Origin of the sequence: Myroides albus (assembly GCF_009711045.1) — a bacterium.
GTDB lineage: Bacteria > Bacteroidota > Bacteroidia > Flavobacteriales > Flavobacteriaceae > Flavobacterium > Flavobacterium album_A.
On sequence record NZ_WMJX01000001.1, the window covers coordinates 115,343 to 173,013 of the forward strand.

45 protein-coding genes and 1 tRNA gene (2 of these 46 running past the window's edge) are annotated in these 57,671 nt (G+C 35.2%); 28 read left to right on the forward strand and 18 right to left on the reverse strand.

The annotated features are described in order from the left end of the window. Both mfd and GJV76_RS00505 read right to left on the reverse strand, forming a co-directional pair. On the reverse strand, positions 1 to 2,042 hold the 5' portion of the coding sequence (gene mfd / locus GJV76_RS00500; protein WP_155090684.1) for a transcription-repair coupling factor. Its footprint begins 1,315 nt before the window's first position; only the first 2,042 of its 3,357 coding nucleotides appear in the window; the start codon lies at positions 2,040 to 2,042; the stop codon falls past the left edge of the window. Beyond that, a complete protein-coding gene (locus GJV76_RS00505; RefSeq protein ID WP_155090685.1) occupies positions 2,042 to 2,641 on the reverse strand; it encodes a hypothetical protein in 600 nt (199 codons plus the stop codon). The genes mfd and GJV76_RS00505 overlap by 1 nt, the downstream gene beginning before the upstream one ends. A 162-nt stretch (positions 2,642 to 2,803) precedes the next feature. Between GJV76_RS00505 and GJV76_RS00510 the strand changes: the two genes are divergently transcribed. Beyond that, positions 2,804 to 3,757, forward strand: coding sequence for an NAD-dependent epimerase/dehydratase family protein (locus tag GJV76_RS00510; protein ID WP_155090686.1), 954 nt, complete (start codon positions 2,804 to 2,806; stop codon positions 3,755 to 3,757). Between the two features lie 40 nt (positions 3,758 to 3,797). On the opposite strand, the gene GJV76_RS00515 is transcribed toward GJV76_RS00510, so the two are convergent. Continuing rightward, entirely contained in the window at positions 3,798 to 3,971 is a 174-nt protein-coding gene (locus GJV76_RS00515) for a hypothetical protein (RefSeq protein ID WP_155090687.1), read from the reverse strand. Between the two features lie 296 nt (positions 3,972 to 4,267). Here GJV76_RS00515 and GJV76_RS00520 point away from each other — a divergent pair, with 296 nt between their 5' ends. The 3 genes from GJV76_RS00520 (at position 4,268) to GJV76_RS00530 (ending at position 6,408) form a co-directional block, all read left to right on the forward strand. Next, a complete protein-coding gene (locus GJV76_RS00520) occupies positions 4,268 to 5,560 on the forward strand; it encodes an aldehyde dehydrogenase family protein (RefSeq protein WP_155090688.1) in 1,293 nt (430 codons plus the stop codon). A gap of 50 nt (positions 5,561 to 5,610) precedes the next feature. Continuing rightward, positions 5,611 to 6,252: a trimeric intracellular cation channel family protein gene (locus GJV76_RS00525; RefSeq protein WP_155090689.1), complete on the forward strand. Its 642-nt coding sequence runs from the start codon at positions 5,611 to 5,613 to the stop codon at positions 6,250 to 6,252. An 82-nt stretch (positions 6,253 to 6,334) separates the two neighbouring features. Further along, positions 6,335 to 6,408: transfer RNA gene (locus tag GJV76_RS00530), tRNA-Asn, on the forward strand. Between the two features lie 694 nt (positions 6,409 to 7,102). Here the strand turns inward: GJV76_RS00530 and GJV76_RS00535 are convergent. From GJV76_RS00535 to panC, 3 genes are read right to left on the reverse strand one after another with little or no spacing between them, the layout of a single operon-like run. After that, positions 7,103 to 8,065 carry a lysylphosphatidylglycerol synthase transmembrane domain-containing protein gene (locus tag GJV76_RS00535; protein WP_155090690.1) on the reverse strand — a complete coding sequence of 321 codons (963 nt, stop codon included), beginning with the start codon at positions 8,063 to 8,065 and terminating at the stop codon, positions 7,103 to 7,105. An 8-nt stretch (positions 8,066 to 8,073) separates the two neighbouring features. Beyond that, positions 8,074 to 8,424, reverse strand: coding sequence for an aspartate 1-decarboxylase (panD, locus tag GJV76_RS00540; protein ID WP_155090691.1), 351 nt, complete (start codon positions 8,422 to 8,424; stop codon positions 8,074 to 8,076). 11 nt (positions 8,425 to 8,435) lie between these two features. Next, positions 8,436 to 9,284, reverse strand: coding sequence for a pantoate--beta-alanine ligase (gene panC / locus GJV76_RS00545; protein WP_155090692.1), 849 nt, complete (start codon positions 9,282 to 9,284; stop codon positions 8,436 to 8,438). Positions 9,285 to 9,393: 109 nt separating this feature from the next. Here panC and GJV76_RS00550 point away from each other — a divergent pair, with 109 nt between their 5' ends. The 8 genes from GJV76_RS00550 (at position 9,394) to GJV76_RS00585 (ending at position 20,122) form a co-directional block, all read left to right on the forward strand. Next, the gene (locus tag GJV76_RS00550; protein ID WP_155090693.1) at positions 9,394 to 10,197 is read left to right on the forward strand and encodes a glycogen/starch synthase; all 804 of its coding nucleotides are present in this window, start codon (positions 9,394 to 9,396) and stop codon (positions 10,195 to 10,197) included. Positions 10,198 to 10,230: 33 nt separating this feature from the next. Then, positions 10,231 to 11,883 (forward strand): DUF4270 family protein, encoded by a 1,653-nt coding sequence (locus GJV76_RS00555; protein WP_155090694.1) that lies wholly within the window; start codon positions 10,231 to 10,233, stop codon positions 11,881 to 11,883. A 20-nt stretch (positions 11,884 to 11,903) separates the two neighbouring features. After that, positions 11,904 to 13,748, forward strand: coding sequence for a glutamine--fructose-6-phosphate transaminase (isomerizing) (gene glmS / locus GJV76_RS00560; RefSeq protein ID WP_155090695.1), 1,845 nt, complete (start codon positions 11,904 to 11,906; stop codon positions 13,746 to 13,748). A 152-nt stretch (positions 13,749 to 13,900) separates the two neighbouring features. Beyond that, a complete protein-coding gene (atpD, locus tag GJV76_RS00565; protein ID WP_155090696.1) occupies positions 13,901 to 15,415 on the forward strand; it encodes a F0F1 ATP synthase subunit beta in 1,515 nt (504 codons plus the stop codon). 20 nt (positions 15,416 to 15,435) lie between these two features. Further along, positions 15,436 to 15,717 carry a F0F1 ATP synthase subunit epsilon gene (locus GJV76_RS00570; protein ID WP_155090697.1) on the forward strand — a complete coding sequence of 94 codons (282 nt, stop codon included), beginning with the start codon at positions 15,436 to 15,438 and terminating at the stop codon, positions 15,715 to 15,717. Positions 15,718 to 16,139: 422 nt separating this feature from the next. After that, positions 16,140 to 17,510, forward strand: coding sequence for a DNA repair protein RadA (gene radA / locus GJV76_RS00575; RefSeq protein WP_155090698.1), 1,371 nt, complete (start codon positions 16,140 to 16,142; stop codon positions 17,508 to 17,510). 16 nt (positions 17,511 to 17,526) lie between these two features. After that, on the forward strand, positions 17,527 to 19,170 hold the full coding sequence (locus GJV76_RS00580) for a DUF4139 domain-containing protein (protein ID WP_155090699.1): 1,644 nt from the start codon (positions 17,527 to 17,529) through the stop codon (positions 19,168 to 19,170). Positions 19,171 to 19,324: 154 nt separating this feature from the next. After that, on the forward strand, positions 19,325 to 20,122 hold the full coding sequence (locus GJV76_RS00585; RefSeq protein WP_155090700.1) for a M48 family metallopeptidase: 798 nt from the start codon (positions 19,325 to 19,327) through the stop codon (positions 20,120 to 20,122). 82 nt (positions 20,123 to 20,204) lie between these two features. Here GJV76_RS00585 and GJV76_RS00590 read toward each other — a convergent pair whose 3' ends face one another. Next, on the reverse strand, positions 20,205 to 21,662 hold the full coding sequence (locus GJV76_RS00590) for a lipopolysaccharide biosynthesis protein (RefSeq protein ID WP_160339052.1): 1,458 nt from the start codon (positions 21,660 to 21,662) through the stop codon (positions 20,205 to 20,207). 42 nt (positions 21,663 to 21,704) lie between these two features. Next, entirely contained in the window at positions 21,705 to 22,457 is a 753-nt protein-coding gene (locus GJV76_RS00595) for a PdaC/SigV domain-containing protein (protein ID WP_155090701.1), read from the reverse strand. Between the two features lie 275 nt (positions 22,458 to 22,732). Here GJV76_RS00595 and recO point away from each other — a divergent pair, with 275 nt between their 5' ends. The 4 genes from recO to GJV76_RS00615 all read left to right on the forward strand — a co-directional run bounded on the left by recO (position 22,733) and on the right by GJV76_RS00615 (position 28,026). Then, a complete protein-coding gene (gene recO, locus GJV76_RS00600; protein ID WP_155090702.1) occupies positions 22,733 to 23,449 on the forward strand; it encodes a DNA repair protein RecO in 717 nt (238 codons plus the stop codon). Between the two features lie 94 nt (positions 23,450 to 23,543). After that, positions 23,544 to 26,945 (forward strand): isoleucine--tRNA ligase, encoded by a 3,402-nt coding sequence (gene ileS, locus GJV76_RS00605; RefSeq protein ID WP_155090703.1) that lies wholly within the window; start codon positions 23,544 to 23,546, stop codon positions 26,943 to 26,945. A gap of 9 nt (positions 26,946 to 26,954) precedes the next feature. Continuing rightward, entirely contained in the window at positions 26,955 to 27,341 is a 387-nt protein-coding gene (locus tag GJV76_RS00610; RefSeq protein WP_155090704.1) for a TraR/DksA family transcriptional regulator, read from the forward strand. A gap of 85 nt (positions 27,342 to 27,426) precedes the next feature. Then, positions 27,427 to 28,026 carry a lipoprotein signal peptidase gene (locus GJV76_RS00615; RefSeq protein WP_155090705.1) on the forward strand — a complete coding sequence of 200 codons (600 nt, stop codon included), beginning with the start codon at positions 27,427 to 27,429 and terminating at the stop codon, positions 28,024 to 28,026. Between the two features lie 41 nt (positions 28,027 to 28,067). Here the strand turns inward: GJV76_RS00615 and GJV76_RS00620 are convergent, their stop codons facing one another. The 3 genes from GJV76_RS00620 to GJV76_RS00630 form a co-directional block, all read right to left on the reverse strand. Continuing rightward, on the reverse strand, positions 28,068 to 31,232 hold the full coding sequence (locus GJV76_RS00620) for a S41 family peptidase (RefSeq protein WP_155090706.1): 3,165 nt from the start codon (positions 31,230 to 31,232) through the stop codon (positions 28,068 to 28,070). Between the two features lie 159 nt (positions 31,233 to 31,391). Further along, the gene (locus GJV76_RS00625; protein ID WP_155090707.1) at positions 31,392 to 31,955 is read right to left on the reverse strand and encodes a 5-formyltetrahydrofolate cyclo-ligase; all 564 of its coding nucleotides are present in this window, start codon (positions 31,953 to 31,955) and stop codon (positions 31,392 to 31,394) included. Continuing rightward, entirely contained in the window at positions 31,952 to 32,902 is a 951-nt protein-coding gene (locus tag GJV76_RS00630; RefSeq protein WP_155090708.1) for a succinylglutamate desuccinylase/aspartoacylase family protein, read from the reverse strand. Before GJV76_RS00630 ends, GJV76_RS00625 begins: the two co-directional genes overlap by 4 nt. 356 nt (positions 32,903 to 33,258) lie before the next feature. Here GJV76_RS00630 and uvrC point away from each other — a divergent pair, with 356 nt between their 5' ends. The 10 genes from uvrC to GJV76_RS00680 all read left to right on the forward strand — a co-directional run bounded on the left by uvrC (position 33,259) and on the right by GJV76_RS00680 (position 48,735). Continuing rightward, positions 33,259 to 35,055, forward strand: a complete 1,797-nt coding sequence (gene uvrC, locus GJV76_RS00635; protein WP_155090709.1) for an excinuclease ABC subunit UvrC — start codon at positions 33,259 to 33,261, stop codon at positions 35,053 to 35,055. Positions 35,056 to 35,074: 19 nt separating this feature from the next. Next, positions 35,075 to 37,312: a patatin-like phospholipase family protein gene (locus tag GJV76_RS00640; RefSeq protein WP_155090710.1), complete on the forward strand. Its 2,238-nt coding sequence runs from the start codon at positions 35,075 to 35,077 to the stop codon at positions 37,310 to 37,312. A 280-nt stretch (positions 37,313 to 37,592) separates the two neighbouring features. Further along, a complete protein-coding gene (locus GJV76_RS00645; protein WP_155090711.1) occupies positions 37,593 to 38,759 on the forward strand; it encodes a homogentisate 1,2-dioxygenase in 1,167 nt (388 codons plus the stop codon). Between the two features lie 30 nt (positions 38,760 to 38,789). Next, entirely contained in the window at positions 38,790 to 39,950 is a 1,161-nt protein-coding gene (hppD, locus tag GJV76_RS00650; protein WP_155090712.1) for a 4-hydroxyphenylpyruvate dioxygenase, read from the forward strand. Between the two features lie 260 nt (positions 39,951 to 40,210). Further along, positions 40,211 to 40,990 (forward strand): DUF3108 domain-containing protein, encoded by a 780-nt coding sequence (locus GJV76_RS00655; RefSeq protein ID WP_155090713.1) that lies wholly within the window; start codon positions 40,211 to 40,213, stop codon positions 40,988 to 40,990. An 18-nt stretch (positions 40,991 to 41,008) separates the two neighbouring features. Then, positions 41,009 to 41,908 carry a tryptophan 2,3-dioxygenase family protein gene (locus GJV76_RS00660; protein ID WP_230381474.1) on the forward strand — a complete coding sequence of 300 codons (900 nt, stop codon included), beginning with the start codon at positions 41,009 to 41,011 and terminating at the stop codon, positions 41,906 to 41,908. A gap of 30 nt (positions 41,909 to 41,938) precedes the next feature. Then, positions 41,939 to 43,186: a M23 family metallopeptidase gene (locus GJV76_RS00665; protein ID WP_230381470.1), complete on the forward strand. Its 1,248-nt coding sequence runs from the start codon at positions 41,939 to 41,941 to the stop codon at positions 43,184 to 43,186. Positions 43,187 to 43,190: 4 nt separating this feature from the next. Beyond that, positions 43,191 to 44,801 carry a glucose-6-phosphate isomerase gene (gene pgi / locus GJV76_RS00670; RefSeq protein ID WP_155090715.1) on the forward strand — a complete coding sequence of 537 codons (1,611 nt, stop codon included), beginning with the start codon at positions 43,191 to 43,193 and terminating at the stop codon, positions 44,799 to 44,801. Positions 44,802 to 44,919: 118 nt separating this feature from the next. Then, a complete protein-coding gene (locus tag GJV76_RS00675; protein WP_155090716.1) occupies positions 44,920 to 47,694 on the forward strand; it encodes a TonB-dependent receptor in 2,775 nt (924 codons plus the stop codon). A 90-nt stretch (positions 47,695 to 47,784) separates the two neighbouring features. Continuing rightward, positions 47,785 to 48,735: an aldo/keto reductase gene (locus GJV76_RS00680; RefSeq protein ID WP_155090717.1), complete on the forward strand. Its 951-nt coding sequence runs from the start codon at positions 47,785 to 47,787 to the stop codon at positions 48,733 to 48,735. Positions 48,736 to 48,829: 94 nt separating this feature from the next. Here the strand turns inward: GJV76_RS00680 and GJV76_RS00685 are convergent, their stop codons facing one another. From GJV76_RS00685 to GJV76_RS00715, 7 genes are all read right to left on the reverse strand, one after another. Continuing rightward, positions 48,830 to 49,528: a hypothetical protein gene (locus tag GJV76_RS00685; protein WP_155090718.1), complete on the reverse strand. Its 699-nt coding sequence runs from the start codon at positions 49,526 to 49,528 to the stop codon at positions 48,830 to 48,832. 15 nt (positions 49,529 to 49,543) lie between these two features. Then, the gene (locus GJV76_RS00690; RefSeq protein ID WP_155090719.1) at positions 49,544 to 50,149 is read right to left on the reverse strand and encodes a hypothetical protein; all 606 of its coding nucleotides are present in this window, start codon (positions 50,147 to 50,149) and stop codon (positions 49,544 to 49,546) included. A 198-nt stretch (positions 50,150 to 50,347) separates the two neighbouring features. Further along, the gene (gene metG / locus GJV76_RS00695; RefSeq protein ID WP_155090720.1) at positions 50,348 to 52,408 is read right to left on the reverse strand and encodes a methionine--tRNA ligase; all 2,061 of its coding nucleotides are present in this window, start codon (positions 52,406 to 52,408) and stop codon (positions 50,348 to 50,350) included. A gap of 138 nt (positions 52,409 to 52,546) precedes the next feature. Further along, positions 52,547 to 52,789 carry a hypothetical protein gene (locus GJV76_RS00700; protein ID WP_155090721.1) on the reverse strand — a complete coding sequence of 81 codons (243 nt, stop codon included), beginning with the start codon at positions 52,787 to 52,789 and terminating at the stop codon, positions 52,547 to 52,549. Between the two features lie 35 nt (positions 52,790 to 52,824). Beyond that, positions 52,825 to 53,304, reverse strand: coding sequence for a cytochrome d ubiquinol oxidase subunit II (locus GJV76_RS00705; protein ID WP_155090722.1), 480 nt, complete (start codon positions 53,302 to 53,304; stop codon positions 52,825 to 52,827). A gap of 6 nt (positions 53,305 to 53,310) precedes the next feature. Further along, positions 53,311 to 53,874, reverse strand: coding sequence for a hypothetical protein (locus tag GJV76_RS00710; RefSeq protein ID WP_155090723.1), 564 nt, complete (start codon positions 53,872 to 53,874; stop codon positions 53,311 to 53,313). Between the two features lie 391 nt (positions 53,875 to 54,265). Next, complete coding sequence (locus GJV76_RS00715; RefSeq protein WP_155090724.1) at positions 54,266 to 55,771, reverse strand: DUF5074 domain-containing protein; 1,506 nt, start codon at positions 55,769 to 55,771, stop codon at positions 54,266 to 54,268. Between the two features lie 145 nt (positions 55,772 to 55,916). Here GJV76_RS00715 and GJV76_RS00720 point away from each other — a divergent pair, with 145 nt between their 5' ends. Together GJV76_RS00720 and GJV76_RS00725 are read left to right on the forward strand one after the other, a co-directional pair. Then, positions 55,917 to 57,017, forward strand: coding sequence for a DUF2891 domain-containing protein (locus tag GJV76_RS00720; protein WP_155090725.1), 1,101 nt, complete (start codon positions 55,917 to 55,919; stop codon positions 57,015 to 57,017). Between the two features lie 6 nt (positions 57,018 to 57,023). Next, positions 57,024 to 57,671, forward strand: the beginning of a protein-coding gene (locus tag GJV76_RS00725; protein WP_155090726.1) for a hypothetical protein. The gene runs 1,005 nt beyond the window's last position; 648 of the gene's 1,653 nt are visible here — the first part of the coding sequence; its start codon is at positions 57,024 to 57,026; its stop codon lies beyond the right edge, outside the window.

The window sequence follows — 57,671 nt, forward strand, 5'->3', positions numbered from 1 at the left end:
AAATCCTTAAAGACTACATTTTTGTTTACTAATTGATGCGTACCGATAATGATATCTATTTTTCCATCGGCAAGGTCTTTCAGTATTTCGCTTTTTTGCTTTGCAGTTCTAAATCGATTGATGTAGCTGACTCTTATAGGCATGTCTTTTAGGCGTTCCGTAAACGTCTTAAAGTGTTGAAATGCCAGGATTGTCGTTGGCACAAGTATCGCGACTTGCTTGCCGTTTTCGGCCATCTTGAATGCAGCGCGAATAGCTACTTCGGTTTTTCCAAAACCTACATCTCCACAAACTAAGCGATCCATCGGACGCTCGCTTTCCATATCTGCTTTTACCTCCTGGGTTGCTTTTAATTGATCAGGAGTGTCTTCATAGATAAAAGAACTTTCTAATTCGTGTTGTAAATACCCATCAGGTGCACATTGAAAACCTTTTTGAAGTTTTCTTTTCGCATAAAGCTGGATGAGGTTGAAAGCGATGTGTTTAACTCTTGCTTTGGTTTTGTTCTTTAAGTTTTTCCATGCACTTGAGCCAAGTTTATATATTTTTGGAGCTACGCCGTCTTTGCCATTGTATTTTGCAATTTTATGCAAAGAGTGGATGCTTACATACACAATGTCATTGTCTGCATAGACTAATTTTATAGCCTCTTGTGTCTTGCCTTCTACTTGTATTTTTTGCAAACCTCCAAATCGCCCTATACCGTGATCAATGTGAGTAACGTAGTCACCCACAGATAGTGAATTGAGCTCTTTTAGTGTGATGGTTTGCTTTTTCGTATAACCATTCTTTAGATTAAATCTGTGGTATCGTTCAAATATTTGATGGTCCGTATAACAGGCAATTTGGTTTTCTTCATCGATAAACCCTTCAAAGATTGGGTGAACTAATGTTTCATAGGACTGTACTACTACTTGTTCATCCGTGTCTTTTAGAGAATGGAATATCTCTTTGAAACGACGTGCTTGATTCTCGTTTGAACAGAATAAATAATTCTTTATTCCATTGTCTGTATTGTCGTTTAAACTTCTTACCAATAAGTCAAACTGCTTATTGAAAGAAGGTTGGGGTTTGATGTGAAATTCATATGTATTGTCAACATCAATTAACTTTGTTTCATCCAGTTCAACAAAACTGAGAAGTTCTATTTTATCTAAGAAGGCAGCCCCGTTAATAAACATACCTTCTGGTGAGGTATGAGCAAGGTCTTTGTTTAGTTTTTCGAATATCGTGGTAGCTTTGTCAAATAAACGGTTTAATTGTTCGACAACAAGGGCCGTATTTTGAGCAAATACTACAGTGTTTTGAGAAATATAGTCTAAGAAACTCTCTCTGCCTTCAGTAGAAAATTTATTCTCTACGTTGGGAATGATTGTTATCTTTTTCTTTTTTTCGATAGACAATTGTGTCTCAACGTCAAAAGTACGTATACTGTCAATCTCATTACCAAAAAATTCAAGGCGATATGGTTCGTCATTTGAAAATGAGAAAACGTCTAATATACCTCCGCGTACTGAAAACTCTCCAGGTTCAGCAACAAAATCAACTCGTTTAAAATTATATTCAAAAAGAGTTTCGTTGATAAAGTCAATATCGTACTTGTCGCCAACATTGATTTTCAGCGTGTTCTTCTCCAGTACTTTTTTAGTTACAACTTTTTCAAAAAGAGCTTCTGGATAGGTAACGATAATAGCTGGTTTTTTTCTTGAACTAATGCGGTTTAATACCTCTGCGCGTAAAAGAATATTTGCGTTATCGGTTTCTTCAATTTGATATGGTCGTTTGTATGAACCAGGGTAGAACAAAACATCTTGTTTATTCAACAAACTCTCCAAGTCATTTAGGTAATATGCTGCTTCTTCCTTATCATTAAAAATAAGTAGATAAGGAACATCTGACTGGGAAAATAAACTTTCTATTTGAAAGGAAATCGAAGAACCAATAAGACCTTTAAAACGCAGTTTTTTACCACGACTACCTGCTAAATCTTTTAGTATTTGATTTGTTTTTGTAGTGTTATGATAGATTTGTTTAATATCCATTATTCTTCTGTTTGTTCATCTGGGTTAGCTCTTCTCTCCTCGTTTATAAGCTCAAGCATTTCTTCTTCCCCTAATTCTAATGGAATCTTTTTCGCTTGTAAATTGCGTTCCATATTTTTAATTAGGAGTGTGATATTTTTATTTGTCTCTTTTAAGTACATGTCAACCTTGCCTATCTCTATTGGATCCAGGTTTAAGAACATATTTAAGTTTTTTACTGAATTGTAAAGGACCGTTAAGCGAGCTTTATTGTCTTTTTCGTCAATTTCTACGGGGTATTTGACAAAGGTGATTGACTGTAATCTATTGTCAATTTGAGCAATCTTTTTTTGATATGCATCAATAGAAGTAACTGGTTTAAGTTCAGCTTCTTGCTTAAACTCTTTCCACGCATTCCATTTACTTAGTATATCCGTTAGCTCTTGACTTGTTTCTGGAATATCAATCTTCCAGTTAGCTTCGAGGTATTTGAATACACTATCTTGGTGTTTTGTATAGCGTTCTTGTTCAGCTTGTTGCTGTTTTTCTTTGTCTTCGCATGCTATCGAAAGGAATGATAGCGTAAAAATACTCAGTATAAATAGAAATGTTTTTTTCATCTTAATCACAATAAGGCTCAAATTTACAAAGTTATAGGTTAATAATTAGTAACTCTCTCATAGATTGTTATAATAGTTATAAAGTATCTTCTATTATGACTATTTCCATTGATTTCTTTCTATACTTCTTTTATATTTGTGGTTTATTATAATTTATAGATAATGGGAACCAAAATTCTTATCATAGGGGCTTGTGGACAAATTGGGTCAGAGCTAACATTAAAGTTAAGAGGTATTTACGGAAACGATAACGTAGTTGCTTCTGATATACGAGAAGGGAACGCGAATCTGATGGAATCTGGGCCTTTCGAGATATTGAATGCTATGGATTTTGATGCTGTTTCAGCTGTGATCGAAAAGCATCAGATAGAAGAAGTTTACTTAATGGCTGCTTTGTTGTCAGCTACTGCTGAGAAGAATCCTGCTTTTGCATGGGAGTTGAATATGAACTCTCTTTTCCATGTTCTTAATTTGGCAAAAGAAGGAAAGATTAAGAAAATCTTTTGGCCGTCTTCAATTGCTGTTTTTGGGCCTACTACTCCTCGTGTAATGACGCCTCAATATACTGTAATGGAACCAAGTACTGTGTACGGTATCTCTAAGCAAACTGGAGAGCGCTGGTGTGAATATTACTTTAATAAGTATGGTGTAGATGTAAGAAGTATTCGCTATCCAGGTTTAATTTCTTGGACTACTCCTCCTGGAGGTGGGACAACAGACTATGCGGTTGATATTTTCTATAAGGCGATTGAGGATAAACATTACAACTGTTTTTTATCTGAAAAATCAGCTTTGCCTATGATGTATATGGACGATGCTTTGAATGCTACAGTTGGTATTATGCAAGCGAAAAAAGAAGATATAAAAATCCGTTCATCGTACAACCTTGGTGGAATCTCGTTTACGCCTGAGGAAATTTACGCAGAAATCAAAAAACACATTCCTGATTTTACAATCGAATACAATTCTGACTTTAGACAAGCTATTGCCGATAGTTGGCCAGCAAGTATTGATGATAGTGCAGCTCAAACTGACTGGAATTGGAGTCACAAGTATGACCTTGAGGCATTAACCAAAGTTATGTTGGAAAACTTGACAAGAGTTTTAGCAAAATAAGATAAATCTTAAAACGCCAGAGTATTTGCTCTGGCGTTTTTTATTTCTTAAGCTTTTTGAATACTAATTTATATAAGGGTATAATAGTAATGACTAAAGCTGCGATAATTACAATTGTACTTAGATTGTCCGATAGTAATCTTTGTGTTTTTAAGATTAAGGCTACTGCAAAAACAATCAATCCTACGACTAAAAGCTTTAAATTGTTATTCATTTTTTCTAATTTGTACAAATATAGATAATAACTTAAAGTTTATTGAATAAATATATTACTAAAGGACTTACAATCATTACAAAGGAAATTGTAATGAAAAAATAGGCTGTTTGTGCATTCAGTATGCCAAATTGGAAAAGCAAGATAGAAAGTGCTAATATTCCTAAACCTAATAATAAAATAAGTGTATTTCTTTTCATTTGCATAGGTTGTTTATTAAATAATAAAATTACTCATAAAATACAATATAAACACTTCTTTTGAAGTGTATTAACTTCTATTAAAGATATAGTGATATGGAAAATAAAATAAAAGAGATTGTAAACTGTGCAAATCAGTCCTACTCTAAGTGGAGAAAGCAGGATATAGAGCATAGAATAACTTACTTAAAAGCTTTGAAAAACAATTTGTTAGCTAATAAAGAACACTATGCTTCTCTGATGACAAAGGATATGAATAAGCCTTTAATACAAGCTATAGGAGAAGTAGAAAAGTGTGGTAAATTAATTGATTATTATATTGATCACGGTAAAGAGATATTGAAAGGACGCACGATTGCAACAGAGTGGTCAGAAGTATATGTCGTTAATGATCCCTTGGGAGTGATATTAGGTGTGATGCCTTGGAACTTTCCTTTTTGGCAGGTATTTAGATTCGCTGTACCAACCTTATTAGCGGGAAATACAGTCATCGTAAAACATGCGAGTAATGTGCCTTTAAGTGCAGAAGCACTTGAGAATTGCTTTAAAGTAGAAGGCTTTGAGCAAGTTTACTTCAATGTTACTATTCCTGGTAAAGAAGTCAATTCGCTAATAGAAAGTCCTTACATAAAAGGAGTTTCTTTGACGGGAAGTGAAGCAGCAGGTAGTTCTGTTGCCAAAAAAGCTGGTGAATTAATTAAACCTGTCGTATTAGAATTGGGAGGAAGTAATGCCTTTATTGTTTGTCAAGACGCAAATCTCGCTAAAGTTATTCCTGTAGCTGTGAATGCAAGATTTCAGAATACTGGTCAAAGTTGCATTGCAGGAAAGCGTTTTTTAGTACACAATGCTTTGAAAGAGCAGTTCATCGAGCAATTTCAATTAGAGGTGAGCAAATTAAAGAGAGGAGATCTATTTGATAAGAACACTACGATTGGGTTAATGGCGAGGGAAGACTTGGCGATAGAGTTGGAAAGTATTATGAAAGCATCTATTTCTCAAGGAGCACGATTAGTGTTTGGTGGTCATCGCGAAGGAAGTTGGTTCGAACCTACTTTACTCGCTGAAGTTACTCCTGAGATGGAGGCTTTTAGACAAGAGACTTTTGGTCCTTTAGCAGTAGTTGTAGGTTTTGATACCTTAGAGGAAGCGATACAGTTGAGTAATGATTCTCGCTTCGGTTTAGGCGTGTCTATCTTTAGTGAAGATGTTGACTTACTGAGAAGTAGAGTTAGTGATTTTGAAGATGGAGCAGTGTTTATCAATGAGATGGTAATCTCAGATCCACGAGTGCCTTTTGGGGGAAATAAGTTTTCTGGTATTGGTAGAGAAATGTCTGAAGAAGGATTATTGGCATTTGTCAATAAGAAATCAGTAATAATAAAATAGAAATAGTGTTAATTTTTAGTAATTTTGGTTAATACATAAATGTGTTAATCATGGTGGATACTTTTATCGAATTTTATGATAAGATCAATTTTGTTGATTTAATTGAGTTTTGTGGAACATTTGCATTTGCTATTTCAGGGGTTCGTTTAGCTTCAGCAAAAAGTGTGGATTGGTTCGGCGCTTTTGTCATTGGATTTGTCACTGCTACAGGTGGAGGAACTCTCCGTGATCTATTGCTAAACACAACGCCATTCTGGTTGTTATCAAGTGTTTATGCGTGGTGTACAATTCTGGCTTTACTTACTGTTATTCTGTTTAGAAAACAGTTGGTACGTCTGAACAACACGTTTTTGTGGTTTGACAGCATTGGCTTAGGTCTTTTCGTTGTGGTAGGAACGGAAAAAGCAATAGCATTTGGTTATCCTTTTTGGGTAGTTGTAATTTTAGCGACTATTACGGGAACTGTAGGAAGTATAATACGCGATATAATGATTAATGAAATTCCTGCCATGTTTAGGCAAGAGTGGTATGCCTTAGTGTGTATTTTTGGAGTGATGATTTACTATGGGTTAATTTATTTGAAGATGTCTGAGCCAGTAGTACAAGTTCTTACAGCAGCTTCTGTTTTTGTAATTCGTTTACTGGCAACTCGTTATAAATTGGGGCTTCCGACATTGAAGGATGAAGATTAAAAAAAGTATTTTTTTTTGATTTTTTAGTTTGTATAAATGAAATTTCGTTCTATATTTGCATCGCAATAAAGGTAACACACCTTCCTCCTTAGCTCAGTTGGTTAGAGCATCTGACTGTTAATCAGAGGGTCCTTGGTTCGAGCCCAAGAGGGGGAGCAGAAAGCCAGACAGAAATGTCTGGCTTTTTTTATTTACACTACTTTTTGTTGTTCTGGAAGTATGTGGTTAACACATTTGAGTCTAAAGTAGAACACAATCTTAATAATATTTCTATTCTTTCTCGTTTATCCTTTCCTCTTACAGTGGAAAAAGTTTGTGTTTTGAGTAAATTTTAGTGAGTTTGATGTGTTTTAGTGGTTAAAAGCGCTTAAGAAGAAGTAGTCAATCATTGATCTAAGCAGTTATCCTAATTTTCAATACTTATTTATTGTTTGAGCCTTTTTACTTTGGAAAGAATTGAGGCAACGATAGAGTTGAAGTCCTTCAGGGTGAATTAAACACAGGGAATAACTGTGTTTTCTTTGGACTTTCTAAGAGGTTTCTTGGGGTATTCTTCGAGTTTTGCTTGTAGGAAGCCTTGTTTTTCCAAGAAAACCCCAAGCAAACTGCGAGAATACTCGAAGAAAGTGGCTACATCTTTACAAGTAGGTGGAGGTTAATTTGGCAAAACAGAATATTGGGATCACATGCAAATTTTGTGAATAAGCTTATAGGTCGTTTAGGTAAGAACTATTGTTGAGTTCGCGATGAGATAAGATTAAGTTCAATGAGTGTTGTAGAGGGATAGCTGTTGCTTGTAACAAGGGATTAATTCTAAAAATGGTTGTGATAATGTCAACACATGAGTAACCTACTTTCCCTTGTAATAGATAGGTAAAAAAAGAAAGGAAAGTGCACCGAAAATGATTACAATCCCTGTTTGAGTAGTCCATAGAATCCATCCAAATGCAGTTCCTGCTACAAGTGATACATCAAAAAGGAGTAAAAGTTGTGCAATGATTAATGGGAAAGCTCCAAAGCCTCCATTGGTAAACGAAACAGCAAAACTACCTGCAACAAACGACGATATGACAATAGGAAAGCTTAATCCACTTGTGTCTGGTAAGGCATGCATACCAAAGTAGAAAGTCGCGATATAACCTACCCAAATCAACAGTGTATAGAAAAGAAATGATTTCTTATGGGGCATTTTCATGGTGCTACTCAAGCCTTCTCCCAAGCCTCTTAGTTTGTTTTTGATAAGCGTGATTACCTTCCACTTTAAGTGTTTGAAAACAAAATAAATAGTAGCGACTCCTACAAGAGCTAAGATTCCTAAAATAAGTAATTTTTCGAAGGGAACATATTTTGACAGGAAGTCCTTTAGTACTGTAAACTGTAGCGATAACGCGAGTAATACACAGAATAGCAAACAAAATAAGTCAACTATACGTTCTGATACGATACTCCCAAATCCTTTGTCAAAGGGAACTTTCTCGTATTTCTGTAACACTAAAGCACGTGATACTTCTCCTGATCGAGGAACTGTTAAGTTTAATAAGTACCCTATGGATATCGCCATGAAATTGGTTGTCGTAGAGCAGGAATGCCCCATGTATTTCAAAGCAAATTTCCAGCGATAGGCTCGCGCCCAAAGGCTTAAAATAGAAAAGATTGAGGCGATGAAAATGTAGTTGTAATTAGCACCTTTAAAGTACTGTATCATCTCGTCGATCTGCTCAGAGGTAAACTGACGGAAAGCGTAATAAACCAAAAAAACTCCCAACAAAAGTGGGAGTAGTATATTGGCTATTTTGCTTATTTTTTTTTTCAATTTGAGTATTAACCTAATTGATTTGTTTCTTCATTAGGAAAAATAATAGAAGGCTTAAATGTTTTAGCTTCTTCAAAATCCAGGATACCATACGTAATGATAATGATGATATCTCCTTTGTGTACTTTACGCGCAGCAGGTCCATTCAAGCAGATTTCTCCACTGTTTCTTGGTCCTGGAATAGCATAAGTTTCAAAGCGTTCTCCGTTATTGATGTTAACAATAGAAACTTTTTCTCCTTCAATGATGTTAGAGGCTTCCATTAAAACTTCATCAATCGTAATACTACCGATATAATGTAAATCTGCTCCAGTTACTTTTACACGGTGGATTTTTGATTTTACAACTTCAATTTGCATTTTGAGTTTGTTTAATTAAATGATAAATTGTCAATTAAGCGAATACCTTCAATATGTGCAACTAGAAAACCTCTATATTTCTGTCCTTCAGTTTTTTGAATGACAGGTTTTAGAGTTTCTTCACTTGCAATGGTGAAGTATTCGAGTTCAAAGTTAGAATTATTTTTAAATTCACTATCAACAAATTGCTGAACTTTTTCAATACTTTCTGTCGCAAATAGTGTTTTAGCTTGTTTTAACACTTCGTATAAAAAAGTTGCTTTGTGCAAACCGTCATTCGAAATGCGCTCATTGCGTGAACTCATTGCTAAACCATCTTCACCGCGGAAAATTGGCACACCTACAATTGTTACGGGGATGTGTTTTTTTTCTACCAATTTCTTGATGATTAACAATTGTTGAAAATCTTTTTCTCCAAAGTATGCTTTTGTGGGAAGTACTAATTCAAAAAGTTTGCTTACAATAGTACCTACCCCATCAAAGTGTCCTGGGCGTGAAGCTCCTTCCATTTCATTTTCTAATCCGTCAAAATCAAATGATTGAGCTACTGCATTGTCACCGTAGATTTCTTCCACTGAAGGCGCAAATACAACAATTTGTTCAGAAAGAGAGGATATTGTCTCAATATCTCTTTCTAATGTACGCGGGTATTTTGCTAAATCGTCTGCATTGTTGAATTGCGTTGGATTGACAAAAATACTCACTACCGTACAATCATTTTCATTTAATGATTGTGCCATTAATGACAGGTGACCATTGTGAATAGCCCCCATCGTAGGTACCAAACCTATAGCCTTATTTGCATCACGTAATGGTTTTAAATACGCTTGTAAATCGGCTTTTGTACTAAAAAGAAACATCCGCTTCGTGTTTAAAATAATGGCAAAATTAGTTATTTAAGAAATAACTCCATAAAATTTTGTAAATTTGCAACGTTTATTTATTTCACAAAAGAAATTAAAAATCAAGATGAAAGATAAGAGGATATTATACGTATCATCTGAAGTGGTACCGTATTTAGCAGAAAATGAAGTTTCATTAATGTCTTATGACGCTCCAAAGATGATCAACGATCAAGGTGGGCAAATAAGAATTTTTATGCCGAGATATGGTAGTATTAACGAAAGAAGACATCAATTACACGAAGTAATTAGACTATCGGGTATGAACTTGGTAGTGAATGATATGGATATGCCTTTGATTATTAAAGTTGCTTCAATTCCAAAGGAGCGTATCCAAGTGTATTTCATTGATAATGATGAGTACTTTAAGCGCAAGTCTACGTTTACAGATGATGATGGAAAACTTTTTCCAGACAATGATGAAAGGGCAATCTTCTTTACAAAAGGAGTTATAGAGACAGTTAAGAAATTAAATTGGGTACCTGATGTTATTCACGTTCAAGGGTGGATGGCTTCTTTATTACCAGTTTATTTAAAACACTACTACAAAGACGAAACAATCTTTGCAGATACAAAAATTGTTACATCTGTATTTGAAAAAGGGTTTGAAGGTGACTTGAGCAACAATATGAAAGCAAAAGTTGCGTTTGATGAGTTACCAGAGGAAGTGATTTCTGAATTTGGTGAATCTACTTACGATAATATTATGAAGAATGCGATTAACCATTCAGATGGTGTAATCATCGCTTCAGAGAATGTAGATTCAAATTTAACAAAATATATAGAATCTATTGAAAAACCTTTTTTACCTTACGTCGGTAAAGATCAATTTGCAGAGGCTTATTCAGAGTTTTACAAGAAATTCTTTTAAGATAAACTAATTAAAAAATTCTGTTATTAATACATGAATCAGAAAAATATCATCAAAGGGTTATTCCTTTCGTTAGGTTTAATTACACTACAGGCTTGTGACAGCGATTTTACAGAGACTGGCGCAGACATTATTGGAGGTGGAGAATACCAAGTAGAGTCATATATCGTAGAAGATATTAAGGCATATAACCAACCTTATGGACCAACAGATGCTTCAAGATTACCTGAGGTTTCGATAGGTTCTTATGATGATGGTATTTTTGGAGTTAAATCTAAAAGTATTGCTCTAAACTTTGCTACTCCAAGTATCTTGAACGAGATTGACAATACAATCCAGGTGGATTCAGCTTATATCTATTTGCCTTATTACAATACGGAAGTAGAAAAAGTGGAGAACGATGTTACTTCTTATAAGTTGAAAAGTAGATACGGGAATGGAATATTTAAGTTGGAAGTTTTTCAACATGATTACCTAATGACTAATGATGATCCATTAGGAGGAGGTAGAAAATACTTTAGCAATCAAAGTAAACTTTTTGAAAATACGCCTAATGGCCTTTCAAGTGTTTTGAATGAGAACACAACGGTTCTTGTGGACAATAGAGGTATTGTGTTGTATAAGAAAGACAAGGATGGCAATGATCAGGTAGATGATAATGGAAAGAGAATAGTAAAAGAGGTATTACCTGCAGGAATGTGGATAAACTTGGATAAAGCACACTTTCAAAGCAAGTTAGCTGATATTGCAAGTGCTGATGAATTTCAGAATAAATTTAGAGGATTATACCTAAAAGCTTCTTCTATGGGAAGTGGAGAGGGAACAATTCTACTTGTGAACCCAGCTCAAGGATATTTGAGAGTAGCTTATACGCAAGAGGAGAAAAAGAAGAATGAAGATGGTACTGAAACGACTAATAAAATTCGTCGTGAGGTAAAATTACCTTTGTTAACTTATGCAAATCCAAGTGTTGCTAATTTAGCTGTTTCGAAAAATATTTTAGTGAATTTAGAAGAAAATGATACTAAGGTAGAAGATGTGTATGAAAGTGCACCAAATAAAGAATTAGGTGATGACAAGTTGTTTGTAACTGGAGGAGGAGAAGGTAGTATTGCTGTTATCGAGTTGTTCAAAGAAAACGATTTTGCTGAGTTAAAAGCTTTAAGAGAACAAAATGTCTTAATTAATGACGCTTTCTTAACGGTATATACTGATGAGGCATCTATGGCCGGTCAAATTAATCCAGAAAGATTGTATTTATACAATTTTGATAGCACTTCTAACATTCCTGATTTTATTGCAGATGCTGCTACATCAAAACCTATTTATGGTGGGGCCTTTGAAAAAGGAGGTGAGGATTCTAAAAAAGCTAAGAATTCTTATACATTTAGAATAAAAGACCACATTCAGAATTTAATTAAATCGAAAACATTAGTGAGTCCAAAATTGGCCATTAGTGCATCAAATAGTTTTACTTCCACAATTGGTCAAATCAATTATAAAGATTTGTACACTGGTGGAGAGGATGGTGATTCGAAAGTAATAGAGAATACACCGAAGAATATAACGCAAATGCCTTCTATTACAATTACAACTCCTATTGGAACTGTAATTAATGGTACAACAGGTGCTGCGGGAGTGAAAAAAATGAAATTAGAAATTTTCTATACAAAAACTGTTAAATAACATTATAGCAATTACTAAGTATGTGTGGAATCGTAGGTTATATTGGGCATAGAGATGCTTATCCAGTGATTATAAAAGGGTTGTCAAGATTAGAGTACAGAGGATATGACAGTGCAGGTCTTGCAATTTTTGATGGCGAACAAATCAATTTGTGTAAAACAAAAGGAAAGGTAGCGGACTTAGTAGAGAAGAGTGATGAAGCTATAAAAAAAGGTACAATAGGAATTGGACATACACGTTGGGCTACACACGGGGTTCCAAATGATGTTAATTCACATCCTCATTTTTCGAACTCTGGTGAATTAGTAATTATTCACAATGGAATTATAGAGAATTACGATACTCTAAAACAAGAGTTGATTAAGAGAGGTTATGTTTTTCATTCAGATACAGATACTGAGGTATTAGTAAACCTGATAGAAGATGTACAAAAGACACAAGGTGTAAAATTAGGTAAGGCTGTTCAGATTGCATTGAACCAAGTTGTTGGAGCTTATGCAATTGCAGTTATGGATATTAAAAAGCCAGATGAAATAGTGGCGGCTCGTTTGGGAAGCCCATTGGCAATTGGTATTGGTGATAATGAGTATTTTATTACTTCTGATGCATCACCTTTTATTGAGTATACTAATAACGCCATCTATTTAGAAGATGAAGAAATGGCTGTTATTCGCTTGCACAAACCATTGCGTATCCGCAAGATTAAAGATGATTCTTTAGTGGATCATTATGCACAAGAGTTACAATTGAATTTAGAGCAAATTGAGAAAAATGGTTATGACCATTTTATGCTTAAGGAAATATACGAACAACCAGAGGTTATCAAGGATACATTCAGAGGACGTTTATTAGCGGATCAAGGGATTATCAGAATGGCTGGTATCGAGGACAATATTGATAAGTTCTTGAATGCAAAGCGAATCATTATTGCCGCTTGTGGTACTTCATGGCATGCTGCTTTAGTAGCAGAGTATGTTATTGAGGAGTTTGCAAGGATTCCGGTAGAGGTTGAATACGCTTCAGAATTTAGATATAGAAATCCAATTATCGATAGTGGTGATGTTATTATCGCTATATCTCAATCAGGAGAAACAGCAGATACGTTGGCAGCTATTAAATTGGCTAAGTCTAAAGGAGCATTTGTATTTGGTGTTTGTAATGTGGTTGGGTCATCTATTTCGAGAGAGACACACGCAGGAGCATACACGCATGCAGGACCAGAGATTGGTGTTGCATCTACAAAAGCATTTACAACACAGATTACAGTGTTGACTTTAATAGCATTGAGATTGGCTAAGGCAAAAGGAACTTTAGCAAATTCTGAATATTTAAAATACCTACACGAATTAGAGTTAATTCCAGAACGTGTAGAAGAAGCATTGACAAAGAACGAGGAGATATTAAAGATTTCTGAAGTCTATAAAGATGCTACAAACTGTTTGTATTTAGGTAGAGGGTATAATTACCCAGTTGCCTTAGAAGGAGCCCTTAAATTAAAGGAAATCTCTTACATACATGCAGAAGGATATCCAGCTGCAGAGATGAAGCATGGGCCTATTGCTTTAATTGATGAACACATGCCTGTTATCGTGATTGCTCCAGAGCAAGAGCACTATGACAAGGTAGTTAGTAATATTCAAGAAATTAAAGCGAGAAATGGTAAAATAATCGCAATTGTTACTAAAGGTGATAAGCAAGTTCGTGAATTAGCGGACCACGTTATCGAAGTTCCTGGAATATCAGAATCTTTAACGCCGATTATCACGACAATTCCATTACAATTGTTATCATATCACATTGCAGTTTTAAGGAACTGTAACGTTGACCAGCCTCGTAATTTAGCGAAGTCGGTGACGGTAGAGTAATAGAAAAAATGCGTTCCTATTGTAGGTTCGCATTTTTTATTTAAAATAAAAATTCAATCATTTTAATTTTCAGAGAAAAAAACTATCTTTGCACTCTGAAAAACAAGAATTTTTCAATAAACGTAAATAGCTGTTAAATAAATACATAAGCAATGTCTAAAGTTACAGGAAAAGTTGCGCAAGTTATCGGACCAGTAGTTGATGTGGTTTTCAACACTGAGAATGCCGAACTTCCAAGAATTTATGATTCGTTAGAAATCACTAAACCAGATGGTTCTAAATTAGTACTTGAAGTACAATCACACATTGGAGAAGATACAGTTCGTACAATTTCAATGGACTCAACAGACGGGTTAAGTAGAGGTTACGCAGTAGCTGCTACAGGATCTCCTATCCAAGTTCCAGTTGGTAAAGAGGTATTTGGTAGATTGTTTAATGTAGTGGGAGACGCTATTGATGGTCTTGGTAATTTACCTAAAGAAGGTGCAAATGGATTGCCAATTCACCGTCCAGCTCCAAAATTTGAAGATTTATCTACTTCAACTGAAGTATTATTCACTGGTATTAAAGTAATCGACTTAATTGAGCCTTATTCAAAAGGAGGTAAAATTGGATTATTCGGTGGTGCTGGAGTTGGAAAAACAGTATTGATTCAAGAGTTAATTAACAATATCGCTAAAGGACACGGTGGACTTTCTGTATTTGCAGGAGTTGGTGAGCGTACTCGTGAGGGTAATGACTTATTACGTGAGATGTTAGAGTCAGGTATTATTAAATATGGTGAAGATTTCATGCATTCTATGGAGAATGGAGGATGGGATTTAACTAAAGTTGATAGACCTGGAATGAAAGATTCAAAAGCAACTTTCGTTTTCGGTCAGATGAATGAGCCACCAGGAGCACGTGCACGTGTTGCATTATCTGGGTTAACTATCGCTGAGTACTTCCGTGATGGAGCAGGTGATGACCAAGGAAAAGACGTATTATTCTTCGTTGATAATATCTTTCGTTTTACACAAGCAGGTTCTGAGGTATCAGCGTTATTAGGACGTATGCCTTCTGCAGTAGGTTACCAACCTACATTAGCAACTGAAATGGGTGCGATGCAAGAGCGTATTACTTCTACTAAGAAAGGATCTATTACTTCTGTACAGGCGGTTTACGTTCCTGCGGATGACTTAACTGACCCGGCACCAGCAACAACGTTTGCTCACTTAGATGCTACTACAGTATTGTCACGTAAAATTGCTGAGTTAGGTATTTATCCTGCAGTAGATCCATTAGATTCTACTTCACGTATCTTAACTCCAGAAATTTTAGGTAAAGATCACTATGCTTGTGCGCAAAGAGTAAAAGAAATCTTACAAAAATATAAACAACTTCAAGATATCATCGCTATCTTAGGTATGGAAGAATTATCGGAAGACGATAAATTAGCTGTACACAGAGCTCGTCGTGTTCAACGTTTCTTATCTCAACCATTCCACGTAGCTGAACAATTTACAGGTATCCCAGGAGTATTAGTTGATATTAAAGATACAATCAAAGGATTTAATATGATTATTGATGGTGAATTAGATCATTTACCAGAGGCAGCATTCAACTTAAAAGGTTCTATCCAAGAAGCTATCGAAGCTGGAGAGAAAATGCTTGCTGAAATTAAATAATCACTTAAAAACAAATCATTATGAAATTAGAAATAGTATCACCTGAAGCTACCTTATTCTCTGGAGAAGTTACTTCTGTATCAGTACCAGGAGTTAAAGGTGAGTTTCAAATGCTAAATAACCACGCGCCAATTGTGTCAATCTTGACTAAGGGTGATGTGAAGTTTACAGGAACTAACATTTCTATTGAAGATGCATTTATTTCTAAATTCCAAAAAGTAAGTAATGATACGTATCACTTACCTATTAATCTTGGAACTATTGAACTAAGTGACAACAAGATTATAATCTTAGCTAACTAATTGTTAGTTTTCAAAATAAATAAAAGACCTACTCATTGAGTAGGTCTTTTTTGTTTATAGTAGGTTTGCTTTTATTCTAAGACATAAGTTTTTTAATAGATAATGGCCAGTTAACTATTGCCAAATTGTTTAGACGTGTCCTTTGTCATTCCCTGTTTACACCTGCACATACGATTAATCATAGTAGGTGTTTGGCTTATTTTAGGTTTCAGTTTATCCACTTCGTTAGAGGTTGTTCCCTTGCTTGTTTAGTGTGATTTTCTTTTTATTATGCATTAAAGTAGTTTTTCTTAAAATATCGTGCGAGGCTATAATTGTATTGTTGCTAGGTTTTGAGTCTTATAAATTGGTGGTAAATTAGTTCAAGTTTGAGTATTAATATTGTAAATTTGAATGACTAGATATTAATTTTTTATAGAATAATGGCAAAAGTAAAGACGGCTTTTTTCTGTCAGAGTTGTGGTACACAATACGCTAAATGGCAAGGACAATGCAATGCTTGTAAAGAGTGGAATACGTTAGTAGAAGAGGTAATCCAAAAAGAAGAAAAGACAGCGTGGAAAGCAGTAAGTAGTTCTCCTAATACCATGAAGAAGGTAGCAAAGCCTCTAAAGGTACGAGAGATTGACAGTACAGAGGAGATTCGTATGAATACGATGGATGGGGAGCTTAATCGTGTTTTAGGAGGTGGACTGGTACCTGGTTCTATGGTACTTTTAGGTGGTGAGCCTGGGATAGGAAAAAGTACATTATTATTACAGATATCTTTGCGTTTACCTTTTAAAACTCTTTATGTATCAGGAGAGGAGAGTCAGAAACAGATAAAGATGAGAGCAGAGCGTATTAATCCTGCTAATGACAACTGTTATATCCTCACAGAAACGAATACACAGAACATCTTTCGTCAAATAGAGGAGATACAGCCTGATGTATTAATCATTGACTCTATTCAAACTTTGCATACAGAATATATTGAATCTTCTGCTGGGACAGTGTCTCAGATCAAAGAGTGTACAGCAGAGCTAACCAAATTTGCTAAAGAAACTGGAACTCCAGTGTTGATCATTGGACATATAACAAAGGATGGAAGTATAGCAGGGCCTAAAATGCTTGAGCATATGGTAGATACCGTATTGCAGTTTGAAGGGGATAGAAATCACGTGTATCGAATACTAAGAGCACATAAAAATCGTTTTGGTTCTACAGCAGAACTTGGTATTTATGAGATGCAAGGAAGTGGTCTTAGAGAGGTGTCTAACCCGTCTGAAATACTAATATCGCATAAGGAAGAAGAATTATCAGGTACAGCTATTGCGGCAACATTAGAGGGAATGAGACCTTTGATGGTAGAGGTGCAGGCTTTAGTGAGTACAGCTGTATATGGTACTCCACAGCGTAGTGCTACGGGATATAATCTGAAACGACTGAATATGATCCTTGCCGTATTAGAGAAAAGAGCTGGATTTAGATTAGGGCAGAAAGACGTATTCTTAAATATCACAGGTGGAATTACAGTAGATGATCCAGCTATTGACTTAGGAGTAGTAGCGGCAATATTATCATCTGATCAAGATGTATCGATAGGTAAAGATTTTACATTTGCAGGGGAAGTGGGGTTATCTGGTGAGATAAGACCTGTAAATAGAGTAGATCAACGCATACAAGAAGCAGAGAAGCTTGGTTTCTCTACTATTTTTGTTTCAAAATATAATAAGATTAGTCATACAGGAAGAGGAATTAAGGTTGTTCTAGTGACTAAGATTGAAGATGTAGTCGAATACCTCTTCGGATAACTTAAAATTGAATACTATGAAAAAGAACTTAACGATTGTTGCATTAGCTTTGACTACGGTTATGACATGGGCACAGAAGCCTGTATTTACTCCTGCTAAGCTAGAGAGTGCTCGAGTGTACTTTAACAGTGCAGAATTAACGCATAAGGCTAAAGTGAAGCTGCCTAAGGGAACTTCAGAAGTGGTGATCACTAATGTAGCTGATTATCTAAACGAGTCTACTATACAGATCGGATCTATATCTGAGGTTACAGTAATGGCTATACAGTATAGTAATCGCTATGTAGAAGAATATGATAGTGCAGTAGACTCTCCATTGTTGAAGCCTGTAAGGGATAGTATTAAATTAGTTCAAACTGAATTAAAGAAAGTGAATAATGCTATTGATGTAGAAAGTAGAACAATTGATTTATTAGACTCTAATCAGAAAGTAGGTGGAGAACAAGGAACAACTACTGCAGAAGTGATGAAGATGGTAGACTATTATAAAACAAAGAGACTACAGCTGAGTACAGAGTTAGATAAGTTAAACGAGAAGAAGGAAGACCTTAATACTCGACTAACCAATTTACAAGATAAGCTTGCTTTTAACGAAGGCAAAAGTGAGAAATCTAGCAAGGGTAAACTGATTATACAAGTAATGAATGACAGAGAGGGTGAAGTGCCTTTTCAGATTAAGTATTTAACGAATGCTGCGTCATGGAAGCCTTTTTATGACCTAAGAGTAGAGAAGATTAACTCTCCTGTGAAGGTCGTGTATAAAGCGGATGTAAAGCAGAGTTCTGGTATTGATTGGAGAGGTGTGAATCTTAGTTTGACAAGTGGTGTAGCGAATCAGAGTAATGTTATCCCTACTTGGAGAACGTGGTTCCTTGATTATAATACTTATGTAACGACTTCTGCATATAATAGAAATGCAAATAAAAAATTAAATGTAATGGCAGATATGTCTGCTAAAATGAGTTATGAAACAGAGTCATCTTCTATGCTAAAGGATGCTGTTGTATATGAAGAGAGTACAATGAGTACTTTTACCCAAGTCAATGAATCACAGTTAAACGTATCATTTGATATAAATATTCCATACACGGTGATGTCTAATAATAAGTCACATAGTGTTACACTTAACGACTTTTCTATTCCTGCGGAGTATAAATATTATGTAGCTCCTAAGCTTGACCTAAATGCTTATTTAGTAGCAACGATTAAGGATTATGGTAATTATAACTTATTAACAGGGGAGGCAAACGTAATCTTTGATGGTGTATATGTTGGTAAGACAACCTTGAACCCTGCAAACACAGAAGAGGAAATGAAACTAAACATGGGTAAAGACCCTAAAGTAGCAGTTACTCGTATCTTATTAAAAGATAAATCAGGTACTAAGATGTTATCTTCTAAAAAGTCTCAAAACTTCGTATACGATATTACTGTCCGCAACAACAAAGCTGAGCAGATCAATATACAAGTAGAAGATCAATATCCTATCAGTTCTAATAAAGACATAGAAGTAGAATTAACAGAGACTTCATCAGGAAAGCTTAATGAAGAGAAAGGGCTTGTGAAGTGGGATCTTAGATTGAAAGGAAATGAAAGTAAGTCTGTTCGCTTTGGTTATCAAGTGCGATCAGATAAGAATCAAATATTAGACCTGAAATAGGTTTATAGGATAGTAAGTACTTTATAGAAAAAGCGAAACAAACTCTGTTTCGCTTTTTCTATAAAAAGACAGTCCTTTTTACTCATTCTGTCAATGGAGTAGTTAGAGCAATCATTTTTTAATCTACATTTGTATATGTAAAATGTTAACAAGTATGAAAAAAATTTTATTAACTGCAGCGGTTGTCTTTTTGGGTATGACAACAGCTCAAGCTCAATTTGGTAAATTGGGTGGTAAGAAAGTAGAAGCTTTAACTACAGCTGTATCAGCTTTTACAGTGTCTGATGCAGAGATTCAACAATCGGCAAGAGAAGCTGTAAAATGGATGGATGAGAACAATCCTGTTTGTGAGTTAAACTCTAAGCAAAAAGATATGCGTGAATATGCTGAACGTCTTGAGCGCATCTTCGGTCCTTATAAAAATTATGATGGATTAGACTTAAACTACAAAGTGTATTACGTTACAGACATTAACGCATTTGCTTGTGCAGATGGGAGTGTACGTGTTTTTTCTTCTTTAATGGACATCATGACTGATGATGAATTATTGGGTATCATTGGTCACGAAATTGGTCACGTGAAATTAGAGCATACTAAAAATGCTTATAAACAAATCCTTTTAACAGAAGCAGCAGCTAAATACGTTGGATCTACGAAGGGAACTGTTGCTGATTTGATGAATTCGGATTTAGGAGGAATGTCTCAAAAATTAATGGGAGCATCTTTCTCGAGAAAGCAAGAAACGGATTCGGATGATTATTCTTATAAATTCTTAGTTTCTAATGGAAAGAACCCACAAGCATTAGCAGATGGTTTTCAGAAATTTGTAGATATGGAAAAAGAGTATGGCGCTGATAAATCTTTAGGAGCAAAAATGTCTTCAAGTCACCCTGATAGTGAGAAACGCGTAAAACGTGTAGAAGATAAAATTAAGAAAGAGGCTAAGAAGTAGTCTAACAGAGTTTTATAATAAAGAAGAGTCGCTCCTATTGGAGTGACTCTTTTTGTTTTATCAGTATTTTGCAGAAGTTAAACTATCTCTTGAGCATCATTTTCAGCATATTTCTCTCATTGATACAGATCACTATACCAAAAATTATAATTGTCCCTATTCCAATAAAATAGTTTTCTCTGAAACAATAGAAATAGATAAATGACAATAATATAGATAATCCCATATATCCCGTAATAGCTTTTTTATCATAAGGGATAGGGTAGTGTTTTTGTCCAAGTACATACGATATGAGCATCATAGATCCATACGCAATTAGCGTGGCAATAGCTGAACCCATATAGCCCCATATTGGAATAAGCAAATAATTAAATACTAAGGTGAGTATCGCTCCTAAAATAGAAATATAAGCACCTACCATTGTCTTATCTCTAAGTTTGTACCAAACGGATAGATTTGTGTATATTCCCATACACAAGTTAGCTAAAATGATGAGTGGCACTACGATCATCGCATCCCAATAAGATTCATTGCGTATGAATAGTACTTTTAAAATATCTGAAAAGACTATGACTCCTAACATAATAGCACTTCCAAAAATTGTAAAGTATTTTGTAATCGTTGCGTACTTCGTTGGAGCGTCATCGTTCTTTGCATAGTTAAAGAAGAATGGTTCAATTCCCAAAGTATAAGCTTGTCTGAATAGCACCATGAATAAGCCTAATTTATAACAAGCAGCATATTTTCCTACTTCTGATAATGCAATATCCGCTGGGAGTAGGCGCTCAAGTAATATCTTGTCAAAGCTTTCGTTAATTGCAAAAGCAAGTCCACCAATCATTATTGGGAAACTGTATTTGAGCATCTCTTGTATTAGAGATTTGTCTATGCGCAGTTTGATATTCAGGTAATCTTTGTAAAAAACTAAGAACGTAAATAAACTTGCTGTAAGATTGGCTATAAAAATATAAGATACTTGGTAATCCTCAATATAAATAGACTGGAAGACACTATTTGGATACTTTGTACTAAGCAAAGGCAGTAAGTATAGGAAGAATACATTTAAAAAAGTATAAATACAGACATTTGCTATTCTTATGATGCTATAAAAGACAGGTCGCTGATCTGCTCTTAACTTGGCAAATGGGACAATTACTAATGCATCTAAGATTAGAATACCCAAAACATACTGTAAGATGTCAATAGGGATATTTAGAAGGGCTACCCAATAATCTATAGTTAATAAGCCTATACATGCAAAGACTAATGTCGTACAGGTCAAGAATAATAAACTATTGTTTACTACTTCTTGCTTGTTCTCTTTCTTATTGTAGAATCTAAAAAAAGCAGTTTCCATTCCAAATGAGAGAATCACATTTAAGAACATCATAATAGAAAAAATGACACTGTATTGCCCATAAGCATCATTTTTCATTAAATCTGTGTGAAAAGGAACAAGGAAGAATCCTATTACTTTTGGAAAAACAGCTGCTAAACCATAAATAGCAGTTTGTTTAAATATCTTTTTATATATACTCACGTGTTATTCTTTTGTATTCACTTTGCAGTTGGAGGGGCAAATTTATTGATCTTCGTCTTCTAATTCTTGAATATTAATTTTAAAGTATGGCGCAATGTCCTCTTTTAAGAAAACAATTTCGTCTTTTTCATCCGTAAAGGGAAAATTAGAAGGATTTACATAAGTCATGATTACACTGTCGTCTTTGATAAAGAGATCTTCAGGGTACTCAACTATTCCTTTACTATCTTTTAAATCGTTTATATAAGCTATTTTCGAACTTAATAGTCTTGAAATACTCTCCCAGTCCTTGTATAAATCTTTTTGATTGAGAAGTACTCCCTGTTTCATATCAAAGATTAAACTCTTTTTTCCCTTATACCCATGTGCCCCACCGGCAAACGTATAGTATTCTATTTTAATAGAGAGAATATCGTTGTTTAAAAATGTTTTATCAGCTTTTACTTTTGCTTTCCAGGGTAAGTTATCATCTGGAAACTTTTGCGAAAAGTCTTTGTAAGCCTCAATAAAAGATTCAGTTAAATCGATGTAAGAAGTAGTTTGTGTTAAATCACTTTCAAACGAAACGAGTTCAGTGATTTCCTCTAAAATTACTTTGTTTATATTATCGTAGATCAAGTTTTCGTGAGCTGTGATTATAGGAACTTTTATTGTAACTTCTGTGTTTCCTTCCTCATTTGTATAGCTTGCTTCAAATTCCTCATCTTCAAAAGAAATTGGCAAGGATTCGGTTGTTTTGTCTGTACAGCTTACGGCAATTAAGCTCAAGAAAAGAATGCAAAATAGTTTTTTCATAGTTTCATTTTTTACAAAGCTATATAATATAGTAGAATAGTGCTTTATATTTTCTTAAATATACTTAATCGCACGCATTTTATTGCAAAAAAGTTTATCATATCATTTGTGGTTTAAGTATGCTTTCCTCATGGAGGTATAGTATTTTTTGCTAAGGAAGTGTTTTGTGTAGTTTATTAAAAAAGAAGAAGTAGCAACTCAGGTATATGTAGCGTATATTTGGAGAGTGCTTTTTCAGAGCCAAAGAAGGAGAGGGAATTTAAAGAATAATTTGTATGTTAGTCAAAACAAAGGCTATTGTACTAAGTGCAATAAAATATCAAGAGAAAAGCTTAATAGTCAAATGTCTAACGAGAGAAGTGGGGGTACAAACTTTTTTTGTTAGAAATGCTTTTGCAAAAGGGAAAAACGCACAAAAGAACGCTTACTTTCAGCCCTTGATGAATCTTGAGGTAGAGTTTACTTTTAAGAATAAAGGGGCTATGGAATATTTAAAAGAAATAAGAGTAAGTCATATTTATCAAGATATGTACTATGATTTCTCAAAGAATAGTATAGCCATTTTTGTGGGGGAGGTTTTGCATCATATAGTGAGTGAACAGGAGAGAGATGAACATTTTTTTGATTTTGTTGAGACTGCTTTGATGTGGCTTGATACACACGATGAAACTCAAAATTTTCACTTGATTCTCTTAAAAGAACTGACAAAGTATTTTGGTTTTTACCCTGATGACACCTTTTTAGATTGTTTTTACTTTAATTGGGTAGAGGGTGTATTCTGTATGGAATACGATTCCCGTTGTTTTGATGCTGAGGAGACAATAGTATTTAAACGACTGTTAAGCTTAGGCTTTGAAGATGATCAAAAGGTTTTCACAGGACGAGATAGGAAATTATTATTAGAGTTGATGATGCGTTATTTTGAAGAGCATTTGAGTTCATTTAAGAAGCCAAAATCACTTGAAATATTAAAGGAAGTATTTAGCAATTAGTATTTTTAATCTTTTTCCAACCAATTAATTAGGTTGTATTTAAAGGAAAATGCTTAAATTCGCGCAATTGATAAAAAATAGTATAATAATAACGATGAGCACTAAATTTAGAGAATATAAAGGTCTTGATTTGACAGGGGTAGCATCTGAGATGCTTGATTTTTGGAAAGAACAATCAATATTCGAGAAAAGTATTAGTACGAGAGAAGATAATAAGCCTTTCGTATTTTTTGAAGGACCACCTTCAGCAAATGGTAAGCCAGGAATTCACCATGTTATGGCTCGTGCGATTAAAGATATTTTTTGTCGATATAAAACATTAAAAGGATATCAAGTAAAGCGTAAGGCTGGATGGGATACTCACGGATTACCTGTTGAGTTAGGTACCGAGAAAGAATTGGGAATTACAAAAGAAGATATTGGCGTTAAGATTACAGTAGAAGAATACAACCAAGCTTGTAAGCGAACTGTAATGCGCTATACAGATTTATGGAACGACCTAACTGAAAAGATGGGGTATTGGGTTGATATGAATGACCCTTATGTTACTTATAAGTCTAAGTATATGGAGTCAGTATGGTGGTTGTTAAAACAGATTTACGACAAAGATTTGTTGTACAAAGGATATACAATTCAGCCATATTCTCCAAAAGCAGGTACGGGATTATCCTCTCACGAGATTAATCAACCGGGTGCTTATAAAGATGTTACAGATACTACGATCGTGGCTCAGTTCAAGGCGATCGAAGAAACTTTGCCTTCTTTTCTACAAGGATTTGGGACTGTTCACTTTTTAGCTTGGACAACTACACCTTGGACATTACCTTCGAATACTGCATTAACAGTAGGACCTAAGATTGATTATGTATTAGTCAAGTCGTTTAACCAGTATACGGGTGAGGCGATCAATGTCGTGTTAGGAAAACCATTAGTAGGTAAGCAATTTGCAGGTAAATTTGCTGCAGTTGAAACAGAGGAAGAATTAAACGCATATAAAGAAGGTGACAAGAAGATTCCTTACTTAGTAGTAAAGGAGTTTAAAGGTGCAGACTTGGTGGGTATTAAATATGAGCAATTATTGCCATATACATTGCCTTACCAGAATCCAGAGAATGCGTTTAGAGTAATATCAGGTGATTTCGTGACTACAGAAGACGGAACAGGAATTGTGCATACAGCTCCTACATTTGGTGCGGATGATGCTAAAGTAGCAAAAGAGGCTTCTCCAGAAGTTCCACCAATGCTTATCTTAGATGCAGACGAGAATCTAGTTCCGTTAGTTGACCTACAAGGTCGTTTCGTAAAAGAGATGGGAGACCTTGGAGGTAAGTACGTGAAGAATGAATACTATGATGAGGGACAAGCTCCAGAGCGTTCAGTTGACGTAGAAATAGCTATTCGCTTAAAAGAAGAAAACAAGGCTTTTAAAGTAGAGAAGTACGTTCACAGTTACCCACATTGTTGGAGAACAAATAAACCTGTATTATACTATCCATTAGATTCTTGGTTTATTAAAATTACGGAAGTTAAAGACCGTATGTTTGAACTAAACGAAGAAGTGAATTGGAAACCAAAAGCGACGGGAGAAGGGCGTTTTGGAAATTGGCTGAAGAATGCCAATGACTGGAACCTTTCAAGATCTCGTTATTGGGGTATTCCATTACCTATTTGGAGATCTGAAGATAAAACAGAAGAATTAGTGATTGGTTCTGTAGAGGAGTTAATCAATGAAATAAATAAATCTATTGCTGCAGGCGTACAAAAGACTAATCCTTTTGAAGGGTTTGTTGTTGGTGACATGTCAGAAGATAACTATGAAAAAGTTGATTTACACAAGAATGTTGTAGATCAGGTAGTACTTGTATCTTCATCAGGTAAACCGATGTATCGCGAGACAGACCTTATCGATGTATGGTTTGATTCTGGTTCGATGCCTTATGCACAATGGCATTATCCGTTTGAAAACAAAGATTTAATTGACAACAATAAGTCATATCCTGCTGATTTTATTGCAGAAGGAGTAGATCAAACAAGAGGATGGTTCTATACATTACACGCAATTGCGACATTAGTATTTGATACAAAAGCATATAAGAACGTAGTGTCTAATGGATTGGTATTAGATAAGAATGGACTAAAGATGTCTAAGAGTTTAGGAAATACGATAGACCCTTTTGCTACATTAGCAGAACATGGGCCAGATGCAACGCGCTGGTATATGATTTCAAATGCTAATCCTTGGGATAACCTTAAGTTTGACTTAGAGGGTATTACAGAGATCAGAAGAAAATTCTTCGGTACATTATACAATACATATTCATTCTTCGCTCTATATGCCAATATTGATGGATTCAAATACGAGGAGGCTGATGTACCTTTAAAAGACAGACCAGAGATCGATCGTTGGATTTTATCTGAATTGAATACTTTAATTCAAAAAGTAGATGAGTGCTATGCAGAGTATGAACCAACTAAAGCAGCTCGCGCAATTACAGAGTTTGTTACAGAGAACTTGAGTAATTGGTATGTTCGTTTATGTAGAAGAAGATTCTGGAAAGGAGAGTATGGACAAGATAAATTGGCAGCTTACCAGACACTATACACGTGTTTAGAGACAATAGCTAAGTTAGGTTCCCCTATTGCTCCATTCTTTATGGATAAGCTTTACAGAGACTTAACATTAACTTCATCTAAGGAAAGCTTTGAGTCTGTACATTTGGCTAAGTTCCCTGAATTTGATGCGAATGTAGTAGATGCAGGTTTAGAAAGTAGAATGCACAAAGCCCAGACTATTTCTTCGCTTGTGTTATCACTTCGTAAGAAGGAGATGATTAAAGTTCGTCAACCATTACAAAGAGTGATGATTCCTGTTTTAGATCAGAATCAAAGAAAAGAGATAGAAGCTGTAGCTGATTTGATTAAAGCTGAAGTAAATGTAAAGGAAATAGAGTTGTTAGATGATGCTTCAGGTATCTTAGTGAAACAGATCAAACCAAACTTTAAAGTATTGGGACCTCGTTTCGGAAAAGATATGGGATTGATTTCTAAGGAAATACAGAATTTTAATGCTGATCAAATCAATGAGATTGAAAAAAACGGAGAGATTTCATTAAAATTAACAGAAAAAAGTATTATCTTAACATTGGAAGACGTGGAAATCACTTCACAGGATATCGAAGGTTGGTTAGTTGCTAATGAAGGTGGTATAACAGTAGCATTAGATATTCAAATAAGTGATGATTTGCGCAAAGAAGGTATTGCACGTGAGATTGTAAATAGAATCCAGAATATTAGAAAAGATTCTGGTTTTGAAGTAACAGATAAGATTGCAATAACCTTAGAAGAACAAAAAGAAATAAAAGAGGCGGTTTTAGCAAATGAAGATTATATAAAATCGGAAACATTAACTTCGACATTAAGTTTTGTACCTGAATTGGCGGAAGGTGTAGAATTAGAATTTGATGGGCTAAGTACGCGAGTGTTGGTTATAAAATAAGTTTTAATTATGAAAGAAGCAGGTGAATTAGTACGCTACTCTGATGCAGATTTAGCGGAGTTCAAAGAGCTTATTCAGGCAAAGATTGTGAAAGCACAAGCTGATTTAGAATTGATCAAGAGCGCTTACATGAATGACTTAAACAACGGAACAGATGATACATCTCCTACGTTTAAAGCATTTGAGGAAGGTAGTGAAACGATGTCTAAGGAAGCAAATTCACAATTGGCAATTCGTCAGGAAAAGTTTATTCGTGATTTGAAGAATGCCTTAATACGCATTGAAAACAAGACGTATGGTGTTTGTAAAGTGACAGGGAAATTAATAGACAAAGAACGATTGAAATTGGTTCCTCATGCCACAATGAGTATTGAAGCAAAGAACATGCAACGTTAATCTTTAATAAATTTAAAACGCTCAGTATTGAGCGTTTTTTTTATATCCTAATTTAAATTACATTTGTCAGGATAAAAAAGAAAAAATGTCATTAAAGAAAGCAAGTCTACTTATATTGGTTGTATTGGTCTTGGATCAATGGTTAAAGATTTATATCAAAACTAATTTTCTATATGATGACTACTACCTCGTATTTGATTGGTTTAGAATTCATTTTATTGAGAATGAGGGAATGGCCTGGGGAGTAGCTTTACCCGGAATGTATGGAAAATTAGCCTTAACTACTTTTCGCATTGTCACTGTTTGTGGTATTTTTTGGTGGTTAAATGATTCAATAAAAAAGAGACAGTCAAATTATTTGATAGTGGCGATTGCTTTGATATTAGCTGGGGCTTTAGGAAATATAATTGATTCTGTTTTTTATGGTGTAATATTCAATGAGAGTACGCCTTCACAAATAGCGACATTGTTTTCGGATGATCCTTATGGTACTTGGTTTCACGGAAAGGTTGTAGATATGTTTTATTTCCCTATTTGGAGAGGTACATTGCCAGAGTGGTTACCTATATGGGGAGGTAAGTATTTTACCTTTTTTAATGCTATATTTAATTTAGCTGATGTGGCAATATCTGTCGGAGTAGGTATCCTAATCGTATTTAATAAAAAGATTTTTAAAAATTCATAAAAAAATGAGCTTCCATTTGGAAGCTCATTTTTGTTATAGGGCTATTTGATTTCTTTTAAAATTTCTTGTACAGCTCTTTCAAGTTGAGGATCATTGTTGTTTAATCTATCTACGAAAGTGTTTTTAACGTAAATATCTGGTGCAACACCTGTTTTTTCTAAGTTTTGCCCGTCTAAAGTATATGTACCCCACGAAGGTAGTCTATACGAAGAACCGTCAACTAAGCTCTTGCCAGAGGTAAAGATAATCCATCTATAAGTCTCTTGACCGATAATTTTACCAAGCTTTAACGCTTTAAATCCTGCAGCAGTCATCTCGGCATCACTCAGAGATGATTCATTGATAAGCAGTACTATTGGTTTGCCACTTGGAGTGAAGTTACTCTGTACTGTTAACTTCCCTTCTCTGTATTTCCATTGTAAATATGGTCTTTGTGATAAGAAGTTTAATACCTTGTCGTGTACGTTGCCCCCAGTATTGTAACGCAAGTCTAAGATAACCCCTTCCTTGTTAGCTTCTTGTTCTACCATATCAAGTAAGAATCTGTCTAACTCAGTTGACGTCATATTTTTCATATACGAATAGGCAATGCGATTGTTGCTAAGGTCATTTACGCGTTGTTTGTTTGTATATATCCATTCGTCATACAAAAGTGATTTCATTTCTATGAAGGAAATTGGATGTAGTTTAGAGGTAATTTCTTTACCTGCTCTATTGAAAGTTAAGCTTATTTCTTCTTGTGTATTTGCGAAGGTAAAATAAGTATCTCTATTCACTTTGTCTGCTACCTCTTGGCCATTCACTTTGGTTAATACATCCCCTGGTTTAATGTTTATATCTGTGGCATAAGCTGGAGATTTACGCACAATGCGTTCTACTTCATATGGCTTGTCCGTACTAAATACAATACCTGTGTCGTATGTTCTATAGTTCAGTTTGGTTTTCTCCTCCGTTCCCGTAGTATTGAATCCCAAGTGAGAAGATCCCAATTCTCCCAACATATCGTTCAGTAAGATACGGAGGTCACTTCTACTGTTTACATGAGGTAAATACTGAGCGAAATGGTCTTTCATTTTATTCCAATCTATGCCGTGAAACGTCTCATCGTAGAAGTTTTCCTCTACACCAGCCCATGTTTCATAATACATTTGGTTAAACTCATCTGCTAAGTTTTTTGTAAAGTTGTGCTTGATTTTAATCTGCTCAGGTTTTCCTTTACTTAACTCGAAGCTATAGATATTACCTCCGATTAAAGCGTACACATTCTTATTTCGTTTCAGCAATTGATCAGCGCGTTTGTCAAATACTTTTTCACTTTTGTTATCTTCAAAGTCCTCGTAAACTGTCTTGTATAAATTGCTTTTTCCGTTTTCTTGATTTGTGTTATAGAATACCACTTCTTTCGTATCATCTGCAAATACGATCGGATTATATTGATTGCCAAAGCGATCACTTACTAATTCTATTCGGTCAAGTAATCCATCCGTATTTACTTTGATAGAAGTGACGATCTTGCCGTCTATCTTTGTTGAATTTGCCTTTTTATCTTGTGTTTTTTTATCCTTCTTTGTTATTTCACTTTTGATTTCCTCTTTCTTATCGACAAATAACTTGTCAAATTGATCAGATTTAAAGGCTTCTGTTTGCCAATCAACAGCGAAACGGTAGATACTCGGATTCTGCATTCCCAATGGATAAGAAGGATTAAGTCGATCACTCATAAAGTAGATATGCTTGCCATTAGGAGACCAATATGGCGCAGACTCGGCTACTCCAGTATTCGTTAAGTTGATTGTCTCATTCTTTGTGATGTGGTGAATAAAGATGTCCTCTTCAAAATTGCGCTTAGCAGTGAATAGTACATATTCCCCATTAGGAGAGAAAGAAGGAGTTGAGTTTTGGAATGCCCATATTTCGTCTTTGACAATTACTTTAGAAGTATTGTCCTTTAGGTTTAATAGTCTCACTTCATCTCGTCCACTAAGATAGACCGCCTTAGTCATTTCTTTGTTTAAAGTAATATCTCTGTTGTTGCGATTATCATTAGTTAATTGAGTGGGATTTCCCTTGCCATTAGCGGATCTTTTAAACCAGTTTTGATATCCATTAAAAGTCTGACTATACAACAAAGTCTCGTTGTCTTTTAGCCACTTTACTTCCATAACGCGTTCTTTGCCATCCGTTACTGCTTGAATGAATTTTCCTTCGATGTCAGATACGAATAATATCCCACGACTAACGAATGCAATCTTCTTTGTATCGGGTGAAACATCGAAGTAGCTGATATTATCTTCAACTACATAGGACTGTTCCTTTTCAATAGCCTTATTTGTATTTACAGTAGTAGTTAACGGAGTGACAGATTTCGTAGCTGTGTCAAATACGTAAATCATATAGTCTTTTTCAAAGACAACTTTGCTACCATCAGCAGATACATAAGGCTTTTTGATAGAAGTATCGAAATTAGTCAAGGCTACTTTTTTCCCGTTGTCGAAGGTGTATAAGTTATAGTTACCATTGTTCTCATCTGAAATAAAGTATATTTTACCTTGCTTATCAACGGTAGGATTAAAATCCTTTCCTTCATAATCTGTGTAGGATTTGAATTCTTTCGTAGTTGGATTATAGCCAAGTATGTCTGGGTTGTTCTCTCCTTTATAGCGCTTACGAGTCGTCTGACTTGCGCTTTCCATAGAGCTTGTAAAAAGGTATTCACCAGATGGAGTAACGACTAATCCATTTGTGTTGTTAAAGTAGTTGGTAAATAAGGGTTTTGGAGTACCGCCATTTAGGTCAATCACATAGGAGCCAAAGTTGTTATTGGCATTTGAGGTAATGTATATTTGTTTGCTGTCCCAGCTCCAGCTTTCTACTTCGTCAGAGGCCTGGTGGTAAGTTAGCTGTGTGATTTGTCCGCCAGTTAGGGGCATCAAGAAAACATCTTTATTGCCGTATTGCCCTGAGGTGAATGCTAACCACTTGCCATCAGGTGACACGCGGGGATTAGTTTCATTGCCTTCTAATGCTGTTATTCTTAAGGCTTCTCCTCCAGCAGTTGGAGCTTGCCATATATCGCCGTTATAGCTAAAGTAAGTAGTTTTGCCATCGGGACTTAGCGATGGAGTTGAAGCAAATTTTGGCGAATGCTGTCCCCATGCTACACTTAGAAGAGAAAGTGTTAGTAAAGTGATTGTATTTTTAATCATTGGTTAATATTTTTATTAAACATAAAAATATTTTCGGTAATGGACTAATATAGAATGCCTTTTATGTAATCATATTATGCTAAGTGTAACGTTGTCTGATGAAATGAACTTAAAAAAAGAACGAGACAATAATTTAATAATGTCCCGTTTTATAATGATTTAAAATCGATATACTTCTGTTGGTGTGATGCAATAGTCAAGGGGGATATCTCCTTCTCTTACATCGATGACAAGGTCTTCTGGAGGGAAGAAACTTAATCCTACTTTAATTACATCAGGCTTGCATTTTGCTAAGAATCTATCATAGAACCCCTTGCCATAACCGATTCTATTTCCCTTCTTGTCATAGGCTAATAGAGGAACGAAGATTACATCAAGTTGTTGTTCGCTTACTTGGATGCCGTCTATAGGTTCTGGAATCCCATAACTATTGACTTTTATTGTAGTGTTATCCGTCAAGAGGTAGTGTGATAATGTTCCCTCTTTAAAATTAGATTTAGATAAGACTACATTCTTATCCTTGCCCGCTAATATCTGCAGTAGGTATTCTGTATCTATTTCTTTCTTGTTGCGAATACTTAGAAATAGATGGTAGTTCACTTTATCCCAAATGGGTAATTGTAATACTTGATTGGCAATCTCTAAACTGAGGTCATCTATTCTATTGAGTTCTAAGTTATCGCGTAAGGTTTTATATTTTAATCTTAATTCTTCTTTATTCATTTTTTTAATGTTTTTGAGATGTGAAATACAGCATCTCCTTGATAGACAATAGGGGCATCATTAACATTGATGATATAGCCTGCATTAGGTGCTTTAATTGCAGTATTTTCCTTTCCATAAGGATCTGAAATTTCAGCTAATACAGCTCCTTTTTCTACATACGAACCTATTTTAACCTGATCGTGTAGTAAGCCTGATCGCTTTGCTCTAACCCAAATAGAGTTGGTGATAATAGTCATTTTCTCTTTAGGCAGACAGGTACTAAATTCGTCTTTCAACATATCAAAAGAATGCAAGAATCGCTTAGTTCCTTCAACTCCCATTTCTGATACCTCAGAATTGATATCCAAGGACTTTCCTCCTTCGAATAACAACATCTTGATTCCTTTCTTGGCACAAGCATTTCTAAAAGATCCCGCAATCTGTGCTGAGTACAATAAGAAGGGAGGGTGGAAGATGGTTGCTAATTCCTCTAACTCCAAGTTTTCTGGAGCGATTCTAATCTGCGGAGCATTAAATCTGCTCGCACCTCCAGCGTGAAAGTCAATTGCGTAATCCACATGTGGTAAGATATAGTTCACGAGATAATGAGCAAAACGCCCTGCAAGTGACCCCGTTTTACTACCAGGGAACACCCTATTCATGTCTCTACCGTCAGGAAATTCTCTTGACTGGTTGATGAATCCGAATATATTAATAACTGGGATACAGATAATAGTTCCTCTTTTAGGAACATTCATTCCGCGATGTACAATCTGACGTACGATATCTACTCCATTTAATTCATCTCCATGTAGTCCAGCAGAGAGCAATACTGTAGGGCCTTCTATTCTTGCCCTTGATACTATAACAGGTATTTTAAGTTTCGTCGCTGTATGTAGTCGTGCGATTTCGAGGTTCAGTGTTTTAGTTTCTCCCGGTTGTATCGTTTCTTCAAGTATCTTCATAGTACTCTTGCTTTTCAAAATGTGAAGATATTAAAAGTTTCGGATTTGCGTTTTAATCGACCCAGACAAATCATGAATAATGGTGTTTTTAGCTTTTATTTAAAGGGTGGTCGGCTTGTGGTCGGCTATTGATAGGCTTGTGGTCGGCTAAAAAGTACCATAATAAGCCTATCACTATGCTATCATCTGCCGAACATATAGGGATGATAGGGAGTAGAGTATCATGGATTTTAAATCTGTGATATCGGGAACTCGACAGTAGAGATATAATATATTGCGTCTAACAGTTCTCGTAGATTTGTAATCCGTATGGAGTATAAATAGTTTTAGTATTTTTGTGAGTATAATATTTACTTATGCAAGTTTCCCCTTCTTTAGCGATTCAGATACAGACATTACCTGATCAACCAGGCGTTTATCAATACTATGATAAGGACGATAAGATATTGTATGTCGGTAAGGCAAAGAATCTAAAAAAGAGAGTTAGTTCTTATTTTAACAAGGTTCACGATAACGCGAAGACGAACGTATTAGTGAAGAAAATTGTGACCATAAAGCATATCGTCGTACCCACAGAGACGGATGCCTTATTGTTGGAGAATAATTTGATTAAAAGACTTCAACCGCGCTATAATGTATTGCTTAAAGATGACAAGAGTTATCCTTGGATTTGCATAAAAAGAGAGCCCTTTCCCCGTGTTTTTATGACCAGGAGAATGGTTAAGGATGGATCTGAGTATTTTGGACCATATACAAATATTAAGACCGTACACACTTTGATTGATTTAATCAAAGAGTTGTATCCTTTGCGTACTTGTACTTTAGATTTGACATCGAGTAATATTCGTTCTGGTAAGTTTAAAGTTTGTTTAGAATATCATATTGGAAATTGTATGGGACCCTGTGAGGGCTATGAAACGGAGCAACAGTATGAAAAGAAAATTTTAGAAATCCGCGATATTTTAAAGGGTAATTTCAAAGAGAGTTTAAAAGGGTTCAAATCCTATATGCTTGAATTAGCTTCGGATTTAAGGTTCGAGGAAGCTCAAAAGGTGAAAGATAAAATAGACTTGTTGGAAAATTATCAATCCAAATCGACTATTGTCAATCCTAAAATTAGCAATGTTGATGTTTTTAGCATCATTTCTGACGAATCTGCAGCCTATGTCAATTTTTTGCAAGTGTCTTATGGGGCTATTATTCGATCACATACTATGGAGTTGAAGAAGAAGTTAGACGAGACCGATGTAGAGTTGCTTGAACTGGCTATTACGGAGATGAGAACGCGTTTTAATTTGAATTCAAAAGAGATTATCGTTCCGTTTGAGGTTGAGGTGGCAGATAGTATAAAAGTGACTGTACCCAAATTAGGTGATAAGAAACAGCTGTTAGATTTGTCTGAACGCAATGCTAAATATTACCGTGTTGACTTGATGAAGCAGATTAAAATTGTCGATCCAGAACGCCATGTAAATCGAATAATGCAACAAATGCAAAAGGATTTGCGCTTGAATCGCGAACCAAGGCATATTGAATGTTTTGATAACTCGAATATTCAAGGGACAAATCCCGTTTCTGCTTGTGTTGTATTTAAAGATGGAAAGCCAAGCAAAAAGGATTACAGACACTTTAATGTGAAGACTGTAGTTGGGCCAAATGACTATGACACAATGGAGGAAATCGTTTATCGCCGTTATAAAAGGGTGATTGAAGAAGGCGAGGCATTACCGGATTTGATTGTCATAGATGGAGGTAAGGGACAATTAGGTGTCGCATTAAAAAGTCTTGAGAAGCTCGGAATTAGAGGAAAAGTTCCTATTATTAGTTTGGCAGAGCGATTAGAGGAGATTTTTTATCCTGGAGACAGCATTCCGATGTATTTAGACAAGCGTTCTGAAACGATGAAAGTAATAATTCACCTTCGAGATGAAGCGCATCGATTTGGGCTTACCTTTCACCGCAATCAACGCAGTAAAAATGCGATCACGAGTATATTGGATAATATACCAGGAATAGGTGAAAAGACAAAAGTAACATTGATGAATCATTTTAAATCTACCAAAAAGATTAAAGAAGCTTCAGAAGAAGAGTTAGAAAAGGTGGTAGGAAAATCAAAAACTAAACTATTAATTGAATATTTTAAAGTAAATTAGCGCTCAAAATGAGCAATATATGAAAAAAATATACCTATTTGTTTTACTTTTTCTGTTGGGTTCCGCAGGAGTTAAAGCCCAGAATGATACGTTGACAAATCACAAGCCTAAAATAGGACTTGTTTTAAGTGGAGGAGGTGCGAAAGGGTTAGCACATATTGGGGTGTTGAAAGTTTTGGAAAGAGAAGGGATAAAGGTAGACTATGTTGCAGGTACGAGTATGGGTGCAATTGTTGGAGGACTTTATGCTGCAGGGTATACTTCTTCGGAGCTGGATTCCATTTTTAACTCAATTGATGTGTCGGCTCTTATAAAGGATTATATTCCTCGTATTTCCAAGTCATTCTATGAAAAGAAGAATGACGAAATATACGCTTTGACGCTGCCATTTAACAATTTTAAAATAGGTTTTCCAAAAGCTTTATCACGTGGGATGTACAATTATAACTTGATGAATAAGTTGTTGGCACATGTCCGTCATATAAGAGATTTTAGCGAATTAAAGACCCCGTTTTTATGTATTGCTACAGATGCTGAGACAGGGGAGGCGGTTGTATTAGATAAAGGGTATCTGCCCCAAGCTATTTTGGCCAGTGGTGCTTTTCCTTCATTATTTGCGCCAGTAGAGATCGACGGTCGATTTTTAATTGACGGAGGAGTTGTTAATAACTACCCACTTCACGAGCTTAAGAAGATGGGGGCTGAGGTTATTATCGGGGTTGATGTGCAAGATGGTTTGAAAACGAGTGAAGAGATGGAAGGCGCTCCAGATTTGTTATTGCAGATTTCAAATTTCTCGACAATCAACCAAATGAACGCTAAAAAGCCTTTTACGAATATTTATATTAAACCTGATATTGTAGGGTATTCTGTGGTATCTTTTGACTCCGGTGAGGTGATTATTAAAAGAGGAGAGGAAGCGACAGAAAAGGTGATAGATGAACTTAGAGCGATAGGTGGTACTCCAAAAGTAAAGGAGAATCACTATGTTGAGAAATACACTGACTCTCTGAATATAAAAGATATTAATATTGATGGTTTAAGCAAGTACACTCAGCGTTATGTTCACGGTAAGCTTGGTTTTAAGCCATTTAGCAAAGTTTCTTTTGATCAGTTAGACAAGGGGATTACACAATTGAACGGAACAGAAAACTTCAGTAGCATTTCCTATAAGTTTAATCGCAGTACTACTGGAGAAGGAGATGACTTAGATATGGATCTTGTAGAGAATCCGGTGAATCGCTATTTAAAATTAGGGGTGCATTATGACGCTTTGTATAAAGCAGCTGCATTAGTAAATGTTACACAGAAGAAGCTATTCTTGAAAAGTGACGTTGCCTCGATTGATTTAGCTCTTGGCGATAATGTGCGATATAATTTTAATTATTTTGTCGATAACGGTTTTTATTGGAGTGTTGGAATCAATTCAAAGTACAATAAGTTTAGTCGAGATTTACCTTATAGCATGATGGTAGAAGCAACAGGCGGGGATCTTGATATAGATGGTGCTCCAAGTAAGTTCAATGTCGATTATGCAGATCTTGAAAACAGGTTGTACTTTCAGACTTTTTATCAACAAAAGTATTTGTTAAGCGTTGGATTTGAGCATAGATATTTAGATATAAAGAGTAAGACCTTAAGGCAAGAAGATGCGCGTTTTGACGCGAGTCATTATTTGGGAGGTTTTGTAAATGTCTTAGTTGATACCTATGACAATATGTATTTTCCTCGCAGCGGTTTTCTGTTGAAGGGAGAGTATAGGAATTTCTTCCTTTCCAGTGATTTTAGAGATAATTTTAAGAACTTTTCTACTATAACTGGTCAAGTAGGGTATGCAACGCGCATAACGGACAAATTAGCGATTGATTTAAAATCAAGATTAGGTGCAGTAATCGGAAATCTACCGAGCTTTGGATTTGGATATGCTTTGGGAGGCTATGGTTTTGCAGATCGCGATAATTTGATTCCATTCTATGGATATGATTTGTTGGGGATTGGAGGAGATTCATTTATTGCTGGTACCATACAGTTAGATTATGAAATTTTTAAAAAGCACCACATCAATTTTTCAGCAAACTACGCTAATGCAGGAGAAGATATTTTTTCAACTTCGAATTGGTTTTCGAAGATTAAATACTCTGGATATGCTGTAGGATATGGTATGCAAACCGTTTTGGGACCAATCGAAGCAAAATTTACGTATTCGCCTGATACGGGTCGAACTTACACAGTATTTGCCGTTGGTTTTTGGTTTTAGAAGAAGATTCAATGATGAAATTATAATTTTCGGGGCATTTGGTTTTACCAAGTGCCCCTTTTTTGTGATATAGTTAATGTTGAGGTATTAAAATTGTGGTATGTGAAATAATATTTGGATAAAAATTTGCATAAGATAAAATTATTTCGATATTTGTGATATTATGAAAATACAATGGGACGGTTTATTGGCTTATTTAAAGTTCCTCATCAAGAGAAATCCTGAATGAGGTAACATTACTTTTATATTATCTATTACCAACCAAAAAATATAAATAAGTATGCCTTTATATCATCAATTAGGGAAAGTTCCCCCTAAACGTCACACCATTTTCCGAAAAGAGAATGGGGACTTGTACTACGAACAATTATTCGGTACCATTGGATTTGACGGAATGTCTACCAATATGTACCATGTACACCGACCTACACAGGTAAAGAAGATTTTGGGGCAGTATAGTGTTGCGCCAAAAGTAGCCAAATCAAATAATATTCAATCTTATCGTTTTAGAGGGTTTGAAGTTCGACCGGAGGATGATTTTTTAGAAAGCCGTAAAGCTGTCTTGACCAATAGCGACTGTACCATTGTTTTGGCTGCTCCTAAGAAATCAACTGAGGATTACTTTTATAAAAATACGGATTCAGATGAGTTAATCTTTGTTCATCGTGGCACGGGAACGTTGCGCACCATGTTGGGTAACTTAAAATTTGAATACGGAGATTACCTATTAATTCCCCGTGGAATAATTTATAAAATGGACTTTGATACGCAGGACAATAGATTGTTTATTGTCGAGTCGCGTAGGCCTATTTACACACCGAAAAGATACCGCAATTGGTTTGGACAACTACTTGAACATTCACCTTTTTGTGAACGCGATATTCGCAGACCAGATAAACTTGAAACACACGATGAAAAAGGTGATTTCTTGATTAAGGTACGCAAACAAGATGAGATATTTGATATGATCTATGCTACACATCCATTTGATGTCGTGGGATATGATGGTTATAATTATCCATATGCTTTTTCTATTCACGATTTTGAACCTATTACAGGGAGGATTCACCAACCACCTCCTGTGCATCAAACATTCGAAACCGATGCCTTTGTAATTTGTTCATTTGTGCCAAGACTATATGACTATCATCCAGAAGCGATACCTGCACCATATAATCATTCAAACATAGATAGTGATGAAGTTCTCTATTATGTAGATGGTGATTTTATGAGTAGAAATGATATTGCTGCGGGACATATTTCACTTCATCCTGCCGGAATCCCTCATGGACCACACCCTGGTGCGGCAGAGCGATCTATTGGTAAAGTTAGCACGGAAGAGTTAGCCGTGATGGTTGATACATTTAAGCCATTGATGGTAACAGAAGAAGCGATGAAGATTGCTGATGAGCAATATTACCAGTCTTGGTTAGATCCAGAAAATTAAGAAAAACAACAACTTAAAAAACTATAAATTATGAGTAAAGAAGTCAAGTCTGTAGAATTTGGCTTGGAAAAAATATTTGAGGGAGCTCAAGATTTTTTGCCATTGTTAGGAACAGATTACGTTGAATTTATTGTTGGGAATGCGAAACAAGCAGCCCATTTTTATAAAACCGCTTTTGGTTTTCAGTCTTTAGCTTATGCAGGATTGGAAACGGGAGTGAGAGATAGAGCATCTTATGTATTAGTACAGGATAAAATACGCATTGTTTTGACTACTCCGTTGACTGCAGAATCTGAATTGAATAATCATATTGTACAACATGGAGATGGTGTAAAAGTCGTGGCTTTGTGGGTTGAAGATGCGCGTAAAGCTTATGAGGAAACAACAAGCCGTGGTGCGAAATCTTATTTGGAGCCAATCGTAGAGAAGGATGAATTTGGTGAAACCGTTAGAGCGGGTATATATACATACGGAGAAACGGTTCATATGTTTGTAGAACGCAAGAACTACAATGGTGTATTTTTGCCTGGTTTTGTAAAGTGGGAAACAGATTATAACCCTGAACCAGTAGGATTAAAATATGTCGATCACATGGTGGGAAATGTTGGTTGGAACCAAATGAATACTTGGGTAAAGTGGTATGAGGATGTCATGGGGTTTGTAAACTTCTTGTCTTTTGATGACAAACAAATTAATACTGAGTACTCTGCACTGATGAGTAAAGTAATGTCGAATGGAAATGGAAGGATTAAGTTTCCAATTAATGAACCTGCAGAGGGAATGAAAAAATCTCAAGTCGAGGAGTATCTTGACTTCTATAATGGGGCGGGGGTACAACATATTGCTGTAGCTACAGATGATATTATCAAGACAGTTGCTGCTATGAAGCGTAGAGGTGTTGAATTTTTATCAGCTCCACCGCAATCTTACTACGATATGATTCCCAATCGCTTAGGTGTTCACATGGACATGATGAAAGAAGATATTAAAGAATTGCAGAAGTTAGGCATAATGATTGATGCTGATGAGGAAGGTTATCTATTGCAAATATTTACAAAACCTGTAGAAGATAGACCGACATTGTTTTTTGAAATAATCCAAAGAATGGGTGCCCGCGGTTTTGGTGCTGGTAACTTTAAGGCGTTATTTGAATCAATTGAAAGGGAGCAAGAAAAGCGAGGAACCCTTTAAAATTCAGTTAATTAAAACTTAAAAAACCAACATTTGAGAACTATTAAGTTAAATGTAAGTTAAAGCTAATTATGAGTTGACTTGCTAATGAAAAAGTTATACATTTGCACTCGCAAAAATAAGGTCGTCATAAGCTTTATTTGAGTGTAATAAATTTTTCATAATTTATAGTTTTTTGGTTGGTTAATAGCATAAAAACTCAGTCATTTATTTGGCTGGGTTTTTTTGTTTGCTATTTTTGAATAAAATTAGAATCAACTATGAAAAAACTATTTCTTCTTCTTGTAATCTTCTTCCAAATTGGAAGTGTTGCAGCTCAGAAAAATGTAAAGGCATTTGACGCCGGTGAGTTTTTGAAGTTTCGTATCAGCTATGGAATTTTGAATGCGGGTATTGCAACATTGAAATTAACAGAGACCGTTCAGAATGGTGTTCCTGTATTTCATGCACAAGGAATTGGCTATACTACTGGAGTGCCAAAGATGTTTTTTAAAGTATATGATGATTATCAAAGTTATTTTGAACGCGATAAAGTGATCCCACATCGCTTTGTTCGAAAAATTGACGAAGGAGGATATACGAAGGATCAAGAAGGTTTTTTTGATTACAAATCCAATAAAGTTTTAGTGAAAGACTACGAAAAGTCTAAGGAGAATACTTATCCTATCGTGAAAAACGTACAGGATATTGTTTCTGCATTTTACTATTTGAGAAAATATCCCAAGTTGAATGAACTGAAAAAGAATGAATCAGTAGAAATTGATATGTTCTTTGATGGGGAGGTATTTCGATTTAAGTTGAAATATTTAGGAGAGGAGACTTTAAAGACTAATTTTGGAAAAATAAAAACACTAAAGTTTAGACCTTACGTTATGGCAGGTCGCGTTTTTAAGGAAAAGGAAAGTTTGACAGTATGGGTTTCGGCTGACAATAATAAAGTGCCTTTGCGAATTAAAGCCAGTTTAGCAGTAGGGTCTTTGAAAGCAGATTTGGAAGAGTTTAGTGGTTTAGTGTCGAAGTTGGAAGTTATAGGTAAATAGTTTATGGAACACGATAAAATGTTAGATGCGCTAAAGGATAAGTTTGGTGCTATTAATCAGAATTTAGATACGCATTTAGAAGGTCTGGTATATGCTAAGCCGCTTACCTATTGGGACTATATTCAAGTTGATTCTCTGTTGTCCCTGCAAACACAACGAACTACTGTGAAAGACGAAATGGTCTTTATCCTGTATCATCAAATAAATGAACTTTTGTTCAAAATGATTTTATGGGAGATTGATCAAGTGGGGAGTCAAGAAAACATAACAGCTGATTTTTTTGTCGAGCGTTTACAGCGTATCACACGTTATTTTGATATGCTTACTTCCTCTTTTGATATCATGGGGGATGGTATGGATCGAAATCAGTATATGCAATTTCGAACGACACTAACTCCAGCAAGTGGATTTCAGAGTGCTCAGTACCGTTTAATAGAGTTTGGCTCTACGGATTGGAGAAATTTGATTGATTTTCGCTTTAAAAGTACACTAAGTCAAAATATTTCAGAGGAGGATGCGTTAGAATTGATGTATTGGCAGGCAGCCGGTAAAGACTATAAGACAGGTAAAAAGTCATATTTGTTAGCTGAGTTTGAAAATAAGTACAAAAAAGTTTTCATTAATGCCATGAAAGATTATGAAAAAACAAATTTATGGCAGAAATTTGTTGAATTGCCTCAAGAAGTAAGAGATACCCCTTCTTTGATTGAGGCGATGAGGTATTATGATAGGACAGTTAATATTACTTGGGTAATGGGTCATTATAATGCTGCTTTAAAGTATTTGGAAGGACCAGAAGGTACCTCTGAAGCAACGGGAGGAAGCGATTGGAAGAAGTATATGTTGCCTCAATACCAAAAGCGAATTTTCTTTCCAGAACTTTGGTCTTCTGAGGAAATTGAGAATTGGGGAAAGTAAGTAAAAGTTAAGTTGAAAAAAAGATAGGGTTTGAAGCGAGTTTTTTGTGGTTTTTTGATGGTTTTATCTCTTTATGCTTGTAAAGAGAATAATAATAATGATGTTATAATTGAGGAGAGTGATAATTCGGAACATATTGATGAAGTAGTCGCTGAATTATATGGATTTAGTTTAAAGGATTTTGAAGTTGTCGATGATACGATTCGCAGTGGAGATAACCTTGGAAAGATATTTGGAGAGAATAATATTGGAGCTACTGAAGTTCACAATATCGTAACTAAAGTAAAAGATACGATTAATGTGCGTGGTATGCGTGTAGGACAGCCTTATTCTTTAGTGAAGTATAAAAATGATCCAGAGAAGTTAGCTGCATTTATATACCATCCGAGTATTGCTGGATATCAAGTGATAGATTTGCGCGATTCTATTACTGCATATACAATCACTTATCCTGTTACGATAAAACGAAGAACTATAGCGTCAACTATTGAAGGGTCTCTATCAATGAGTCTTCAGAAGGAGGGTGTGGATCAATCTTTGGCAACGCGAATGTCGCAGATTTTTGCATGGTCGATTGACTTTTTTAAGTTGCAACCAGATGATCGATTTGCTGTTACGATTGAGGAAAAGTATATCAATGATACTGTGTATGTTGGTATTTCAAAAATTGATGCTGCGTACTTTAATTACAGAGGTAAGGATTTATATTCATTCCCATATAAACGATCTGGTGCTAAGAGTACTGATTATTACGATGAAGAAGGTCGTCCAATGAAGAGTATGTTCTTGAAAGCTCCTTTGAAATTCTTTAGAATAACATCGCGATATACTAAGAATCGTTTTCACCCCGTACAAAAAAGATGGAAATCTCACAATGGTACTGATTATGCGGCTCCTACAGGAACACCTATTATGTCAACTGCTTCAGGAGTAGTTGAAAGAGCTGGTTATACTGCTGGGAATGGAAATTATGTAAAAGTTAGACATAACGGAACATATTCAACACAGTATCTACACATGTCAAAGATTTTAGTGAAAGTTGGTCAGTATGTTGACCAAGGGCAAACAATTGGTTTAGTTGGTAGTACTGGTTTAGCAACAGGCCCTCACGTTTGTTATAGATTTTGGAAAAATGGCGTGCAAGTAGATCCACTTTCACAAGTTTTACCTAATTCTGAACCAATGGATAAAAAAGATATACCGTCATTTAAAGAACATATCGTACCTTTGAAAGCAGAATTAGATAAGGTTATACAAACAAAATTTTTACAAGAGTAGTTACATGTTGAAAAGTGTTAATCCATCAAGAACAGATGCTTGGAAGAAGTTAAGTGAGCATTTTAAATCGATGGAATTTGTACAGATGCAGCATTTGTTTGCTGAAAATGCTGATAGAGTTAATGACTTTCATGTAAAATGGAATTCATTGTTGTTAGATTATTCAAAGAATAAGGTGACTGCAGAAACAATGAAGTTGCTGCTGGATTTAGCTAATGAAGTAGATTTAAAACAGTCTATAGAGGCTCTGTTTACGGGTGATAAGATTAATGTAACTGAAGATAGGGCGGTTCTTCATACTGTATCAAGAGATTTTTCTCAGCAACCTATTTTTGTCGACGGAGAGGATGTTTCAAAAGAGGTTTACAAGACAAGAGAAAAGATAAAGTTATTTTCGAATGATGTCATTTCAGGCAGGTATCTTGGAGCTACAGGTAAGGCAATAACAGATGTTATAAATATCGGTATAGGTGGATCTGATTTGGGGCCAAAGATGGTTGTCGAGGCATTGGATAATTATAGTAATCAGCTCAACGTTCACTTTGTATCGAATATAGATGATGATTATTTGTTTCCTCTATTGGCAAAACTAAATGCTGAAACTACTTTGGTTTTGGTTGTATCTAAAACATTTACTACGCAAGAAACAATTGAAAATGCTAAGCATGTCAAAGCTTGGTTAGATTCAAATATTATAGGGAGTGTTGAACAGCACTTTGTTGCTGTAACTTCTGCCAATCAAGAAGCGATTGCTTTTGGTATTAAAGAAACTAATATTTTCCCTATGTGGGATTTTATTGGGGGAAGATTTTCTTTATGGAGCTCAGTAGGTATTTCTATTTCTTTGGCTTTAGGGTATGACAATTATGAGCGATTGTTGAAGGGGGCTTATCAAATGGATACGCACTTTAGACAGTCTGATTTTGATCAAAATATTCCTGTTATTCTGGCATTGCTTAGTGTATGGTATAATAATTTCTATCAATACGAGACTGAAGCTATTGTGCCTTATAGCAGTTTACTACGCAGTCTGCCTGCTCACTTACAGCAGATGATCATGGAGAGCAATGGCAAGGATAAAACCAGAGAAGGTCAGCCTGTAAATTATCAAACAGGTACTTTGATATGGGGAGAAGTTGGAGCTACAGCCCAACACGCATTTTTCCAATTATTTCATCAGGGTACGAAGGTTGTTCCTATTGACTTTATTGGATTTATAAAACCATTTCACGACAAGGACAAGACAAACCACGATATATTGATGTCTAATTTTTTTGGACAAACTGAAGCTTTGTTAAAAGGGAAGCGCGGTCGAAAAAGGCAAGAAGGCGAATTAGAAATGTTGAGGAATTTCAGAGATTTTGAAGGAAATAAGCCAACAAATACCTTTTTGTTTGAACAGTTGACCCCTGAAACTTTAGGTCAGATTATTGCAATGTATGAACACAAGACTTTTGTTCAGGGAATTATTTGGAACATTTTTAGCTTTGATCAATTTGGCGTGGAGTATGGAAAAGTTTTAGCAAAGAATATTCAGGAGGAGATAAAGTCAAAAAAAGTCAGTGAGCACGACTGTTCTACAAGCTTCTTAATCAACTATTATTTATCGAATTAGGATTTAGAATTTTTCTAAATAGAAGTAAAAAGTTAAAATTAATGTCTACATAACATTAAGGTTATATGTTTTTGTACATTTGTTGCGAAAAAAATAATTTATCACTTACACTTTTACAATGAAAAATTTGAAGAACTGGATGCTATCTTGCGTAGTTGTACTCGCATCAGCATCTGCACTTTCACAAAACAAAGTAACAGGTATTGTAGTAGACCATGAGTTTAAACAAGGTTTACCAGGTTCTACAGTATTAGTTAAAGGTAGTCAAAATGGTACATCGACAGGAATGGATGGAGATTTTGAACTAAATGTTTCAAAAGACAGTGGTGAGATTACGATCTCTTTCATTGGATTTAAAACAAAAACAGTACCTTTTAAAGTTGGGGCTGACAATAAAATTAACTTGGGAACAATTGTTCTAAACGCAGATGAAAATATGCTTGAGGACATTGTTATTATGGGAGTTGCTGACGTAGCAAAAGACCGTAAGACACCAGTAGCTGTTTCTACAATTAAAGCTTCTGTTATTCAAGAAAAACTTGGTTCTCAAGAGTTTCCTGAAATTTTAAACACTACTCCATCAGTGTATGCTTCTCAAGGAGGAGGAGGATTTGGAGATTCTAAAATTAATATCCGTGGATTTGACCAAAAGAACGTTGCTGTATTAGTTAATGGTATGCCTGTTAACGATATGGAAGGTGGTTCTGTGTATTGGTCTAACTGGGCTGGTGCTCAAGATGTGGCTTCAGCAGTACAAGTACAACGTGGATTAGGATCTTCTAAAATTGCTATTTCTTCTGTAGGAGGTACAATGAATATCTTGACAAAAACGTCTGATATGAAAGAAGGAGGTTCATTATCTGCTGGTATCGGTAATGATAACTATTTCAAAGGATCAGCTTCGTATAATACAGGAATTTTAGATAACGGATTGTCTGCTTCTATCTTGATGTCTTATACAAGAGGTGATGGTTATGTTCAAGGGACAGATTTCGAAAGTGTTGCTTATTTCTTAGGTTTAGGGTATAGATCAAAAGATAGTAAACACAATGTACAGTTTACTTTTACAGGTGCAAATCAATGGCACAATCAAAGAAGTACTAACCCAACAATTGAAGATTACTTAAAGTATAGTGGAGACGGTAAGCCAAATAGAAGATATAATCCTGATTATGGAACGTATAATGGAGAAGGTTATTCTTGGGCTCGTAACTTCTATAACAAACCAGTAGCTTCATTAAACTGGGATTATAAAATTAATGATATTTTTACTTTGAATACTGTTGCTTATGGTTCTTGGGGCCGTGGAGGAGGAAATGGTTCAATTGGTAAAATCAACGGTAAAAGCCAAAGAGATGCAATGTTTAAGGACATGTACGGTAATATTCGTTTCGATGATATCGCTGCTTGGAACTCAGGAAAGCATGTAGCAGATTTTGGAGCTGATAAAAAGCGTATCAACGGAGAGTATTATTCTGATAAAAACAATGGTTTTGTTCGTCGTACAAGTGTAAATTCACATGACTGGTATGGAACTGTGATGAACTTAAACGCTAAAGTTAACGAGAATTGGAATTTTGATATTGGAGTTGATGCTCGTACTTATGTTGGATACCACTTCCAAGTTTTAGATGATTTATTAGGTGCACAAGGGTATGTGGATGTTGAACACAAAACTGATGGACAAAGAGTTATTTCTTCTACTTATAACAGTAAAGCTCCTGCTAATCCTTGGGTTGATTGGAGTAAAAGAGATAAAGTTGCTTATGACAATGACGGTAACGTTAAATGGTTAGGTGGATTTGGTCAAGTAGAGTACAGCAAAGACAATTTAACTGTGTTTGTTCAAGGGTCTATCTCAAATCAGTGGTTCAGAAGAATTGACTATATGAGATATAATAGAAATGAAGCTGAAGGTGCTGATACATATAAAACTTCTTGGAAAAGTCTTTCAGGAGGTAGTGTAAAAGGAGGTTTTAACTACAATATTAACGAGAACCACAATGTGTTCGTTAACTCTGGGTACTTCTCTCGTCAGCCATTTATGAACAATGGTGTTTATATCAATAATAGCAATGATATTAACCCAAGTTTGAAAAATGAAAAGATTTTTGGATTAGAGTTAGGGTATGGTTTGCGTCTTGATAACTTCAGAGCTAACCTTAACTTATACCGCACATCTTGGAAAGATAGAATTCAACGTGTATTTGAAAGAGATATCTTTGGTGTAGGAAAAGATGGTGTACAGACTCCAGGTTATGCTAACCTTTATGGAATTGAACAAGTACACGTGGGAATGGAACTTGACTTTATTTATAATCCAATTGATCGTTTAGATATTACAGGATCTTTATCTTGGGGAGATTGGCAATATAAAGGTAATGTTTCTGCAGATTTCTTAGATGAGGGAACTAATCAACCAATTCTTGATCCAAATACAAATGCTCCAATGAACAAGACTTTATACTTAGATGGTGTTAAAGTTGGTGATGCACCACAGTTTATCTTCAATTTAGGAGCAGCTTATGAAATTTTACCAGGATTAAAAGTAGATGGTAACTTCCGTTACAATGATAAATTCTATGCAGCTATTAATCCAAATGACTTTGGTACTTCAAAACATAAAGGATCTATTAAGTTACCTGCATTCAATTTATTTGATGCTGGATTATCTTATAAAATGGAAGTAGGAAAAGAAAAACAAAATAGCGTTACTATGCGTGTAAACGTAAACAACGTATTTGATACTACTTATATTTCTTATTCAAGAACTAATATTCACGAAGGTGATTCAAAAGCAACAGGTAACAACTGGAAAGGTGTTGACACTGCTAACGAAGTTTTCTTCGGAAACGGTAGAGCTTGGAACTTTACATTGCGTTATAACTTCTAAGAGTTATACAAAATATATCATAAAAAAGGAGGTCAGTAATGATCTCCTTTTTTTATTGTGTAATTTAGAGAGGTAAATGATAAGTAAATTATGAGTAAATATAGATTAGGTAAATCGGACTTAATGGTTCCAAGGTTGTCGTTTGGGGGCAATGTATTTGGTTGGACATTAGATGAAAGGGAATCATTTCGGATGTTAGATCAGCTTTTTGATAATGACTTGGTATTCATAGATACGGCAAATAATTATTCTCATTGGGTAACAGGAAATTCAGGAGGCGAATCAGAAACTATAATAGGTAAGTGGTTAAAGCAAAATAAACGTCGTCACGACATTGTGCTATCTACTAAAGTAGGAGGAAGTATGAAAGGCGTTGAACGTGGTTTATCAACAAAACAGATCATAGAGGGTGTTGATGCTTCCCTAAAGAGATTAAACACAGACTATATCGATTTGTATTTCTCTCATCACGATGATTTGGGTACAAGTGTTGAAGAGACGATGAATGCTTTTAATGACTTAGTAAGAGCAGGTAAAGTTAGATATCTTGGTGCATCTAACTTGGAGGTTGACCGCATACAAAGTAGTAACTCTATTGCCAGAGATAAAGGCTGGTCTGAGTATATTGCGCTCCAGCCATTGTATAACCTTTATGACCGCCAGAAGTATGAGCAAGAGTATATTGACTTTGTTACACAAGATAAGCTGGCTGTAATGCCTTATTTTGCCTTAGCGAGTGGCTTCTTAAGTGGGAAGTACCAATCATTAAAAGATATTGAAGGTAGTTCGAGAGGAGAAATGGTTAAGGGATATATCAATGAAAGGGGACTTCGCATAATCGCTCAATGCGAGGATGTAGCAAAGCAGCATAATGCAACAATTGCAGAAATAGCGATTGCGTGGCAATTACATCAACCAACAATAAGTACTCCCATAGTGAGTGCTACTTCTGATAAACAATTGAACAGTTTGTTTAAGGCATTAGAAATTGCGCTAACAAGTGATGAATTAGTGTTGTTAGATAAAGCAAGTGAATATTAGGTGATTTCGAATAATACCATATTGGATAGCAAAATAATAAAGGGATGCGTACTGTGTCCCTTTGTTGTTTATTATTCTCTTAAAAACTAATATTCTACTGAAGTGAATTAATTATTCTTTTATTTTTAGTTTTCGTATAGTAGTACAAAAGTATGATCATATCATATAAATAGATTATCAAAGCGATACCAGATAAGATATGTATAACGATACTCAAGGGATAATCTATGGATTCTTCAGTTACAGACTGATAAAGGGTTATATTAGTATAGATGATAAGTGCAGCTAAAGGAGTGTAAAATAGTGGTTTAAATAAGTAGATATACAATAGATAAATAAACTTAAACTTCGTACTTAATAGCTTTCTGAGTTTAGACATTAAGAAAAAAACAACTAACAATCCAAAACCTATCTGAATTATCAGGTATATTTGGGTTTCCAAATCAAAGACATAAGTTTCTTGACTGAAAGGATTTTGGTAATAAGTTATCTGTTTGCCTGTTTTGTAGAAATCGTATTCGTTAGAATCTACTTTGTGTTTTATGTATTCCCCTTTCTCATTGAGTAGACCTATATGTTTCTCAATCTCTCTCCTATTTTGTTTTATATCTTGTACTGTTCCTTTTAATTTGTCATAAGAGGTAATTGCTATGATATGCTTACCTAATGGCATTTCTGAAGAAGAAATCATATTGACAAATGCCATCGGAAAGTGACGATAGGGATATAGTACAAAGATTAAGAATAAAACTAACGCAATAAGTGGAATCTTCTTGATAATATATTTTTTCATATTTAGGAAATGAGCTTATTTGTCTTTTTTAGCTTCTGAGATATAGAGATAAAGCTTAATAATAAAGACTATGTATAGGATACTTCCAAAGAATGTAACTAAATATATTGGTATCCTATCTCCATTTTCTACCCTATTGGCCAGATCGATATTGAGATATATTAACAAAAGCATTAGACAAGTAAATGTAGGAAGTCTAAGTATATATTGAACACCTACAATTATAAGACTTCCATAGCGTCCTTTTAACGAGGTGGACATTTTACCAATAGAGTAAAGAACTAATTGAATAACTGCGAGTTGTATTAGTATGTCAGTTTGCTGATCATAATCGAATATATATTGCTTACTTGTTTTGGTATCGCGATATAAGTTTACTTGATCTCCTAATTGATAGTAATTTATACCGTCTCTAACTGTTACATATTCGAAAACCTCTTGATCAGCTGTTTGCAGTTTTAAAGTAACCTGTTCTGGTTGATACGAAAATACAGTTATATCAGATTCTATTCTCCCTTTTGCAATAATTGTCGTTTCATACTTTTTGTAAGTAACCATTTTCTTTATAGCTGTTGGTATAGCTGATTCTGTTGAAAAGAACTCCTTGTATACTTTATACATAAAAGGTGCAGTATCCTTTAATAAATAGTAAAGAAATACACCTACAGCAAGAAGGAAAATATATTTAAAAAACTTCAATGTTAAATTTGTATATATAGTTTATTTAATTGAAGTTAAAAGTAGTTATTATAATTTAATTTATAAAAAAAAACGAACAACTTAAATTGTTGTTCGTTTTATATTTAGAAATAAATTCTTTTAATTGATTGTTGCTCCGTTTTGAACCTTGTCTTCGTCAGGATTAACGAATACTAATTTACCATCTTGGTCTTCTGTCATTAGTATCATACCTTCACTTTCAACGCCTCTTAAAGCTCGTGGAGCAAGGTTTGCTAATACAGTGACTCTTTTGCCAATGATATCTTCAGGTTTAAAGTGTTCTGCAATTCCTGATACGATTGTACGAACATCCATACCAGTATCTACTTTTAATACTAAAAGCTTATTTGCTTTAGGCATTTTTTCTGCTTCTACAATGGTACCAACTCTCAAGTCTAATTTAGCAAAGTCTTCATAGACAGCTATGTCTTTTTGAGGCTCTACTGTTTTTGCAGCAGCGGCATTTGCTTTTTTAGAAGCTTCTAATCGGTCTAACTGTTTTTGTACTTCTTCATCTTCTATCTTAGCGAACAGTAATTCTGCCTGTCCAATAGTATGTCCTGCAGGAATTAATACCTTGTCTTCAGTAATAGTCTCCCATTTAATAGGAGTATCTATTTTTAGAATAGATTTCAGTTTATTAGCAGTGAATGGTAAGAACGGTTCAGCTAAAGTACTTAGTGCAGCAGCTATTTGTAAAGCTACATACATTTGAGTTTTTACTCTTTCTGGGTTCTCTTTGATTAGTTTCCATGGTTCTTCATCTGCTAAGTACTTATTACCAAGACGAGCTACATTCATCATCTCTGACAATGCCTCTCTGAATCTATAGCGTTCTACAGAACTTTCGATAACATTTGGATAAGCTCTTAATTCTGTCAATGTAGCAATATCTACATCAGAGAACTCATTCGGTTGAGGAATTACTCCTTCATAGTACTTGTTTGTTAATACTACCACACGGTTAATAAAGTTACCGAAGATAGCTACTAACTCATTGTTATTTCTTGCTTGGAAGTCTTTCCAAGTAAAGTCGTTGTCTTTTGTCTCAGGAGCATTAGATGTCAAGGCATAACGCAATACATCTTGTTTACCTGGGAAGTCTTCTAAGTACTCGTGTAGCCATACTGCCCAGTTTTTAGACGTAGATAGTTTGTTTCCTTCTAAGTTTAAGAACTCATTTGCAGGTACGTTATCTGGTAAGATATAGCTTCCTTCTGCTTTCAACATCGCAGGGAATATCACACAGTGGAATACAATATTATCTTTACCGATGAAGTGTACTAACTTCGTATCTTCAGATTTCCAATACGGTTCCCAATCTTTGCCTTCTCTTGCAGCCCATTCTTTAGTCGAAGAGATGTATCCGATAGGAGCGTCAAACCACACATAAAGAACTTTTCCTTCCGCACCTTCTACAGGTACAGGGATACCCCAATCCAAATCACGAGTTACAGCACGAGGCTTTAATCCATCTTCTAACCATGATTTTACTTGTCCGTATACATTAGGTTTCCAGTCATTTTTATGACCTTCTAATATCCACTCACGTAAGAATGTATCGTATTGGTCTAATGGTAAGAACCAGTGTTTTGTTGACTTTAAGACTGGTTTGGTTCCTGTGATTGTCGATTTAGGATTGATTAAATCTGTCGCATTTAATGAAGTACCACATTTTTCACATTGATCTCCATAAGCCTCTTCATTAGCACATTTAGGACAAGTACCTGTTACGAAACGGTCAGCTAAGAACTGATCAGCTTTCTCATCATATAATTGTTCTGTAACTTCTTCTATGAATTTACCTTCATTGTATAACTTCTTGAAGAACTCAGAAGCTGTTTGATGGTGGATCGAAGATGAAGTACGAGAGTAATTGTCTAATGAAATACCAAAATCGATAAAAGACTGCTTGATAATACCATTGTATTTATCAATTACTTGTTGAGGAGTAATTCCTTCTTTTTTCGCTTTCATAGAAATAGCTACTCCATGTTCATCACTTCCACATATAAAAGCGACATCTTTTCCTTGCAGTCGCAAAAATCTCGCATAAATATCAGCAGGTACATATACACCAGCTAAGTGCCCAATATGGATAGGACCATTTGTATAGGGTAATGCTGCTGTAATCGTATATCTTTTAGGATCTTGTATCATATATCATTACTGTTAATCTCAAACGAATTAAATAAGAATGCAAAAATAAGCATTCAGAATGGAATTAATGAATTTTATTTAGCTTTAAACACGTCATTTGCAAATAAAAAAGATCTTCTGTAAGGAAGATCTTTTGTGTTATTTATTCTTTTCTTGCTGGATCATTTGTTTCATATCATTGCTTACTTCAAATCGTTTATTTGACGAAGAAGAGCTGTTTTCACTTGTTCCATGCATTGGTATTTCAACTTTTTTATCATCTTGCTTAACAGAATGCTCTTTAGTTTGAGTTGTATCTCCACTCTCTTGTTTTTTGTCATTGCACGAAAGAGTCACAAGAGATACTGAGGCAATAAAAAGTAATTTTTTGTATGACATCATGTATTGTAATTTGAGTTTGTTGCAATATAGCTAAATTAGTTAGTAGGCTTTTCTTCTTGTTCTTCTTTTCGCTCTTCGTTAACAATATCGAGCTGATGCAAAGGCAGTTTCTTTTTGCGTAAAAACATGAAGAATAAACATGTTATCGTCCAACTACCCCAAAATAAATAACTCCCAATGCGAAACATTGTCCCCATTGTTTTGTGAGATGTTGTTGTAAGATCTAAGAATGTATAATAAGCCCCAGCAAAACCAGCTAATAAAGCAAAGACTATAACAGTGATACTAATATATCTCGCCGTGAAAAACTTAAACATGGCAAGAATCAGAATCAATATTAATTGAATAGAAAAAATAATTAAAGCGGTTTTCCAAGGAGTTTTAAGTACGGTATATTGGGTATAAACAAAGTTAATGCCTTGCCTGCCAATGAACGACATCCTACCCATGAGTTCAGCTGAAACATAGGACAGTATGAGTTGTACCAAAGCGAGAATTGTAATATTCTTTCCCATTTTATATTAGTTTACAGACCAACCAGTAGTCTCGCTATAGCGTAGTTTAAATTTTTTGGTAATGAATTTAGTGTTGGGATTCTTATCTTTAGCTAAGGCTATAAATGGCGTATACTCCTTATTCAACATAACAGAAGCTGTTGCAGATTTTTTACTGTTATTGTTTAATTGTAAGTTACTGCTATCCCCAAGTGTGTAAAGTATTGTCTTTACTGTTACCTTATCATTTTTTTGATCAATGACATAAGGATGAGCTTTTTCTGCCAATTTTATGGTTACATTCCAAATACTATCTTTAGATAACCATTTCTTTTTTGAGTTCTCATCTTCGAATTCTAAATACCCACCTTTTTCAAGCGTTTTATATTGTTCGATTTGAAGGCTGTCTTTTCTCATTCTTAGTTTTTTTTTGCCAAGCGTTAATGTAGTGCTTTCAAATTCTGGCTTTTCATTTAGGTAGGCCCCGATAGTATCAAAGGCTCTCGATGAGCTAATGTCTTTATTGTTACATGCAGTAAGCGTAAATAGCGTAACTAAGGTAAATACAGTTAGTAAAGATTTTATTTTCATATCTTAAATTTTAATCAAAATTACAAAAAAACTAATATGAGTGTTAAAAACTTTGTGTTATTTAAGTTCTTGGTTCTTTTAGCTTTAGGTGTTGAAGAATGACTGTATCCAACTTTATTACTGCTATTCTTAGGAGTGTATACGTTTGAGGTTAATTGCTAACGGAACGGATGATCCACACCGTTTAAGTATCTGATCTTTTCTGTCTATTTGTAGCTTGTATTTCCGCCTTAGGTTATCCGTTATTGAAAAAGCTTGTGTAATTGAAATTGTGTTTCACTTTTTCCATCTTTATCGGGGAATTGTTAAACTTGTTTAACCCAAAAAGAAAAGAGCACTGAATGACTATTTCATTCAGTGCTCTCATTATGATACTTTAGCAAGATTTAAATTATTCTCTAACCCAAACCTCAATGTCTTTTTTAGCAACTTTACCATTCGAAAGGGCTTCTAAGGTAAAATGTGCTTTTCCTATCTTAGTATTAGTTGTGAAAACCAAGCTTTCTTTGGTAACTGTTTTGCCATTTTCCGTAAATTCTCTGTTTTCAATACGCACTGTTCCCAAGTCATTACTTAGGTTACTCGCTGTTTTCTCGATTAGTTCCCAAGGAGAATCTTGATCAATTAGGAACTGATCCAAGGCGATAGCAAATTCTTTGTTGGATTTTAAAATCACTTGATTTGTAAAAATCTGAGGAGCATTGTTATCTTCAAATAAAACTTGTGAAGGAAACCAAAAATAGCCACCATCCGGATTGTAAGAAGATGATTCCTCAGTACCTCCTCTTAGGAAGATGTCTTGTATGATACCTCCCTGTTGATTTATGATACGCACCCAGTTATACGATCCTGCTGAGCCGAATTTCTCTCTTTTGATTGTCAAAACAAGGTTGTCAGTATGTGGGTCAATTCGCATTGAAGAGCCATAAAAAGCTAATTTTACTTCCGTTGAATCATGGCCTAAGTCATAGAACTCTGGGTTAACTACTCCCGTAGAAGTGTTTAATTGCGCTATCTTATTTCCACCATTCCACGAGCCACCGTTTGAATTCCAATAAACAAATTCACCGTCATTTGAAACAGTCATAGAACCAGCATTCCACGCACCCCACTGTCCCTTAATGGAAGAAATGCCTAAGTCATAACTTGTCATGTTTATATTACCCAAGTCATTCTTATCAATGGTTTTTGTGTCTAATCTTTTGATTTCTTTATCGTGTCCTAACCACAGTATTCCGTTGTTATCCAGTGTTAGTTGAGTATAATTATCTTGTAGGGAAATTAATAGTTTGTCTGTTTCTACATCAATGATATGTAATTCTTTTTTGTTAGTTACGGCAAAAAGTAATCCATTAGCAACAGCCATATTTCCAGTTTCTGTTGCTATCCCAGCAATTGATCCTTCGACTTCAAGGGTATTGATGTTAAAAATACTTATTCCGCCTGAAGTTGAGATATAGCCTTTACTGGCAGTAGCTCCTACAAAGGCTCTACCATCGCCTCCTATATCTGTTAAGGATTTTACTTCTTTGAGATCTTTGTCAGTTACTACAAGTCTATTGCCCTGTTTAGACACAAAGTAGTAGTAGTCTCCATAAGTAGTGGCAGATTGTGTTGTCACTCCAAATCTTTTACCAGGATTCGCCTCTCTAAAAACGCGATAGAAAGGTTTGTAATTCTTGTCAATGAAGTTTAATGTTCCGTTACTACCGTCATGCCCAAACCAATCTTCGTTAGCAATATAAAATCCTGAAGGTTGTATTAATGGCACAATTTCGTCTTGAGGAATTAGTTTAAAGCCGTCTTCATTTTTCGTTGCTGTGTCATCACTTGAACAAGCAAAAGAAAGGGTTAATAAACCCAACGAAAAAGCTTTTAAATAGGGGATTTTAATCATTTGGTGTGGTTTTAGTTATTTAGTTTTGGTGACAAATGTAGCTTCAACAAGTAAGAATTGCAAAAAAAAAGGAGAAAACACTCATTGTACTGTTCAATCCTATAAATATGTGTATTTTTAAGCAACATTAAACAACTATACTATAATGAAATATATTGGATTGATTGGTCTTGTATGTCTTGGATTGATTGGCTGTGATTCAAAGGAAGGGAAACAGAAAAAAGTGGAAATAACTGATATCAAGTCAACGAAGTTAGGGGTAGAAGAAGCACAGAAAATAATAGAATTGCCTTTGCACTGTATTGAGTTAGAATACCCTAACAGATTGGGGCAGACTTTGGGTAGTGATAGCGATTTAAAAACTCCTAAAACGTTAAGACCTATCTTCTATGGTTGTTACGACTGGCACTCCTCTGTACATGGATTTTGGTCTATTGTTGTTCTGATGCAAAAGTTTCCCGAATTGGATAAGGATGGGGAAATTCGAAATAGACTGAATCGATTAATTACCAAAGAAAACTTAGCTGTAGAGCTTGCTTTTTTCGATGATGTAAACAATAAGAGCTTTGAGCGTACTTACGGGTGGGCTTGGTTTTTCGAACTTCACTCTGCACTCCTACAGTGGGAAGATGAAGATGCACAAAGATGGGCAAGAGTACTACAACCTTTGGCGGATAAATTAGTAGATCGCTATGAAGAATACTTACCTAAATTGTTGTATCCAATTCGTACAGGGACACATAATAATTCTGCCTTTGGACTTTCATTAGCTTTAGAGTACGCGAGGAATACAAACAACTCTACGTTTGAACAAGTCATCATAGAGAGCTCAAAGCGTCTCTATGAAAAAGATATAGACTGTAGCCTTAGTTATGAGCCAAGTGGCAGTGATTTTTTATCTCCTTGTTTTGAAGAAGCAAGACTGATGAGTAAAGTGTTGACTATTTCAGAGTTTGAGCATTGGTTAAAAGCATTTTTGCCCTCAATCTTCGAAAGTAATTTTTCTTTAGATGTGGCTCAAGTATCAGACCGTACAGATGGACAACTGGTACACTTAGATGGTCTAAATTTTAGTAGAGCTACTTGTTTGTACGATATAGCTAAACAGGTACCCTCTCTGACAGAAGTGTTATTGCCTATAGCTGATAAACACTTTGACTCAGCATTTAAAAATATATCAGGTGACGATTATATGGGGAGCCATTGGTTAGGGTCCTTTGCACTGTATACTTTGTTGCACAAATAAGATTGAATGATGGTACTAAAGGATTTGTTTGGCAATCAAAGAGAAGAAAGCTTATTATCAGTACAAACACTGTTGGAAATCTACAATCTGCCAATAGTGGCTGATATTTACCATAATCAACTTTTAGATTTAAAAAGTGATGATCGCGTGGCAGATATTACAAATTCATTTAGTGAATTGTATGACAATGAGCTGGATAGTTTAGAGTTACAAAACTTTTTGTTTTACTTTCATCAAGAAGGTTCTATCTTGAATCTCACTATTTCTTATTGTCATTTATTAGCTGTGAACGAAGCAGTATTTGAGCAGATTCACTTTTACTTTGATGTGTCTTCCAAAGCTTTTGATGAGGTCCTTGTCGGTTATCAAGAAAATAGCAATATTAACAAGGCGCCTGATTATCTCGATAAGAAATCCCAGATCTATCAAGAAAAAGCATTCCCTTGGTTTGTATTTATGTATGACTATCTTTTGTTGCTCAATGACTATGTCAACTTTGACGATAGCGTGTCTGCTTTAGTCAATAACAATAGGGAAGAAGCTTCGCTTGATCTCGATAGGGAATATCATATAAAAAGTGTTTTTCATCAGGGAATATGGTTTAAAGTTGTCAGTCCAAGAGAGGGACTTGCTTTGTTGAAAGAGATAAACAGT

Coding starts and splice junctions, on each gene's coding strand:
- GJV76_RS00505 (WP_155090685.1), bottom strand. CDS start 2,641: ATGAAAAAAACATTTCTATTTATACTGAGTATTTTTACGCTATCATTC.
- GJV76_RS00510 (WP_155090686.1), top strand. CDS start 2,804: ATGGGAACCAAAATTCTTATCATAGGGGCTTGTGGACAAATTGGGTCA.
- GJV76_RS00515 (WP_155090687.1), bottom strand. CDS start 3,971: ATGAATAACAATTTAAAGCTTTTAGTCGTAGGATTGATTGTTTTTGCA.
- GJV76_RS00520 (WP_155090688.1), top strand. CDS start 4,268: ATGGAAAATAAAATAAAAGAGATTGTAAACTGTGCAAATCAGTCCTAC.
- GJV76_RS00525 (WP_155090689.1), top strand. CDS start 5,611: ATGGTGGATACTTTTATCGAATTTTATGATAAGATCAATTTTGTTGAT.
- panD (WP_155090691.1), bottom strand. CDS start 8,424: ATGCAAATTGAAGTTGTAAAATCAAAAATCCACCGTGTAAAAGTAACT.
- panC (WP_155090692.1), bottom strand. CDS start 9,284: ATGTTTCTTTTTAGTACAAAAGCCGATTTACAAGCGTATTTAAAACCA.
- GJV76_RS00550 (WP_155090693.1), top strand. CDS start 9,394: ATGAAAGATAAGAGGATATTATACGTATCATCTGAAGTGGTACCGTAT.
- GJV76_RS00555 (WP_155090694.1), top strand. CDS start 10,231: ATGAATCAGAAAAATATCATCAAAGGGTTATTCCTTTCGTTAGGTTTA.
- glmS (WP_155090695.1), top strand. CDS start 11,904: ATGTGTGGAATCGTAGGTTATATTGGGCATAGAGATGCTTATCCAGTG.
- atpD (WP_155090696.1), top strand. CDS start 13,901: ATGTCTAAAGTTACAGGAAAAGTTGCGCAAGTTATCGGACCAGTAGTT.
- GJV76_RS00570 (WP_155090697.1), top strand. CDS start 15,436: ATGAAATTAGAAATAGTATCACCTGAAGCTACCTTATTCTCTGGAGAA.
- radA (WP_155090698.1), top strand. CDS start 16,140: ATGGCAAAAGTAAAGACGGCTTTTTTCTGTCAGAGTTGTGGTACACAA.
- GJV76_RS00580 (WP_155090699.1), top strand. CDS start 17,527: ATGAAAAAGAACTTAACGATTGTTGCATTAGCTTTGACTACGGTTATG.
- GJV76_RS00585 (WP_155090700.1), top strand. CDS start 19,325: ATGAAAAAAATTTTATTAACTGCAGCGGTTGTCTTTTTGGGTATGACA.
- GJV76_RS00595 (WP_155090701.1), bottom strand. CDS start 22,457: ATGAAAAAACTATTTTGCATTCTTTTCTTGAGCTTAATTGCCGTAAGC.
- recO (WP_155090702.1), top strand. CDS start 22,733: ATGTTAGTCAAAACAAAGGCTATTGTACTAAGTGCAATAAAATATCAA.
- ileS (WP_155090703.1), top strand. CDS start 23,544: ATGAGCACTAAATTTAGAGAATATAAAGGTCTTGATTTGACAGGGGTA.
- GJV76_RS00610 (WP_155090704.1), top strand. CDS start 26,955: ATGAAAGAAGCAGGTGAATTAGTACGCTACTCTGATGCAGATTTAGCG.
- GJV76_RS00615 (WP_155090705.1), top strand. CDS start 27,427: ATGTCATTAAAGAAAGCAAGTCTACTTATATTGGTTGTATTGGTCTTG.
- GJV76_RS00620 (WP_155090706.1), bottom strand. CDS start 31,232: ATGATTAAAAATACAATCACTTTACTAACACTTTCTCTTCTAAGTGTA.
- GJV76_RS00625 (WP_155090707.1), bottom strand. CDS start 31,955: ATGAATAAAGAAGAATTAAGATTAAAATATAAAACCTTACGCGATAAC.
- GJV76_RS00630 (WP_155090708.1), bottom strand. CDS start 32,902: ATGAAGATACTTGAAGAAACGATACAACCGGGAGAAACTAAAACACTG.
- uvrC (WP_155090709.1), top strand. CDS start 33,259: ATGCAAGTTTCCCCTTCTTTAGCGATTCAGATACAGACATTACCTGAT.
- GJV76_RS00640 (WP_155090710.1), top strand. CDS start 35,075: ATGAAAAAAATATACCTATTTGTTTTACTTTTTCTGTTGGGTTCCGCA.
- GJV76_RS00645 (WP_155090711.1), top strand. CDS start 37,593: ATGCCTTTATATCATCAATTAGGGAAAGTTCCCCCTAAACGTCACACC.
- hppD (WP_155090712.1), top strand. CDS start 38,790: ATGAGTAAAGAAGTCAAGTCTGTAGAATTTGGCTTGGAAAAAATATTT.
- GJV76_RS00655 (WP_155090713.1), top strand. CDS start 40,211: ATGAAAAAACTATTTCTTCTTCTTGTAATCTTCTTCCAAATTGGAAGT.
- GJV76_RS00660 (WP_230381474.1), top strand. CDS start 41,009: ATGTTAGATGCGCTAAAGGATAAGTTTGGTGCTATTAATCAGAATTTA.
- pgi (WP_155090715.1), top strand. CDS start 43,191: ATGTTGAAAAGTGTTAATCCATCAAGAACAGATGCTTGGAAGAAGTTA.
- GJV76_RS00675 (WP_155090716.1), top strand. CDS start 44,920: ATGAAAAATTTGAAGAACTGGATGCTATCTTGCGTAGTTGTACTCGCA.
- GJV76_RS00680 (WP_155090717.1), top strand. CDS start 47,785: ATGAGTAAATATAGATTAGGTAAATCGGACTTAATGGTTCCAAGGTTG.
- GJV76_RS00685 (WP_155090718.1), bottom strand. CDS start 49,528: ATGAAAAAATATATTATCAAGAAGATTCCACTTATTGCGTTAGTTTTA.
- GJV76_RS00690 (WP_155090719.1), bottom strand. CDS start 50,149: ATGTATAAAGTATACAAGGAGTTCTTTTCAACAGAATCAGCTATACCA.
- metG (WP_155090720.1), bottom strand. CDS start 52,408: ATGATACAAGATCCTAAAAGATATACGATTACAGCAGCATTACCCTAT.
- GJV76_RS00700 (WP_155090721.1), bottom strand. CDS start 52,789: ATGATGTCATACAAAAAATTACTTTTTATTGCCTCAGTATCTCTTGTG.
- GJV76_RS00705 (WP_155090722.1), bottom strand. CDS start 53,304: ATGGGAAAGAATATTACAATTCTCGCTTTGGTACAACTCATACTGTCC.
- GJV76_RS00710 (WP_155090723.1), bottom strand. CDS start 53,874: ATGAAAATAAAATCTTTACTAACTGTATTTACCTTAGTTACGCTATTT.
- GJV76_RS00715 (WP_155090724.1), bottom strand. CDS start 55,771: ATGATTAAAATCCCCTATTTAAAAGCTTTTTCGTTGGGTTTATTAACC.
- GJV76_RS00720 (WP_155090725.1), top strand. CDS start 55,917: ATGAAATATATTGGATTGATTGGTCTTGTATGTCTTGGATTGATTGGC.